Source organism: Ruegeria sp. YTSC192 (genome assembly GCF_059609705.1).
This window is the reverse complement of sequence record NZ_JBXWMG010000001.1, coordinates 57,424-113,406: the sequence shown is the minus strand read 5'-3', so window position 1 is coordinate 113,406 and position 55,983 is coordinate 57,424. Positions and strand designations below refer to the sequence as shown.

56 protein-coding genes (2 of these 56 cut by a window edge) are annotated in these 55,983 nt (G+C 59.7%); 36 read left to right on the top strand and 20 right to left on the bottom strand.

Annotation, left to right across the window (positions count from 1 at the left end; genetic code table 11):
- Positions 1 to 167: the 5' end (the start) of an N-formylglutamate amidohydrolase gene (locus tag AC2FD8_RS00540; RefSeq protein ID WP_496853878.1), read on the bottom strand. The gene continues 571 nt to the left of window position 1, outside the view; only the first 167 of its 738 coding nucleotides appear in the window; it begins with the start codon at positions 165 to 167; its stop codon lies off the left edge, out of view.
- Between the two features lie 127 nt (positions 168 to 294).
- On the opposite strand from AC2FD8_RS00540, the gene pyk reads away from it, so the two are divergent.
- The 6 genes from pyk (at position 295) to AC2FD8_RS00510 (ending at position 5,243) form a co-directional block, all read left to right on the top strand.
- On the top strand, positions 295 to 1,740 hold the full coding sequence (gene pyk, locus AC2FD8_RS00535) for a pyruvate kinase (RefSeq protein ID WP_496853879.1): 1,446 nt from the start codon (positions 295 to 297) through the stop codon (positions 1,738 to 1,740).
- A 245-nt stretch (positions 1,741 to 1,985) separates the two neighbouring features.
- A complete protein-coding gene (locus AC2FD8_RS00530; RefSeq protein WP_170380993.1) occupies positions 1,986 to 2,423 on the top strand; it encodes a universal stress protein in 438 nt (145 codons plus the stop codon).
- Positions 2,424 to 2,437: 14 nt separating this feature from the next.
- On the top strand, positions 2,438 to 3,988 hold the full coding sequence (locus AC2FD8_RS00525; protein ID WP_496853880.1) for an alanine/glycine:cation symporter family protein: 1,551 nt from the start codon (positions 2,438 to 2,440) through the stop codon (positions 3,986 to 3,988).
- Between the two features lie 181 nt (positions 3,989 to 4,169).
- On the top strand, positions 4,170 to 4,370 hold the full coding sequence (gene rpmI, locus AC2FD8_RS00520) for a 50S ribosomal protein L35 (protein WP_010443552.1): 201 nt from the start codon (positions 4,170 to 4,172) through the stop codon (positions 4,368 to 4,370).
- Between the two features lie 14 nt (positions 4,371 to 4,384).
- Entirely contained in the window at positions 4,385 to 4,750 is a 366-nt protein-coding gene (rplT, locus tag AC2FD8_RS00515) for a 50S ribosomal protein L20 (RefSeq protein WP_008756009.1), read from the top strand.
- Positions 4,751 to 4,904: 154 nt separating this feature from the next.
- Complete coding sequence (locus AC2FD8_RS00510) at positions 4,905 to 5,243, top strand: hypothetical protein (RefSeq protein WP_496853881.1); 339 nt, start codon at positions 4,905 to 4,907, stop codon at positions 5,241 to 5,243.
- A 98-nt stretch (positions 5,244 to 5,341) separates the two neighbouring features.
- Here the strand turns inward: AC2FD8_RS00510 and AC2FD8_RS00505 are convergent, their stop codons facing one another.
- A complete protein-coding gene (locus AC2FD8_RS00505) occupies positions 5,342 to 6,046 on the bottom strand; it encodes a transposase (protein WP_496853883.1) in 705 nt (234 codons plus the stop codon).
- A 450-nt stretch (positions 6,047 to 6,496) separates the two neighbouring features.
- On the opposite strand from AC2FD8_RS00505, the gene AC2FD8_RS00500 reads away from it, so the two are divergent.
- The 4 genes from AC2FD8_RS00500 (at position 6,497) to AC2FD8_RS00485 (ending at position 9,230) form a co-directional block, all read left to right on the top strand.
- On the top strand, positions 6,497 to 7,285 hold the full coding sequence (locus tag AC2FD8_RS00500; protein ID WP_496853884.1) for an exodeoxyribonuclease III: 789 nt from the start codon (positions 6,497 to 6,499) through the stop codon (positions 7,283 to 7,285).
- Positions 7,286 to 7,461: 176 nt separating this feature from the next.
- On the top strand, positions 7,462 to 8,379 hold the full coding sequence (trxA, locus tag AC2FD8_RS00495) for a thioredoxin (RefSeq protein WP_496853886.1): 918 nt from the start codon (positions 7,462 to 7,464) through the stop codon (positions 8,377 to 8,379).
- 27 nt (positions 8,380 to 8,406) lie between these two features.
- The gene (locus AC2FD8_RS00490) at positions 8,407 to 9,048 is read left to right on the top strand and encodes an LON peptidase substrate-binding domain-containing protein (protein ID WP_496853887.1); all 642 of its coding nucleotides are present in this window, start codon (positions 8,407 to 8,409) and stop codon (positions 9,046 to 9,048) included.
- Positions 9,045 to 9,230, top strand: a complete 186-nt coding sequence (locus AC2FD8_RS00485; protein ID WP_170460087.1) for a Trm112 family protein — start codon at positions 9,045 to 9,047, stop codon at positions 9,228 to 9,230. The genes AC2FD8_RS00490 and AC2FD8_RS00485 overlap by 4 nt, the downstream gene beginning before the upstream one ends.
- A gap of 25 nt (positions 9,231 to 9,255) precedes the next feature.
- Here AC2FD8_RS00485 and AC2FD8_RS00480 read toward each other — a convergent pair whose 3' ends face one another.
- Positions 9,256 to 10,518 carry an FAD-dependent monooxygenase gene (locus tag AC2FD8_RS00480; RefSeq protein ID WP_496853889.1) on the bottom strand — a complete coding sequence of 421 codons (1,263 nt, stop codon included), beginning with the start codon at positions 10,516 to 10,518 and terminating at the stop codon, positions 9,256 to 9,258.
- 51 nt (positions 10,519 to 10,569) lie between these two features.
- Between AC2FD8_RS00480 and AC2FD8_RS00475 the strand changes: the two genes are divergently transcribed.
- From AC2FD8_RS00475 to AC2FD8_RS00460, 4 genes are all read left to right on the top strand, one after another.
- Entirely contained in the window at positions 10,570 to 11,898 is a 1,329-nt protein-coding gene (locus AC2FD8_RS00475) for an amidase (RefSeq protein WP_496853890.1), read from the top strand.
- Between the two features lie 109 nt (positions 11,899 to 12,007).
- Positions 12,008 to 13,189 carry an aminotransferase class I/II-fold pyridoxal phosphate-dependent enzyme gene (locus AC2FD8_RS00470; RefSeq protein WP_496853891.1) on the top strand — a complete coding sequence of 394 codons (1,182 nt, stop codon included), beginning with the start codon at positions 12,008 to 12,010 and terminating at the stop codon, positions 13,187 to 13,189.
- 14 nt (positions 13,190 to 13,203) lie between these two features.
- Positions 13,204 to 16,137: a DNA translocase FtsK gene (locus AC2FD8_RS00465; RefSeq protein ID WP_496853892.1), complete on the top strand. Its 2,934-nt coding sequence runs from the start codon at positions 13,204 to 13,206 to the stop codon at positions 16,135 to 16,137.
- A 39-nt stretch (positions 16,138 to 16,176) separates the two neighbouring features.
- Positions 16,177 to 16,773: a LolA family protein gene (locus AC2FD8_RS00460; protein WP_496853893.1), complete on the top strand. Its 597-nt coding sequence runs from the start codon at positions 16,177 to 16,179 to the stop codon at positions 16,771 to 16,773.
- 10 nt (positions 16,774 to 16,783) lie between these two features.
- Here AC2FD8_RS00460 and AC2FD8_RS00455 read toward each other — a convergent pair whose 3' ends face one another.
- Entirely contained in the window at positions 16,784 to 17,365 is a 582-nt protein-coding gene (locus AC2FD8_RS00455; protein WP_496853894.1) for a transglycosylase SLT domain-containing protein, read from the bottom strand.
- A gap of 61 nt (positions 17,366 to 17,426) precedes the next feature.
- Positions 17,427 to 18,308, bottom strand: coding sequence for an AEC family transporter (locus tag AC2FD8_RS00450; protein WP_496853895.1), 882 nt, complete (start codon positions 18,306 to 18,308; stop codon positions 17,427 to 17,429).
- Between the two features lie 80 nt (positions 18,309 to 18,388).
- On the opposite strand from AC2FD8_RS00450, the gene hspQ reads away from it, so the two are divergent.
- A complete protein-coding gene (gene hspQ / locus AC2FD8_RS00445) occupies positions 18,389 to 18,715 on the top strand; it encodes a heat shock protein HspQ (protein ID WP_496853896.1) in 327 nt (108 codons plus the stop codon).
- 25 nt (positions 18,716 to 18,740) lie between these two features.
- Here hspQ and ggt read toward each other — a convergent pair whose 3' ends face one another.
- The 3 genes from ggt to AC2FD8_RS00430 form a co-directional block, all read right to left on the bottom strand.
- Positions 18,741 to 20,318, bottom strand: coding sequence for a gamma-glutamyltransferase (gene ggt, locus AC2FD8_RS00440; RefSeq protein WP_496854007.1), 1,578 nt, complete (start codon positions 20,316 to 20,318; stop codon positions 18,741 to 18,743).
- 228 nt (positions 20,319 to 20,546) lie between these two features.
- On the bottom strand, positions 20,547 to 21,002 hold the full coding sequence (locus AC2FD8_RS00435) for an ATP-binding protein (protein ID WP_496853898.1): 456 nt from the start codon (positions 21,000 to 21,002) through the stop codon (positions 20,547 to 20,549).
- Between the two features lie 14 nt (positions 21,003 to 21,016).
- Positions 21,017 to 21,355: an STAS domain-containing protein gene (locus AC2FD8_RS00430; RefSeq protein ID WP_496853899.1), complete on the bottom strand. Its 339-nt coding sequence runs from the start codon at positions 21,353 to 21,355 to the stop codon at positions 21,017 to 21,019.
- 100 nt (positions 21,356 to 21,455) lie between these two features.
- Between AC2FD8_RS00430 and AC2FD8_RS00425 the strand changes: the two genes are divergently transcribed.
- The 11 genes from AC2FD8_RS00425 to rarD all read left to right on the top strand — a co-directional run bounded on the left by AC2FD8_RS00425 (position 21,456) and on the right by rarD (position 34,083).
- A complete protein-coding gene (locus AC2FD8_RS00425) occupies positions 21,456 to 22,628 on the top strand; it encodes a thiolase family protein (RefSeq protein ID WP_496853900.1) in 1,173 nt (390 codons plus the stop codon).
- A 93-nt stretch (positions 22,629 to 22,721) separates the two neighbouring features.
- The gene (locus AC2FD8_RS00420; protein ID WP_496853901.1) at positions 22,722 to 23,174 is read left to right on the top strand and encodes a GAF domain-containing protein; all 453 of its coding nucleotides are present in this window, start codon (positions 22,722 to 22,724) and stop codon (positions 23,172 to 23,174) included.
- 141 nt (positions 23,175 to 23,315) lie between these two features.
- Positions 23,316 to 23,885 carry a helix-turn-helix domain-containing protein gene (locus tag AC2FD8_RS00415; RefSeq protein ID WP_496853902.1) on the top strand — a complete coding sequence of 190 codons (570 nt, stop codon included), beginning with the start codon at positions 23,316 to 23,318 and terminating at the stop codon, positions 23,883 to 23,885.
- The gene (locus AC2FD8_RS00410; protein WP_496853904.1) at positions 23,885 to 24,508 is read left to right on the top strand and encodes a LysE family translocator; all 624 of its coding nucleotides are present in this window, start codon (positions 23,885 to 23,887) and stop codon (positions 24,506 to 24,508) included. Before AC2FD8_RS00415 ends, AC2FD8_RS00410 begins: the two co-directional genes overlap by 1 nt.
- Positions 24,509 to 24,512: 4 nt before the next feature.
- Positions 24,513 to 24,893, top strand: coding sequence for a GFA family protein (locus AC2FD8_RS00405; protein ID WP_496853905.1), 381 nt, complete (start codon positions 24,513 to 24,515; stop codon positions 24,891 to 24,893).
- Positions 24,894 to 24,908: 15 nt separating this feature from the next.
- Entirely contained in the window at positions 24,909 to 27,359 is a 2,451-nt protein-coding gene (locus tag AC2FD8_RS00400) for a GcvT family protein (RefSeq protein WP_496853906.1), read from the top strand.
- Positions 27,360 to 27,456: 97 nt separating this feature from the next.
- Positions 27,457 to 28,509 carry an alcohol dehydrogenase family protein gene (locus AC2FD8_RS00395; protein WP_496853908.1) on the top strand — a complete coding sequence of 351 codons (1,053 nt, stop codon included), beginning with the start codon at positions 27,457 to 27,459 and terminating at the stop codon, positions 28,507 to 28,509.
- Positions 28,510 to 28,521: 12 nt separating this feature from the next.
- Positions 28,522 to 29,415, top strand: coding sequence for a homocysteine S-methyltransferase family protein (locus tag AC2FD8_RS00390; RefSeq protein WP_496853909.1), 894 nt, complete (start codon positions 28,522 to 28,524; stop codon positions 29,413 to 29,415).
- A 17-nt stretch (positions 29,416 to 29,432) separates the two neighbouring features.
- A complete protein-coding gene (locus AC2FD8_RS00385; RefSeq protein WP_496853910.1) occupies positions 29,433 to 30,416 on the top strand; it encodes a GlxA family transcriptional regulator in 984 nt (327 codons plus the stop codon).
- Positions 30,417 to 30,505: 89 nt separating this feature from the next.
- On the top strand, positions 30,506 to 32,959 hold the full coding sequence (locus AC2FD8_RS00380) for a GcvT family protein (RefSeq protein ID WP_496853912.1): 2,454 nt from the start codon (positions 30,506 to 30,508) through the stop codon (positions 32,957 to 32,959).
- A gap of 218 nt (positions 32,960 to 33,177) precedes the next feature.
- Positions 33,178 to 34,083 (top strand): EamA family transporter RarD, encoded by a 906-nt coding sequence (rarD, locus tag AC2FD8_RS00375; RefSeq protein ID WP_496853913.1) that lies wholly within the window; start codon positions 33,178 to 33,180, stop codon positions 34,081 to 34,083.
- Here rarD and AC2FD8_RS00370 read toward each other — a convergent pair.
- Together AC2FD8_RS00370 and AC2FD8_RS00365 are read right to left on the bottom strand one after the other, a co-directional pair.
- Positions 34,074 to 34,784 carry an SGNH/GDSL hydrolase family protein gene (locus AC2FD8_RS00370; RefSeq protein WP_496853915.1) on the bottom strand — a complete coding sequence of 237 codons (711 nt, stop codon included), beginning with the start codon at positions 34,782 to 34,784 and terminating at the stop codon, positions 34,074 to 34,076. The genes rarD and AC2FD8_RS00370 overlap by 10 nt on opposite strands.
- Before the next feature lie 2 nt (positions 34,785 to 34,786).
- Positions 34,787 to 35,197: a nuclear transport factor 2 family protein gene (locus AC2FD8_RS00365; protein ID WP_496853916.1), complete on the bottom strand. Its 411-nt coding sequence runs from the start codon at positions 35,195 to 35,197 to the stop codon at positions 34,787 to 34,789.
- 95 nt (positions 35,198 to 35,292) lie between these two features.
- Here AC2FD8_RS00365 and AC2FD8_RS00360 point away from each other — a divergent pair, with 95 nt between their 5' ends.
- Positions 35,293 to 35,940 (top strand): RluA family pseudouridine synthase, encoded by a 648-nt coding sequence (locus AC2FD8_RS00360; protein WP_496853917.1) that lies wholly within the window; start codon positions 35,293 to 35,295, stop codon positions 35,938 to 35,940.
- Positions 35,941 to 35,942: 2 nt separating this feature from the next.
- Here the strand turns inward: AC2FD8_RS00360 and AC2FD8_RS00355 are convergent, their stop codons facing one another.
- Positions 35,943 to 36,134, bottom strand: coding sequence for a hypothetical protein (locus AC2FD8_RS00355; protein WP_496853918.1), 192 nt, complete (start codon positions 36,132 to 36,134; stop codon positions 35,943 to 35,945).
- Positions 36,135 to 36,243: 109 nt separating this feature from the next.
- Here AC2FD8_RS00355 and AC2FD8_RS00350 point away from each other — a divergent pair, with 109 nt between their 5' ends.
- From AC2FD8_RS00350 to AC2FD8_RS00335, 4 genes are all read left to right on the top strand, one after another.
- Entirely contained in the window at positions 36,244 to 36,936 is a 693-nt protein-coding gene (locus AC2FD8_RS00350) for a helix-turn-helix transcriptional regulator (RefSeq protein WP_496853919.1), read from the top strand.
- 126 nt (positions 36,937 to 37,062) lie between these two features.
- Positions 37,063 to 37,734: a YiaD family glycine zipper/OmpA-like lipoprotein gene (locus AC2FD8_RS00345; RefSeq protein ID WP_496853920.1), complete on the top strand. Its 672-nt coding sequence runs from the start codon at positions 37,063 to 37,065 to the stop codon at positions 37,732 to 37,734.
- 230 nt (positions 37,735 to 37,964) lie between these two features.
- A complete protein-coding gene (locus AC2FD8_RS00340; RefSeq protein ID WP_496853921.1) occupies positions 37,965 to 38,510 on the top strand; it encodes an NADPH-dependent FMN reductase in 546 nt (181 codons plus the stop codon).
- An 11-nt stretch (positions 38,511 to 38,521) separates the two neighbouring features.
- The gene (locus AC2FD8_RS00335) at positions 38,522 to 39,316 is read left to right on the top strand and encodes an HTD2 family dehydratase (protein WP_496853922.1); all 795 of its coding nucleotides are present in this window, start codon (positions 38,522 to 38,524) and stop codon (positions 39,314 to 39,316) included.
- On the opposite strand, the gene AC2FD8_RS00330 is transcribed toward AC2FD8_RS00335, so the two are convergent.
- Entirely contained in the window at positions 39,308 to 40,342 is a 1,035-nt protein-coding gene (locus AC2FD8_RS00330; RefSeq protein WP_496853923.1) for an NAD(P)/FAD-dependent oxidoreductase, read from the bottom strand. The two genes, AC2FD8_RS00335 and AC2FD8_RS00330, sit on opposite strands and share 9 nt — an antisense overlap.
- Before the next feature lie 55 nt (positions 40,343 to 40,397).
- Here AC2FD8_RS00330 and mnmC2 point away from each other — a divergent pair, with 55 nt between their 5' ends.
- Together mnmC2 and AC2FD8_RS00320 are read left to right on the top strand one after the other, a co-directional pair.
- Entirely contained in the window at positions 40,398 to 41,063 is a 666-nt protein-coding gene (mnmC2, locus tag AC2FD8_RS00325; protein WP_496853924.1) for a tRNA (5-methylaminomethyl-2-thiouridine)(34)-methyltransferase MnmC2, read from the top strand.
- Positions 41,060 to 41,929 carry a DMT family transporter gene (locus AC2FD8_RS00320; RefSeq protein ID WP_496853925.1) on the top strand — a complete coding sequence of 290 codons (870 nt, stop codon included), beginning with the start codon at positions 41,060 to 41,062 and terminating at the stop codon, positions 41,927 to 41,929. Before mnmC2 ends, AC2FD8_RS00320 begins: the two co-directional genes overlap by 4 nt.
- On the opposite strand, the gene AC2FD8_RS00315 is transcribed toward AC2FD8_RS00320, so the two are convergent.
- Positions 41,903 to 43,876: a lytic transglycosylase domain-containing protein gene (locus AC2FD8_RS00315; RefSeq protein WP_496854008.1), complete on the bottom strand. Its 1,974-nt coding sequence runs from the start codon at positions 43,874 to 43,876 to the stop codon at positions 41,903 to 41,905. The two genes, AC2FD8_RS00320 and AC2FD8_RS00315, sit on opposite strands and share 27 nt — an antisense overlap.
- A 134-nt stretch (positions 43,877 to 44,010) precedes the next feature.
- Between AC2FD8_RS00315 and dapA the strand changes: the two genes are divergently transcribed.
- Positions 44,011 to 44,883 carry a 4-hydroxy-tetrahydrodipicolinate synthase gene (gene dapA, locus AC2FD8_RS00310; RefSeq protein ID WP_496853927.1) on the top strand — a complete coding sequence of 291 codons (873 nt, stop codon included), beginning with the start codon at positions 44,011 to 44,013 and terminating at the stop codon, positions 44,881 to 44,883.
- 79 nt (positions 44,884 to 44,962) lie between these two features.
- Here dapA and AC2FD8_RS00305 read toward each other — a convergent pair whose 3' ends face one another.
- The 7 genes from AC2FD8_RS00305 to pdxR all read right to left on the bottom strand — a co-directional run bounded on the left by AC2FD8_RS00305 (position 44,963) and on the right by pdxR (position 55,050).
- Positions 44,963 to 45,853, bottom strand: coding sequence for a dimethyl sulfoxide reductase anchor subunit family protein (locus AC2FD8_RS00305; RefSeq protein ID WP_496853928.1), 891 nt, complete (start codon positions 45,851 to 45,853; stop codon positions 44,963 to 44,965).
- Positions 45,853 to 46,602: a 4Fe-4S dicluster domain-containing protein gene (locus tag AC2FD8_RS00300; RefSeq protein WP_496853929.1), complete on the bottom strand. Its 750-nt coding sequence runs from the start codon at positions 46,600 to 46,602 to the stop codon at positions 45,853 to 45,855. Before AC2FD8_RS00300 ends, AC2FD8_RS00305 begins: the two co-directional genes overlap by 1 nt.
- A 103-nt stretch (positions 46,603 to 46,705) precedes the next feature.
- Positions 46,706 to 49,525 (bottom strand): molybdopterin oxidoreductase family protein, encoded by a 2,820-nt coding sequence (locus AC2FD8_RS00295; RefSeq protein WP_496853930.1) that lies wholly within the window; start codon positions 49,523 to 49,525, stop codon positions 46,706 to 46,708.
- A gap of 27 nt (positions 49,526 to 49,552) precedes the next feature.
- Positions 49,553 to 50,521: a YeiH family protein gene (locus AC2FD8_RS00290; RefSeq protein WP_496853931.1), complete on the bottom strand. Its 969-nt coding sequence runs from the start codon at positions 50,519 to 50,521 to the stop codon at positions 49,553 to 49,555.
- Between the two features lie 118 nt (positions 50,522 to 50,639).
- Positions 50,640 to 51,677, bottom strand: a complete 1,038-nt coding sequence (gene pta / locus AC2FD8_RS00285; protein WP_496853932.1) for a phosphate acetyltransferase — start codon at positions 51,675 to 51,677, stop codon at positions 50,640 to 50,642.
- 5 nt (positions 51,678 to 51,682) lie between these two features.
- Positions 51,683 to 53,461: a sulfoacetaldehyde acetyltransferase gene (xsc, locus tag AC2FD8_RS00280; protein WP_496853933.1), complete on the bottom strand. Its 1,779-nt coding sequence runs from the start codon at positions 53,459 to 53,461 to the stop codon at positions 51,683 to 51,685.
- Between the two features lie 128 nt (positions 53,462 to 53,589).
- Positions 53,590 to 55,050 carry a MocR-like pyridoxine biosynthesis transcription factor PdxR gene (pdxR, locus tag AC2FD8_RS00275; RefSeq protein ID WP_496853934.1) on the bottom strand — a complete coding sequence of 487 codons (1,461 nt, stop codon included), beginning with the start codon at positions 55,048 to 55,050 and terminating at the stop codon, positions 53,590 to 53,592.
- A gap of 128 nt (positions 55,051 to 55,178) precedes the next feature.
- Between pdxR and AC2FD8_RS00270 the strand changes: the two genes are divergently transcribed.
- Both AC2FD8_RS00270 and AC2FD8_RS00265 read left to right on the top strand, forming a co-directional pair.
- Positions 55,179 to 55,487: an ArsR/SmtB family transcription factor gene (locus AC2FD8_RS00270; RefSeq protein ID WP_170375462.1), complete on the top strand. Its 309-nt coding sequence runs from the start codon at positions 55,179 to 55,181 to the stop codon at positions 55,485 to 55,487.
- On the top strand, positions 55,480 to 55,983 hold the 5' end (the start) of the coding sequence (locus AC2FD8_RS00265) for a permease (RefSeq protein ID WP_496853935.1). Its footprint extends 528 nt past the window's final position; only the first 504 of its 1,032 coding nucleotides appear in the window; its start codon is at positions 55,480 to 55,482; its stop codon lies beyond the right edge, outside the window. Before AC2FD8_RS00270 ends, AC2FD8_RS00265 begins: the two co-directional genes overlap by 8 nt.

The following is a 55,983-nucleotide window of genomic DNA, read 5'->3' as shown; positions in this document are numbered from 1 at the left end:
TCGTAGGCGCCGACATCATAGGCGATGTGGCGTTCCATATCTTCGCGCGGCAACCCCAGATCCCCGCCGTTGATTTCGGGGGGGACGGTGTTGGTCGCATGATCGCAGGTGATCAGCCATCGGGACGGGCGATCCTCGCCATGGATAAAAAACGGAGTGTATGTCATGTGCCTGTCATCAAGTTTGCGGCAGGTGTATGGCAGTTGCTTCCAAAAGGGAATTGCGCAATAACCACCCACATACTGTTTGCGGTAACATTGCCGTATTCCCGAGGGATTGAGGAGAGCGAATCCAGTGCGACGCCTTAGAAATGTGAAAATCGTGGCGACGCTGGGTCCGGCGTCCAATGACTATGACACCATCCGGGCCCTGCATGAGGCCGGGGCAGACGTCTTTCGCCTGAACATGAGCCATGGCAGCCATGACGAGATCCGCGAACGGCATCGCATCATTCGTCAGGTGGAAAAGGATCTGGACAGCCCGATCGCGATTTTGGCCGATCTTCAAGGCCCGAAGCTGCGGGTTGGGGTCTTTGCCAATGACGCGGAAGAACTTGTTGAGGGCGCGGCGTTTCGGTTGGACCTCGACCCTGAGGCCGGGGATGCCAGCCGTGTCTGCCTTCCACATCCGGAAATTTTTGCGGCGCTTGAACCCGGTGCGCGGCTGCTGGTCAATGACGGCAAGATCCGTCTGACCGTGCAGGATTGCGGTCAGGATTTCGCCAATTGCACGGTTGAGGTCGGCGGGACGATCTCGAACCGCAAGGGTGTGAACGTGCCCGATGTGCTGCTGCCACTGGCAGCCTTGTCGGCCAAGGATCGCGACGATTTGGAGTTTGTATGCCAACTGGGTGTGGATTGGCTGGCGCTCAGCTTTGTGCAGCGGGCCAAAGACGTGTTCGAGGCGCGTGCGCTGGCGGATGGACGAGCGTCGATCCTGTCGAAGATCGAAAAACCCGCCGCGGTCGAAGCGTTTGCCGATATTCTCGACGCATCAGACGGGATCATGGTGGCACGAGGCGATCTGGGCGTTGAGCTACCGGTTTCGGCTGTGCCCCCGATCCAGAAACGTCTGGTTCGCAAGTGCCGTGGTGCCGCCAAGCCTGTGATCGTTGCGACCCAGATGCTGGAGAGCATGATCGAAAGCCCGATGCCAACCCGCGCCGAAGTCTCGGACGTTGCGACAGCGATTTACGAAGGCACTGATGCCATCATGCTCAGCGCGGAATCTGCGGCAGGTTCGTACCCGATCGAGGCGGTGCAGACCATGAACAAGGTCGCCATCGAGGTCGAAGCCGACCCGACCTACACGCAGATCATCGCCGCCTCGCGTACTGCCAAAGGGTCGACCATTGCGGATGGTATCGTGGCAGCAGCGCGTGAGATCGCGGAAAAGACTGACATCAAGGCGATCTGCTGTTTCACACAAAGCGGCACCACCGCCCTGCTGACGGCACGGGAACGTCCCGGAGTGCCGATCATCGCCATGACGCCCGCCACCGGAACCGCCCGCCGTCTGTGCCTGAGCTGGGGCTGCCACTGTGTTATGACGCCCGAGCTTGAGCGGTTCAAAGGGGCCGTGGTCAACGCCGCCCGCGCCGCCCGCGCAGGCGGGTTCGCCGCCGAGAGCGATCAGATCGTTGTCACCGCAGGCGTACCGTTCAATGTCCCCGGAACCACGAATATTTTGCGTATTGCCCCTTGTGACGAGCGCTTGATCTATAACACAGATCCGGGCTGAGTCCGGTCGGGTTTCAAGGAGGATCAAGCTGATACTTCACGGGTCGCCCATCTTTTGGGCGATTTTTTCCTTTTAATTTCAATGGGTAAATCCCCGCAAGGTTGTACCTTGCAAAAATGCCTCTGTTTTTTGGTGTTTTTGCCGGATACTGGGCTACGGGGCGATCATCTCAGACAGTTCCAGGTTCCGGTCGCCCTGCCGGGGGCACGGGCCCCGGTCAATCCAAAAAATAATGGAGGAACGACATGACAACAAAGATTGTCATTGGACTGGACGGGACAGAAACCGGAGAGCGCGCCATCGCCTTTGCCAAGGATTTGGCCGGGCGGATTGGCTCATGCGAAATGCTGGTTGTTTATGTCATCGAATGGTCCCCTTTCACTTTCCAAACACCGGAAGAAAACGCCCAACGGCACAAGCGGCGCGAGGAAGAGGTCGAACTGGCCACTTCGCGGATCATTGCCCCTACGGTTGAGGCGCTAAAGGCCGATGGGTTCGAAGCGCACGGCATCGTGCGCCATGGCGACGTGGCCGAGACGCTGAACGCGATCACGGTTGAAAACGGCGGCACCCAGATCATCGTCGGGCGCGCTTCGGCGGATGGGTTCAAGAAACGGCTGTTTGGAAGCTCGACCCAGAATTTGGTCATGCATGCCGACGTGCCTGTCACGGTCGTGAACTGAGCGGAGGGACTAGGATGAATATGCTTCAAAAACTCGGTCTTGGTGCGACCATGGCTATGCTTTCCAACCCCGCTTTCGCGCAAGAGGCGCCGGGTCTGGATGACAAGATCAACCAGGCCTTTGCGGATCTAACCGGCCCCTTCGTCAGTTTTATCTTCGCGCCGTTTCCGGGCACCGGCTTCCCATGGATCGTGGGTTGGCTGGTCGTCGCGGCGACAGTGTTCTCGCTCTATTTTGCCTTTGTGCAATTCCGGTTCTTCGGCCATTCGATCAGCTTGGTCAAAGGCGACTACTCCGATCCGAACGACGCGGGTGAGGTCAGCCATTTCCAGGCCCTTGCCACCGCGTTGTCGGGGACGGTCGGCCTTGGGAATATCGCCGGTGTGGCGGTCGCCATCGGGATCGGTGGCCCGGGGGCCACATTCTGGATGATCGTCGCGGGCCTGCTGGGTATGGCGTCGAAATTCACCGAATGTACGCTGGGCGTCAAATACCGCAACGAATATGAAGACGGCACCGTTTCGGGTGGCCCGATGTACTACATGTCCAAGGGCTTTGCCGAGCTGGGTCTGCCCGGTGGCAAGATCCTGGCCGTGCTGTTCTCGATCTTCTGTATCCTTGGCGCGTTGGGCGGGGGCAACATGTTCCAGGCCAATCAGGCGCACCAGCAGATTGCCGGGATCGTCGGCGACTATCCGGGCTGGATCACAGGTCTGGTCTTTGCGGCCATCGTCTTTGCGGTGATCGTGGGTGGCCTGAAATCCATCGCGCGCGTGACCGAGAAGGTCGTGCCGTTCATGGGTGTCATGTACGTATTGGCGGCGCTGGTTATCATCCTGATGCATATCGACCAGATCGGCTGGGCCTTCGGCCAGATCTTCGCAGGTGCCTTTACCGGCCTCGGCGTAGCAGGCGGTATGGTCGGTGCGCTGATCCAGGGCTTCCGTCGTGCGGCGTTCTCGAACGAAGCAGGCGTGGGTTCCGCTGCGATTGCGCACTCAGCCGTACGGACCAAAGAACCGATCACCGAGGGCTTCGTCTCGCTGCTTGAGCCGTTCATCGACACGGTTGTGATTTGTACCATGACTGCGCTGGTGATCATCATCACCCAGCAGTTGGTCGTTGATCCGGCAACCGGCAACTACATGCTGAACGAAGCGGGCAACGCGATTGCAACGGTGGACGGTAACACAGGTGTCAGCCTGACCTCGGCCGCCTTCGGCAGCGCCTTCGGCTGGTTCCCGTTCGTTCTGGCGATTGCCGTGGTTCTGTTTGCCTTCTCGACGATGATCAGCTGGTCCTACTATGGCCTCAAGGCATGGACCTACCTGTTCGGCGAAGGCAAAACGACCGAGCTGATCTTCAAGGTCATCTTCTGCATCTTCGTGGTAATCGGTGCGGCGGCCAACCTTGGCCCGGTCATCGACTTCTCGGATGCGGCAATCTTTGCCATGGCGGTTGTGAACGTCTTTGCACTCTACTTCCTGATGAAAGTCGTGCGTCAGGAGCTGGCCTCCTATTCCGAACGGCTGAAAAGCGGCGAGATCCGCAAATTCGGCCACTAAACACTTCACCGGGGCGGCCTTGTGCTGCCCCGGTGCCTGGGCCGTTGCGAAAAGCGCAGATTCTGGGCCAAACCCCCTTGCCAGTATGAATGAACTTGCGTAAATGGCGCTTCTGATCGCGTGACCGGCCAATGTGGCATGCCGAGTCGCGTTTTGTACCGAACCCCGAAAGGAGACGGAAATGCCTAAGATGAAGACAAAGTCGAGCGCCAAAAAGCGCTTTAAGGTGACTGCGACCGGTAAGGTCCTTGCTGGCCAGGCCGGCAAGCGTCACGGCATGATCAAGCGGACCAAGAAGTTCATCCGCGACGCCCGTGGCAACACCACCCTGTCCGCCCCCGACGCCAAGATCGTCAAGGGCTACATGCCCTACGACCGCTAAGAGGAGATTAAGAGATGTCCCGCGTTAAAGGTGGAACCGTAACTCACGCCCGTCACAAGAAGGTCATCAAGGCCGCCAAAGGTTACTATGGCCGCCGCAAGAGCACCTTCAAGGTTGCCCGTCAGGCCGTCGACAAGGCGAACCAGTATGCAACCCGCGACCGTAAGAACCGCAAGCGCAACTTCCGCGCGCTGTGGATCCAGCGTATCAACGCTGCTGTGCGTTCGCATGACGAGGCTCTGACATATTCCCGCTTCATCAACGGCCTGAACCTGGCCGGTATTGAAGTGGACCGCAAAGTTCTGGCCGACCTGGCCGTACACGAACCGGAAGCGTTCGGTGCGATCGTCGCCAAAGCTCAGGCCGCTCTGGCAGCCTGATCCTCTGAAAAGAGACAGTGAATGAGAGGCCGTCCCATTAGGGGCGGCTTTTTTGATTTGCGAGTAGGGAATGTCGGCTCAGAGCCCAATGTGCTCAACAGGTTTGTACTTGATTGGGCTTGCTAATTGCACAGAGCTTCAACAATATCACGGCATGAAGAACTGGCGCCGTTTTGACGATGACGACATCGTTGATGTTGAAAATCGTACTTGGAAGTTTGAGTTCCCAAATGGTAACTACACACTAAAATTGAAGCAATCGAGACAGAACACCGTTGATGTGAATCATGGTGAAAAAACAGATTCTTGGCCTGTCGAGGTGAAAGAACAGAAACGTCAAGAGTTTAAATTCTCTGGTTTCGCTTGGGCGACGCCCGAGATAGGTTTGGAGGAAACCTGCTGGTTCGAGTTGCATATCTGTCTGACCCCCACAATAACGTACTGGGGCGACCGAGTGGTTATACGAACAGACCTAGTTTGCTCTTCGCAATAAGTTCAGCGCCTCGAACAGCGGCAAAGTCCGGATAGTGTCGAAGAAGTCGACGTAGGAACAGCCAATGGGCGAAGCCCAAAGCTGCTGGGATGTTCCTCTCAGCCTGTTGGTTCAGGTTGAGGGATTAGTTTTGCAAGTTTTCTTAGGTTCTGTGCTGTGGCTGCGAGTTGGAACTGTTCGTATGCACCTTTGGGTTCTCGAAGCCACATCATCGGCACGCCGATGTATCGCTTCAGGGGAGCAAACAGCATCTCGACTTTCCGCCTTTGAATGAACGAGGTCATGCAGGCATCTGTCTTTCGGATATCGCGGGCGACGTCTCGAGCAGCTTCGTGGACGGAACGAAGCACGTTTCGGGCTGGCTGTTTTGGACAGCAATTTGCTTTCAATGGGCATGCGTCGCAGTCGTGCTTTGACGCTCGATATTTGATGAACCCCTCTTTGCCGCCGTTCGGCTTGCGCGGCGTGGAATAGCTCCGGCGAAATGTTCGCAGCTCTTTGTTGCCAGGACATGTGTAGCTGTCGGTCGCCGGGTCGTAGACGAAGTCTTCACGTGAGAATGTGCCGTCCGTCCGTTTGGATTTATCCCAGACTGGAATGTGTGGGTCGATGCCGTGCTCTTCGACCAACCAGCCCAGCATCTCTGCCGATCCGTAGCCCGTATCGCCCACCAGCTTATCTGGTGTCATGTCGAAGCGGTTGGTAATTCGGTCGATCATCCGCCGCGCGGCGAGGGCCTCCGCGGTTCGGATCGGCACGGATGGCTCCACATCTACGATGATCGCATTGTCCAATTCCACCATGTAGTTGGTGAAACAAGCAAAGAATGCGGCCCCTCATCGGCGCCTGTCCAGCGCGCCGCAGGGTCCACCGGCGAGATGTATTTGGAGACGACTTTGGTGGACGCGCCGAATGCGGCGTCATCCAGCGTTTCGAGATACTCCTTAACCACGCGGGTGGTCAGTTCGGGGGTAGACCTTCCTTGCTTTCAATCCCGCGTGTCTGGTTGGCAGGAAAAAATCGTCAATCGAGAACTCGTAAAACAGCGCACCCTGCGCCACCTGCCTCGGTCCCATCATCGCTAAGTCCTCCACTCTCAAATCAAGTGAATCAGCGCCAGACAAACCAATCAACTGACTTTTCAACACTATCTCCGCATAGAGGTCATTGACGGACCCTAGCCGTTTGTGGCCTGTTCTCGTGGCGCTAAACGCCGTGCCACGCCAAGCCCGACTTCGACAGAGGAATCCCCCATGCCCTTCACCCTTGCCACCTGGAACATCAATTCGGTCCGCCTGCGCGAGCCTATCGTGCTGAAATTGCTGCAGGAAGAGGCTCCGGATGTGCTGTGTTTGCAGGAATGCAAGTCTCCGGTTGAAAAGATCCCGACCGAAGGATTTGCGGAGCTGGGCTATACCCACATGGTGGCCCGTGGGCAGAAGGGCTATAACGGTGTCGCCATCCTGTCGCGCATCCCGATGGAGGAGGTCGGCGACAAGGATTTCGCCGGTCTCGGCCATGCCCGTCACATCGCCGCACGGCTGGAAAATGGCGTCACCATCCAAAACTTTTACGTCCCGGCGGGCGGGGATGTTCCGGATCGTGAAGTGAACGAGAAGTTTGGGCAAAAGCTCGATTATCTCAGCGATATGCGCGACTGGTTCCACACTGAGAGACCCGAGAAATCCATTCTGGTCGGCGATCTGAACATTGCCCCGCGTGAGGATGATGTGTGGTCGCACAAGCAATTGCTCAAGGTCGTCTCGCACACGCCGATCGAGGTTGAAGCACTGGCCGAAACACAAGATGCGGGCGGATGGGTCGACATTACCCGGCAGGATATCCCCGAAGGGCAGCTTTATAGCTGGTGGTCATATCGCGCGCGTGATTGGGACGCAGCTGACAAGGGGCGGCGCCTGGATCACGTTTGGGCCACCCCGGATATTTCGAACGCGGGGCATTCCAGCCGTGTGCTGCGCGACGCGCGCGGGTGGGAAAAACCAAGCGATCACGCCCCCGTTTTCGCCAGTTTCGATCTTTAAAGCGTTTTGCGTTTTAGTTGAGGCGAGGCCTTCGAAATGCGCGTTCGACCGCAGGGAGAGGCAGCGTATTTCGATTCAAATCAAACGCAAAGCGATCTAGACCTGCAACTCGGCCCTTGGTTTCTGCAGCAAGTGATTGCATATAGGGCGCACGTTTGAACCGGAGAATGTATGCCATGGACCTTCTGAGCGGCGCGGAAAGCACCTCAGCCACCGATCTGATCAAGGACAGCAGCGAAGCCACCTTTATGGAGGATGTTGTCGAGGCGTCGCAGGAAACTCCGGTGATCGTGGATTTTTGGGCACCTTGGTGCGGCCCGTGCAAGACACTTGGACCTGCGCTGGAGGAGGCGGTGACCGCTGCCAAGGGCGCGGTCAAGATGGTCAAGATCAACGTGGATGAGGCGCAGATGATCGCGTCTCAGATGCGCGTTCAGTCGATTCCGACCGTCTACGCATTCTACAAGGGTCAGCCGGTGGACGGCTTTCAGGGCGCGTTGCCAGGGTCCGAGATCAAGGCCTTTATCGACCGCGTGATCGAGGCCGCCGGGGGCGAAAGCCCCGGTGGTCAACTGGAGGACGCCGTGCAAGCCGCCGAGGAAATGCTGGCTGAAGGCGCAGCCGTGGATGCGGCGCAGACCTTTGCCGCGATTCTGGGCGAAGACCCCAACCATGCCGCTGCCTATGGTGGTCTGGTGCGCGCGCATATTGCCTTGGGCGATCTGGAACAGGCCGAGGCGATCCTGAACGGCGCCCCTGCCGAAATCTCCAACGCTCCGGAGCTTGAGGCCGCCCACGCCCAGTTGGAGCTGGCCAAACAGGCAGCGGATGCAGGCCCGTTGGCCGAGCTGACCGCTGCAGTTGAGGCCGAGCCGGACAATCATCAGGCCCGGTTCGATCTGGCACAGGCCCTACACGCCAATGGCGATGTGGAAGAGGCTGTCACGCAGCTGTTGGAGCTGTTCCGCCGCGATCGTGAGTGGAACGAGGGTGCTGCCAAAACGCAGTTGTTCACGATCTTCGATGCGCTCAAGCCCAACGATCCGATTGTTCTGAACGGGCGGCGCAAACTCAGCTCGATGATATTTGCCTAATTCCGGATCAGAGCTAGACTCGGGTCTATGATTCATCCCGCCGACTTACCGGATACGATATCCGTGTTTCCACTGCCCGGGGCGCTGCTGCTGCCCCGGTCGCGACTGCCATTGCACATCTTCGAGCCACGCTACCTGCAAATGCTGGACGATGCCCTGAAAACAAAGGAGCGGCTGATCGGCATGGTTCAGCCGAACCCGTCGCTGAGTGATGACACAAAGCTGCATCGGATCGGTTGCGCCGGTCGCGTAACGCAATTCTCCGAGACTGAGGATGGCCGCTATTTGATCACCCTGACCGGTGTGACCCGGTTCCGTATCAAATCCGAACAGGACGCCTTTACACCCTATCGCCGGTGCGAAGTGTCCTGGGATGGGTTTGACCGCGATCTCGGCAAGGCCGAGAAGGACGATGTGTTCGACCGCAGCCGTTTTCTGAACCTGCTGGAACGCTTCTTCGACTCGCGCGATCTGTCGACGGACTGGGATTCGTTGAAAGAGGCAGAAGACGAGCTTTTGGTGAATTCGCTATCGATGCTGATGGATTTCGATCCGGAGGACAAACAGGCCCTGCTAGAGGCCCCCTGTCTGCGCACACGGCGCGAGACGCTGGTAACATTGATCGAATTCGCGCTGCGGGGCGGATCAAATGAGGAAAAACTGCAATGAGCGAGCCTGAACACGCTTTTGACCGCCACATGCTTGAGGCGCTGATTTGCCCGCAGACGCATACGACGCTGCACTATGATGCTGACAAGCAGGAGCTGGTGTCAAAGGCTGCCGGTCTTGCCTTTCCGATCCGCAACGGCATCCCGGTGATGCTGGTCGATGAGGCCCGCGCGTTGGACTGAGCATTTTTGAACGCTCAAGAGCGCTCTAGATTGGCCGTCCTTGCAACAGCTTCGGCAGGTCGCCGGTCAACCCGGCGGCCTCACGAACAAAGCCTCGGCGCAGGCCGGGCAGAGATCCGACAATGCCCATCCCGATGTCCCGCCCAAGGCGCAGCAGCGGGTTGTCATTCGAAAACAGCTTGTTGAACATATCGGTCGCCATCGCCAGCGAGGCCGTGTCGAACCGTCGCCATTCCTGATAGCGCTCCAGCACCAGAACCGAGCCGATATCCTCGCCACGCCGCCCGGCCAAGGTCAGCACTTCGGCCAAGGCGCCCACGTCCCGCAGCCCGGCATTCAGGCCCTGGCCTGCAATGGGGTGCATCCCGTGTGCGGCGTCGCCAACAAGGGCCAGACGATCCGAGATGAAGGAATTGGCGATGGTCAGGTTCAGCGGATAGGTGAAGCGGTCGCCCTGCAGGCGAATGTCGCCCAGAAAATCCCCGAACCGAGGGCGCAAGACCTGCAGATACTCGGCCTCGGGCAGGGCGTTGATGCGCTGCGCTGCCTCGGTGCGTTCGCTCCAGACGATCGAGCTGCGATTGTCGGTCAGTGGCAGGATCGCAAGTGGGCCGGGGGGCATGAAGAACTGATGGGCAATGCCGTGATGCGGCAGGTCGTGTTCAATCGCGCAGACAAGGGCGGTCTGGCCGTAATCCCAGCCGGTACGCTTGATCCCGGCGCGGGTCGCAGTTCCGCTGCTGCGCCCGTCGCAGCCTACGATCAGATGACCCTCAAGGGTCGCACCGTCATCCAGCGTCAACGTCCCGCCGGTTGCATCAACCTGTTGCGAAACAACCGTTTTGCCGTTGATCTGGGTGATCCCTTGTTCTTCCGCCATCGCCTCAAGAAACGCGCGGCGCAAGTGGCGGTCTTCGACCATATAGCCCATCGGGCCTTCTTCGATCTCGGCATGGTCGAAATGCATGAAAAAGGGGGACGGCCCGATACCCGCATGGCCGTCGGTGACCTTGATCTCAAGCATGGGCTGGGCATGTTCCTCGACCCTATCCCATACGCCGATCGCGTCCAGCAACCGTTTGGACGCCAACGCCAGCGCATAAGACCGCCCGTCGAATGCCGCGTTTTTGCGGAGTTTTTCGCCCAATGTGTCGATCACGCAAACAGAATGCCCGGTTTGCGCCAGTGCCAATGCCAGGGCCGCGCCGTTCAGGCCTCCGCCCACAATCAGGATATTCGATGCCTGTGTCATGCCCTGCAATATGCGCGCCCTTTCGGGATTGTCCATGTGCGGTCCTGTCGCTACCGTCCCAGAAAGGCAGACGCAAGGAGGGGTGTAATGCAGGAATGGCTAACCATGACGGCCTGTGATTTGGGCCGTGGGATCGGCAAGGGGCAAATCGACCCTGTTGAATTGACCGAGATCTATCTGACCGCCATTGACGCACATCCCCATCGCGACCGCATCTATGCGCGCGTTACCCATGACCGCGCCCGGGCTGAGGCGAAAGCCGCGAAAGAGCGCGCCGCCTTGGGCCTGCGGCGTTCCTTGCTGGATGGTGTGCCGATCAGTTGGAAGGATCTGTTCGACACCGCTGGTATTGGAACCGAGGCGGGCTCGGCGCTGCTGGAAGGGCGCGTGCCGGATGCTGACGCCGTGGTTGTGCGCAACGCGACGGCCATGGGGACGGTGTGCCTTGGTAAAACCCATATGAGCGAGCTGGCGTTTTCTGGGCTAGGCCTGAACCCGATCACGGGCACCCCGCCCTGTGTAGATGATGAGGACGCCGTGCCGGGCGGGTCATCCTCGGGCGCCGGGGCCTCGGTCGCATGGGGGCTGGCGGCCTGCGGGATTGGCTCGGACACGGGCGGGTCGGTGCGAATACCGGCGGCCTGGAACAACTTGGTGGGGCTGAAAACCACGGCCGGGCGGCTCAGCCTTGAAGGGGTCGTGCCGCTCTGTCTGCGGTTCGACACGGTTGGCCCTCTGGCGCGTTCGGTCGAAGACGCCGCGCATATGCTGGCCTTGCTGGAGGGCGGCACGCCTGCGGATCTGCGCGAGGCCAGCCTGAAAGGTCGACGCTTTGCCGAGTTGCAGAACATCTCCAAAGATGACTTGCGCGATGCGCCGCGCCAAGCTTTCGACGATGCGCTGGATCGCCTGCGCGATGCCGGGGCCGAGATCGTGCCGCTGGAAGTGCCCGAACTGAACGATGCAATGGCGCTTTCGGGTGTTCTTTACACGACCGAGGCTTACGGGCTTTGGAAAGATGTCATCGAAGCGAACCCCGACGCGATGTATCCCGAAATTCTTGAAAGGTTCCGCGCAGGCAAGGACGTATCAGGCCCCGACTACGTGGCCGCGTGGTCCAAACTCAAGGCCTGTCGTGCGGCGTGGGACGCGGCGACCGCCGGGTTTGATGCGGTTCTGGCGCCAACGGCACCCATCCTGCCGCCAAATCTGGATCGGCTTCTCAGTGACCACGACTACTACGTGACCGAGAATCTTCTGGCCCTGCGCAACACGCGTATCGGCAATCTGATGGGGCTTGCGGCGCTGACCCTGCCGACGGGCACAGCAGGCTGCGGGTTGATGATGCTTGGCTATCCCGGCTCGGAGGAAGCGCTGCTGCGGTTGGGTTCGGCAGCGGAAACCGCATTGGCGTGAATGCCACAATCCCCTGATTCGGAACCTCTTTGTCTGGACGGGGCGGGGTCTGATCTGTAATCTGCAAATCAAACGGGGCGAAAATGATCCCGATATTGAGGCAGTAGATATGAATTTCCCCGAGCGGTTTTCGAACCTACCGGAATACGCATTCCCGCGTTTGCGCACCCTGTTGGACCACCATCAACCGGGTGGAGACGTGATTCACATGACCATCGGTGCGCCGATGCATGACTTCCCCGCTTGGGTCACAGACGTCATCACAGAAAACGCGGCCGGGTTTCAGGGTTATCCCCCGAATGAGGGTTCGCCCGAGCTGCGCGGTTCGATCACCGACTGGATCAAGCGCCGCTACGGCGTGACGATGGACCCCGATACCAACGTGATGGCCCTGAACGGCACGCGTGAGGGGCTGTACAATGCCGCGATGGCGCTGTGCCCCGAACAGAAGAGCGGCCAAGATCCCATCATTCTGTGTCCGAACCCGTTTTATCAGGTCTATATGGTCGCCTCGATCTCGGTCAGGGCGCAGCCCTATTTCGTGTCCGCCACAGCCGCGACCGGCCATTTGCCGGACTATGCCAGCTTGCCTGAGGATGTGCTGAACCGGACGGTTGCCGCCTATATCTGCTCGCCTGCGAACCCGCAGGGGGCTGTCGCCTCGCGCGACTATTGGGCCGAGTTGATCGGGTTGGCCGAGAAATATGATTTCCGCATTTTCGCTGATGAATGCTATTCCGAGATCTACCGCGATGAGGCCCCGACAGGTGCCTTGACCGTCGCACAAGAGATGGGCGCTGATCCTGAGCGGGTCCTGCTGTTCAACTCTCTGTCGAAACGGTCGAATTTGGCCGGGCTGCGCTCGGGCCTGATTGCGGGCGGTCCGGACAGTATCAAACGGGTCAAACAGCTGCGCAACTATGCGGGTGCGCCGTTGCCGCTGCCGCTACAGGCTGCTGCCGCGCGCGTCTGGGCTGATGAGGCACACGTGGCCCGGAACCGCGCGCTCTATCAGGAAAAATACGCCATCGCGGATGACGTCTTCTCAGGCCTGCAAGGCTATATGCCGCCCGAGGCTGGGTTTTTCCTGTGGCTGCCAGTCGAGAATGGCGAGGAAACCGCATTGAAGCTGTGGCAGGAGACCGGCGTTCGGGTTCTGCCGGGTGCATATCTTTCTCAAGGTGATCCGGGGCAGAACCCGGGCGAGCAGTTTATTCGGGCCGCGTTGGTGGCTCCAAAAAAAGAGTTGCAGCAGGGGCTGATCAAGCTTCGTGACTGCATCTATTCGTGAGGTACGAGGGCAAAATGGCATCATTGAACGCGCGCAACCGCGATCCATTACTGGACAGCACGACGCAAGCCGCGATTGAGCGGCGCACCAAGGAACTGATCGGGATCGCCCTGATCTTGTTGGGGCTGGCCGCTGCGGCGATGATCTGGTCCTACACGCCGGAAGATCCGAACTGGATGGTTTCAACCGACGCACCGGTGCAGAACTGGATGGGCCGGATCGGGGCCTCGATCGCCGCGCCGTTGTTCATGATCGTTGGCTGGGGCAGCTGGGGTATCGCGCTGGTTCTGATCGGCTGGGGTGTGCGTTTCGCTGGCCATTTCGGCGAAGACCGAGCCGTGGCGCGGCTGATCTTTGCGCCGATCTGGATTGCCATTGTCTCGGTTTACGCCGCCACTCTGGTTCCGGGCGAGGTCTGGCGCGCAACCCATAGCTATGGGTTGGGGGGCCTGTTCGGCGACACTGTCATGGGGGCCATGCTGACCCTGCTGCCGATCTCCTCGCATTTCCTGGTCAAGCTGATGTCGTTCGCCATGGCCGTCGGAATGCTGACGCTGGGTATTTTTGTTTTGGGCTTCACCAAAGTTGATGTCGCGCGTGGAACGCGGGCCTTCCTGCTGGGGCTGGTGATGTCCTACGACATGCTGATGAACATGCTGGGACGGGGCGCCTCGGCCACGGCACAGGTTGCGCGGGATCGTCGTGAGCAATGGAAAGAACACCGTGCCGCGCGGATTGAACCCGTTTTTGACGATGAGATCGCGTTTGACGACCCAATCTTCGAAGAGGTCGAGGAAGAACCCGAACCCGCCCCGAAAACCGGCCTGCTGGCCCGGATGCCTGCCCTGATCCGCCGTCCCGAGCCGCTGCCAGAGCCTGAATTGGTCGAAGCCATGCCAGTGCAGGGTTTCGATGAAATGCCGGGTGAAGATCGTATCCGCTCGAAGATTTCGGCCGCCGTGCGCAATCGCAAGGTGGCGACCGGCGAGATGGCCCCTGAACATGACCCGAGCCGGCCTTTGACCAAGGGTCGCGGTCGTGGGCCGGACCCGCTGATCTTCAATCCCAGTGGGGCGGATGAATTGCCGCCCGAGCCGCCCATGACTGCTGCTGGCCTGCCGCCCGAGCCTGTTCTGTCGGCTGAACCGATGTGGCAAGACACGGCGCATGACTATCAGCCCGAGCCTGACTATGAGCCCGAGGCAGACTACATGCCCGAGAATAGCTACGCCGCGCATGATTTTGACGATGACACGGTGTTCGAAGATACGGCGACACCTGAGCCTGTTGTGCCACAGCGCCCAGCCGTGAAGATACCAGTGGCCGAGCCGCGCAAGCCGGTTGTTGCCCAACCTGTCCGTCGCACTCCAACACCGTCCCGTCGGGCGCAGGCCGAGGCGCAGCCGACCCTGTCCTTCGAGGAACGTCATTCCGATTTCGAGTTGCCGCCGCTGGGCCTTTTGTCCAACCCATCCAGCATTCAGCGTCACCACCTGAGTGACGAGGCGCTGGAAGAAAACGCACGGATGCTGGAGAATGTGCTGGATGACTACGGCGTGAAAGGCGAGATCGTCAGCGTCCGCCCCGGCCCCGTGGTCACCATGTACGAGCTGGAGCCTGCTCCGGGTCTGAAAGCGAGCCGTGTAATCGGTCTGGCCGACGATATTGCACGTTCGATGTCGGCCCTGTCGGCTCGTGTTTCGACCCTGCCGGGTCGCTCTGTCATTGGTATCGAACTGCCCAACGAAAACCGCGAGATGGTGGTGCTGCGTGAAATTCTTGCCAGCCGTGATTTCGGCGACGGCAACCACGCGTTGCCGCTGGCGCTGGGCAAGGATATTGGCGGTGAATCGGTTGTCGCGAATCTCGCGAAGATGCCTCACCTTCTGATCGCGGGGACGACCGGCTCGGGTAAGTCGGTGGCGATCAACACCATGATCCTGTCGCTGCTGTATAAGCTGACCCCGGATGAGTGCCGCCTGATCATGATCGACCCCAAGATGCTGGAACTATCTGTCTATGACGGCATTCCGCACCTGCTGTCGCCCGTTGTGACGGACCCGAAAAAGGCGGTTGTGGCCCTGAAATGGGTCGTGGGCGAGATGGAGGATCGATATCGCAAGATGTCCAAAATGGGTGTCCGCAACATCGCAGGTTACAACGGTCGGGTGAAAGACGCGCAGGACAAAGGCGAGATGTTCAGCCGCACGGTCCAGACGGGCTTTGACGATGAGACCGGCGAACCAACGTTTGAAACCGAAGAATTCGCCCCCGAGGCGATGCCCTATATCGTCGTCATCGTCGACGAGATGGCCGACCTGATGATGGTCGCAGGCAAAGAGATCGAGGCCTGCATCCAGCGTCTTGCACAGATGGCGCGGGCGTCGGGTATTCACCTGATCATGGCGACGCAGCGGCCGTCGGTCGATGTGATCACCGGTACGATCAAAGCCAACTTCCCGACGCGGATTTCGTTCCAGGTGACCTCGAAAGTCGACAGCCGGACTATCTTGGGCGAAATGGGCGCCGAGCAACTGCTGGGGCAGGGTGACATGCTTTATATGGCGGGTGGCGCCAAGATTACCCGCTGCCATGGCCCGTTTGTCTCGGACGAAGAGGTCGAGGAAATCGTCAACCACCTGAAGCAATTTGGTCCGCCCGATTACATGAGCGGCGTGGTCGACGGCCCGGCTGAGGAAAAGGCCGACAACATCGATGCCGTATTGGGCCTGAACACTGGTGGCAACACCAACGGTGAGGACGCGCTTTACGATCAGGCGGTGGCGATTGTGATCAAGGATCGCAAATGCTCGACCTCATACATCCAGCGTAAACTTGCCATCGGCTACAACAAAGCCGCCCGGCTGGTTGAGCAGATGGAGGACGAAGGCGTTGTTTCGGCGGCAAATCACGTCGGTAAGCGGGAAATCCTCGTCCCCGAGCAGTAGGATATTTAATAACAAGGGCAAAAGCCTTATCTGGGTCCTATGAAACAGATTGCTTTTGCCCTTGCTTTGACACTGGCCGCGCCTGCCGCTTGGGCGGCAGACAAGCTGCCGCTGTCGGAGATTTCCAATTATCTGAACAAGATGAAAACGGTTCAGACCAGTTTTACCCAGGTCAACGATGACGGCTCTCTCAGTACCGGCAGGCTATGGATTCAACGGCCCGGTAAGATGCGGTTCGAATATGATCCGCCCGACAGCGCGGTTGTCCTTGCACGCTCGGGGAGTGTTCAGATATTTGACCCGAAATCCAACCAGCCGCCCGAACAATACCCGCTGAAGCGAACGCCACTGTCACTTGTGCTGGCTCGGAATGTGAATCTGGGGCAGGCCAATATGGTCGTCGGTCACGACTTTGACGGGACCGCGACCGTCGTGACGGCGCAGGACCCCAAAAACCCTGAATCGGGCCGGATTGAGTTGATGTTCACGGACAACCCTGTCGAGCTGCGGAAATGGGTGATCCACGACAATGCAGGAACCCAAACCACAGTTCTTCTGGGGGAGCTGACCGAAGGTGGGCGCCTCGATCAGAGCTTGTTCTCAAACGGAAAGCGGGTCGGGTCAGGCGACCGCTGACCCGCCTAACTCAGTAGCGGCAACTGGCCAGCTGAGCCTGATACAGGTTGGCCCGTGCATCGACATCGCTGGCCACATTCAACAGCCATGATTTCTGGTTGTAGCTACCGCGCGCATAGCCCGTGTGGCCTTCGTGATAGGCCAGATACTGGTTGCGCGTGTCGCCCAGGTTGATGCCGTTCCGCTCGTAGGTTTTGTTCATGTACCAGCCGATAAAGTCGGACGCGTCGCGAATGCGGTCCCGCTTGGCGCGGCGTTTGCCGGTTTCACGCTGGTATTCTTCCCACGTGCCGTCCAGGGCCTGGCTGTAGCCAAAGGCGCTGCTCTGCCGACCCATCGGGATCACGCCCAGCACGTAGCGATGCGGGGTGCGCGCATCATGGCGGTAACGGCTTTCCTGATAGATCGTCGCCATCTGAACGTGAACGGGGACGCCCCATTTCCGCTCGGTGCTTTTGAAAGCTTTGATGTAGTCAGGTTTTTCGCGCGCAATGCTGCACGCGTCATTCAATCTGCTGGGTGGCTGTTTTGACCCGCCACCACAGGATGCCAAAAGCAGCACCCCTAGGAGTACGAAAAGAATTCTGCTCATGTGCCTCGTGCCTTTTTTCTGGCATTCTAGCGCAGATTGAGCGCTGAGGAAATCACAATCGCTAGAGAATGATCGCCAAAACACCCGGTAACGCGGCGACAGACAGCACGGTCGAGACCATGACCATGCCGGCAACAGCATCTGCATCCGCTTCAAACCGTTCGGCCAGCAGGTACGAGGTGACGGCGACGGGGGTACACATCTGCAAGACCAGAACGCCAAAGGCGATCGATTCCAGCCCGAAGGCGATGGCGACGCCCCATCCAAGGGCAAAGCAGACCGCCAGTTTGAGAAACGACAGCCAAATGGCCTGGTGAAGACTGCGAGAGGTCAGGCGCGCGATTGCCACGCCAACGGTCACCAGCATCATCGGAACAGCCATTTGCCCGAGCAAATCAAGGGTGTTGGTCAGGAACAGAGGCGTTTCCCAGCCCTGCCACAGGAACAGCGCGCCCAGCAGCGTGGCCCAGACCATGGGCTGGCGGATGACCTGCCCGAAGGCGCCTTTGCCCGCGACCAGATAGATCCCATAGGTAAAGGAAAACAGTGCGGTCACGGCCAGAAAGATAACCGCATATCCCAAACCGGCCTGACCAAATGCAAAGATGCATAGGGGAAGACCCAGATTGCCGGTATTTCCGAAGATCAGTGGCGAAAGGTAGGTGCGTTGCTCAAGCTTTAGCACCTTTACAATGACCCAGAAAACGACCGCGAGAACCAGATTGGCCGCAATGGTGGCCAGCGTGAACCGTGACAGGTCACCCCCCGGAATTTCGGTCTGCATCAAGGCCACGAAAATCAGACTCGGGACTGCCAGCGTCATCGCAAAACGCGTCACAAACTGTAGGCGGTATTCAAAGCCAAGCTTCACCCAGACAAAGCCGATTGCTGACAAAAGGAACACCGGTGCCGCAATTTCGAACACTGTCAGTAAGAGGTTCACAGACTGTTTCCTTGAATTTCATATCAATGATTGGCTTTTCCGCCCGGAAAGAGGTAGTAAACTCTTTGGGGGCTGAAACAATGCTAAAGACACACGCCAAGTACGGCCTGGGACAAATCGTGAGACACAAGAAACATCCCTTCCGAGGGGTGATTTTCGACGTGGATCCAGAGTTTTCGAATACCGAGGAATGGTACGAAGCCATCCCCGAAGACAGCCGGCCGATCAAGGACCAGCCGTTCTATCACCTGTTGGCCGAGAACGACCAATCCTTCTATGTGGCTTATGTTTCAGAACAAAATCTGATCGAAGACCGATCGGGTGAGCCGGTTGAGCATCCCGACATCCCCAACATGTTCGGTCCGTTCGAGGATGGGTCATACCCGCTGCACTTCCAACTGAACTGATCAGGACGTCGCGTCTGCGCGTTGATCAATATCCCAGCGCGCAACCGTCCTTTCTGGGGTCACTTGCCCCCTCCAAAACACCATCTTCACGGATTCGTATGGCCTGTGCGCCGCCCAGTGGGGTTTCTGGTGTTTCCACAGTGTGGCCCATTTCGCTTAATTGTTGAGCTACCGCGTCGGGGAACCCGCGCTCGAGCTTCAGGATGCCTCCGTCGGCGAAGGCGCGGGGGGCGTTGATGGCCTCTTGCAGGTCAAAGCCGAAATCCATCAGGTTTGACACGAACCGGGCATGTCCCGTGGGTTGATACGCCCCACCCATAACGCCGAAGGGCATCATCACGCGGTTGTTCTCGGCCAGCATACCGGGAATGATCGTGTGCATCGGGCGTTTGCCGCCGCTCAACTCATTTGGGTGCCCAGCCTGAAGGGTGAAGCCCGCCCCTCGGTTTTGCAGCAAGATGCCGTATTTCTCGGACGCGATCCCCGAGCCGAAGCTGTGGAAGATCGAGTAGATCAGCGAGACAGCCATCTGATCGCGGTCGACGACGGTAATGTAGACGGTATCCTTGTGGATCGCCTCGGTCAGAGGCGCGGCTGCTGGCATAGCGCGTTTCGGGTCGATCAAAGCCGCGAGGGCTGCGGCGATGTCTTTGTCCAGAAAGCGCTCGGCCCGCGCCATATGGTCGGGATCGGCGATGAAGCGGTTGCGTGCGTCATAGGCCAGTTTTGTAGCTTCGGCCTCGATATGCACCCGTTCCGCGCCCAATGGGTCCATGCTGGCAAGGTCGAAATGCGTGAGGATATTCAGCAGCAAGATCGCCGTTGCACCTTGGCCATTTGGGGGGTGCTCGACCAGATCAACGCCCTGATAGGTGCCGCTCATCGGATCGGACGGGGTGCATCGGGTCGATTGAAAATCCTCGGCGGTGTGCAGACCCCCCAACGCGGAAAGCGCGGCGATCATATCTGCTGCGATTTCACCTGAATAGAAGGCCTCCCGACCATCCTTTGCAATACGTCGCAGAACCTCAGCCTGTTTTGGCGCGCGAAAGACCTGACCCGTCTTCGGGGCCTGTCCTTGGATCAGATAGTGGTCACGCGCGACCCCTTGAAGGGTCGGCTCGCCATTGTGCCAATCGAAAGAAACGCGTGGAGCGACCGGAACACCCTGTTCTGCATAGTGAATGGCCGGTTGCAGAATGGCATCCAGCCCCAACCGGCCTTCGGTTTGGCTGAGATTACAGAAGGCGTCGACCGCGCCCGGGACCGTTACCGAATCCGGACTGGTCAAAGGCACCGAGGTCAAGCCCCGATCCCGCAATGCGCCGGCTTGCGCCGCAGCAGGTGCCCGGCCCGAGCCATTCAACGCGCGGATCTGGGTTTCCCCCGCGCGGTTGTAGAGGACAAAACAATCGCCGCCCAAACCGGTCATCTGCGGCTCGCAAATTCCCAGCAAGACCGCCCCGGCAATGGCTGCATCCATGGCATTGCCGCCGCGTTCCAGAATGTCGACGGCGGCTTTCGCCGCAAGCGGGTGTGAGGTCGCACACATCCCGTTTGTGGCCAAAACTTCGGACCGGCCCGGCTTGTGCAAATCCCGCATCATCATCCCCTTCCTTTGAACACCGCGAACGTATCGCGCAGGGAACAATTGTCCAGTTCTTCAATGAGGGGAGGGAGGTTCCTCGGCGCCGTTCACTGGGTGGGGGCTGTGACACTTGGCGCCGAGGGAAGCTATCTGAGCTACGGGAATATGTTTGACAGTCGTTTGGGGCGGCGCAATGGTTCGAAAAAGGTCTTATTGTGGCCATTTCGCGTCAAATCCCTTGGGTCAATCGGGCGTTGGGACGTCGAACCGCAGTGACAACAGGTTGAAGCCATCGCGACGCTCATACCGAATCTCGCTGGTCAGTTGGTGAATCAGATACCATCCAAACCCCCCTTCTGGCAGGTCCTGCAGGCTTGTTTCAACCAGCGCCGGGGTCCCGTCCGGAGGTTTGCAGCCGGGCAGAGGGCGACCGGTGTCAGAGATCAGAATGTCCAGCTGGTTGTGCTCTAACCGGCAACAGACCTGCACTTTGGCGGGTTCAATGCCAGAATAGGCATGCTCGACAACGTTGTTGATCGCTTCTGCCAAGGCAATTTTCACGTCATCCGCCTTTTCGACAGGCAAGCCGTGGCGGGCCAGACCGGCGCTCAACGTCGCGATTCCGGCGCTGGCTTCCGCTTCAATCGCCGGAAAGCTCAGCTGCAGGCAGGTTGGATCATTGGTCGGCGTTACACACATCTGCGTTGGCCGCGTTACTCTACTTGCGCCGACAGCGCGTCGTCCAGCGAATCGAATAATCTGAAAACGGTGTCCATTCGCGTCAGGCGAAACACTTTTTCGACCACAGGCTGCAGCCCGGCCAGATCCAGCCGACGCTCACTGCCGATTTGTTTCATCGAGGCGACGATGGCCCCCAATCCACTTGAATCAATGAATTCCACGCCCGCCAGATCCAGAACGATGCGGATCGCGTCGGTTTCTGTTTCGCGGCGCATGTCCTCCTTGAACTGGATGGCGATAGCTGCATCAATCCGTTCCAAGTGAACGGTGATGATCTGCGCCTTGTCGGTTGTAGTGCTGGTCAGCCCCATGATTGAGCGCCCTTTTCAGCTGAAATTGCGTCGTAGAAATACGCTAGACGGCAAATCTTACCATTCGGTATTCAAGATGCGGCAAAAGGAGGGATTTCGGATGAAAGACGTAGTGATCGCAGGCGCGGCCCGTACACCCATGGGAGGGTTTCAGGGCATGTTCGATGGTGTTCCCGCTGCCGACCTTGGCGGAGCCGCGATTCGCGCTGCCTTGCAGCAGGCGGATACGGACACTGTCGACGAAGTCCTGATGGGCTGTGTGCTTCCGGCGGGGCAGGGACAGGCACCAGCGCGTCAGGCGGGATTTGCAGCCGGGTTGGGCGAAGAGGTGCCAGCCACGACCCTCAACAAGATGTGCGGCTCGGGTATGAAAGCCGCCATGATCGCCTTTGACCAGATCGCGTTGGGTTGCACCGATACCATGGTCGCAGGCGGGATGGAGAGTATGTCGAACGCGCCCTATTTGCTTCCCAAGATGCGCGGCGGTGCGCGGATCGGGCACGGGCAGGTCGTGGACCATATGTTTCTGGATGGGCTTGAAGATGCTTATGACAAAGGCCGTCTGATGGGAACATTTGCCGAAGACTGCGCTGAAACCTATCAGTTCACCCGCGAGGCACAGGACGAATATGCGTTACAATCCCTCTCGAACGCACTGACTGCGCAGGATAATGGCGCGTTTGATGGGGAAATCGCCCCGGTCACGGTGCAAACGCGCAAAGGGGCGCTTGTGCTTGAAGCGGATGAACAGCCCAAGTCCGCCCGGCCCGAGAAGATCCCGACACTGAAACCAGCCTTCCGTCAGAATGGTACAGTAACGGCGGCAAACTCCTCCTCCATTTCCGACGGAGCGGCGGCACTTGTTCTGGCCTCTGCCGAGGCAGCGCAGGCGAAAGGGCTGACTGTTCGCGCGCGCGTCTTGGGCCATGCAAGCCACGCGCAAGCGCCGGGCCTTTTCACAACTGCTCCGGTTCCTGCGGCGCAAAAGCTGCTGGATCGTCTTGGCTGGACCAAAGATGATGTGGACCTGTGGGAGGTGAACGAGGCCTTCGCCGTGGTTCCGATGGCCTTCATGCGTGAAATGGGCCTGCCGCGCGACACCGTCAACGTCAATGGCGGGGCCTGCGCTCTGGGTCACCCAATCGGGGCATCGGGGGCCCGGATCATGGTCACGCTTCTGAACGCCCTGGAAAAACGCGACCTGAAGCGAGGGGTCGCTGCGATCTGTATCGGCGGCGGCGAGGGCACGGCCATCGCCATCGAACGCGTTTGACGCTTCATCTTTTTACAAATACTCCGGGGGTGAATTGAGCCTTAGGCTCAAGAGGGGGCAGCGCCCCCTTCCCCCGAACGGAGCAGTGCCAACATGACGGTCGACTACGACAGCCTCGCCAAGACAATCGCCTCGCTGACCGAGGGCGAAACCGATCAAATCTCTCTGATGGCGACAATCGCGTGCGAGGTGCATCACGCCGATGATCGGTTTAACTGGACGGGGTTCTACCGCGTCACCGAACCGGACCTGCTGAAAATCGGCCCCTACCAGGGCGGCCACGGCTGTCTGGTCATCCCGTTCGCACGCGGCGTGTGCGGCGCAGCCGCGCGCACGGGCGAAGTGCAGCTGGTGCCTGATGTGGACGCATTTCCGGGTCATATTGCCTGCGCGTCTTCTACGCGGTCAGAGCTTGTTTTGCCCGTACGCGATGCCTCGGACGCGGTTATTGCCGTGTTTGACATCGACAGTGACCAGCCGGATGCCTTCACGGATGTGGACGCGTCCGAACTGACCAAAATTCTTCAGAACGTGTTCTCCGCTTAACAGCAACCCCAACTAAACTGTTATGGAGCTTGGGTTTGGGTCCTGATTTGCGACCTCTCATGAAAAAGAGCTTTGAAATTTCACGAAATTGAGACATCGTGAAAAATGAAAATGAAATTTCACGAGAATCGGAGTCTGACCTTGAACACGCAAACCCCTCAGCGCGCGACGCTCGGAGCGGACTTGCGAGCTTTGCGCAAGGCAAGGGGTTTGACGCTGACTGAAATTGCCGAACGTCTGAACCGCTCGGTCGGGTGGCTTAGTCAGGTCGAAAGGGACATGTCCGATCCTTCAATCTCGGACCTGCGTCAGATCGCAGAATGCCTGGGCGTTCCCATGTCGATGCTGTTTGCGCATTCCGCCGCCCCGGTCGAGGAGCAAGGCTACGTGGTTCGCGCCGTGTCACGACGACCAATGGGTTCAGATGAAGAAGGCCTGATCGAGGAGCTGCTTTCACCGGATCTGACCGATGATTTCGAAATGGTGCATTCCACGTTTGAGCCCCGATCCAAAATGCAAAAATCCGCAGACCGACCAACGCAGGAGGTCGGCTATATCGTCTCGGGCCAACTGGACCTGACGATCGGCGCGCGGCACTTCACCGTCGGGCCGGGCGACAGTTTCCGAATAAAGCATGAGCCCTATCAATGGGCGAACCCCTATGATGAGCCCGCCGTGGCCATCTGGGTCATTGCGCCGCCGGTATACTGATGAGCTTTGAGGCCTGGACCATATTCGCGCTGTTCTGGGTGGTGTTCGTGACCACTCCGGGGCCGAATGCGGTAAATTGTATCTCAAACGGCATGAGCTTGCCCTTCCCGAAGGCGATGCTTGGGGTGCTTGCGATCCTGACACAGGCCAGTGTGTTTCTGATCTTGTCCGCGTTGGGCATAACGGCGCTGATCGCGGCCTCACCTACCGGGTTTCTTGTCGCCAAGCTGATCGGGGCCGGGTTCCTGATCTGGATGGGTATTCGCGGTTGGCTCAACGCCAGCAAGCCAGCGCCTGCGTCCGAGCGGCCCGCGCGCCATGTCTATCTGCACGCGCTGGCGGTCGCCACGATCAACCCGAAAAGTGTGGCCGGATACCTTGCGGCGTTTTCGCAATTCGTCCAGCCCGACGCGCCGATCTGGCAACAGATGGGGGTGATCATGCCAACGGCTCTGATCATCACGACGCTCAGCTATACCGGCTTCACCCTGCTGGGCGCGCTGATGGGCAAGGCTGCGCTGGGGGCCGTGTTCAACGTTTGGGTCCGACGGATCATGGCGACCTGTTTCATCATCTATGGTGTGTTGCTGGGCACCAGCACGACGCCAACAGCAAAGGGGTAAAGACATGCACACCGGTTCCTGCCTCTGCGGCAAGGTTGCATTCACCATTGATGGTGATCTGACGCCGCCCAACGCCTGCCACTGCGGACAATGCCGCAGGCAATCGGGGCACCTGTGGGCGTCTTGCGTGACGCATCAGGACAATCTCAGCCTGACCACCAGCGAAACGCTGGGCTGGTACCGCGCCTCTGACATCGCCAAGCGTGGCTTTTGCAGCGCGTGCGGCTCGTTCCTTTTCTGGCAGCACAATGACGAGGACACGATTGCAGTTTCCATCGGTTCACTGGACGAGCCGACCGGTTTGAGGCTCGCCCGGCACATCTTTGTCGCCGACAAGGGCGATTACTACGACATCACGGACGATCTGCCCCAACGGGCACAGTAACAGGGATCAAGACCAATGAGTGATTTTCCGACAAAAGCCCGCGTGGTTATCATCGGTGGCGGTGTGGTGGGGGCGTCGTCCCTGTACCATCTGGCCAAGAAAGGCTGGACCGATTGTGTCCTGCTTGAAAAGAACGAACTGACCGCCGGTTCGACCTGGCACGCGGCGGGTAACGTTCCGACCTTCTCGACCTCGTGGGCGATCATGAACATGCAGCGGTACTCGACCGAGCTGTATGAGCGGCTGGGCGATGAGGTCGATTATCCGATGAACTACCACCAGACCGGATCAATCCGGCTGGCGCATTCGAAAGAGCGGATGCAGGAATTCGAACGTGCCTGCGCAATGGGCCGGTATCAGGGCATCGGGATGGAAATGCTGACGCCTGAACAGGCGAAAGAGCGGTATCCGTTTCTGGAAACCCACGATCTGGAAGGCGCGTTGTTTGATCCCAGCGATGGCGATATTGACCCGGCCCAGCTGACACAGGCGCTGGCCAAGGGCGCGCGGGACATGGGCGCACGCATTCTACGCTTTACCCCGGCAACCGGTGTGACCCAGCATGATGACGGGACGTGGACCGTACATACCGAAAAGGGCGATATCGCCTGTGACTATGTAGTCAATGCCGCTGGGTATTACGCACAGCGCGTGGGCGAATGGTTCAAACCCTATGGCGGTCGCACCGTGCCGATGATGGTGATGAGCCACCAGTATCTGCTGACTGAACAGATCAGCGAGCTGGAAGATTGGTCAAAGGCCAATGATGGGAAAAAGCTGCCGCTGCTGCGGGATGTAGACGTGTCCTATTATCTGCGGCAGGAAAAGAATGGCATCAATATCGGCCCGTATGAGCCCAACTGCCGCGCCCATTGGGATGTGGACAGCGATCCGATGCCCGATGATTTCAGCTTTCAGCTGTGGTCCGACGACCTTGAACGGATCGAAGATATCGTGGCCGATGCGATGGAACGTGTGCCGGTCACGCAGACAGCCGGTGTCAGCCGGATCATCAACGGCCCGATCCCCTATGCGCCGGACGGCTTGCCGTTGGTCGGCCCGATGCCCGGTGTCAGAAACGCGTTCGAGGCTTGTGTCTTTACCTTCGGCATCGCGCAGGGCGGCGGCGCAGGCAAAGTGCTGGCCGAATGGATCGTCGACGGCGCGACCGAATGGGACATGTGGGCCGTCGACCCGCGTCGTTACACCGATTACACCGACCACGATTACTGCGTGCAAAAAGGGATGGAGGTTTACGGCAACGAATACGCCATGCACTTCCCGCACCACGAATGGCCCGCCGCGCGCGACAAGAAGCTGTCGCCAGTCCACGCCAAGGTCAAAGAACTGGGTGGCGTCATGGGTGCCTACAATGGCTGGGAACGCGCCAACTGGTTTGCCAAGCCGGGCGACGACACCTCGCTGGACGCGACGCACACATGGGGTCGCTCGGGTCCATGGGAGAGCCGTATCAAGGAAGAATGCGAGGCGGTGCGCGACCATTGCGGTGTGCTGGACTTGCCGGGCTTTTCGCGCTTCATGGTCAAAGGTGAAGGTGCTGCCGAAGCTCTGCGTGGCCTGATCACCGGTGGTCTGCCCAAGATTGGTCGCATCAACCTCGTCTACATTTCGGACGACCGTGGCCGTATCCTGACCGAGATGTCCTGCATCCGTCTGGGCGAGGATGAGTTCGTGATGATCACCGCTGCCACCGCGCAGTGGCATGACCGTGACATCCTGATCTCCGCAATGCCAGTTGGTGTTTCCGTCGAGGACGTCACCACCACCCGCGATACGCTGATCGTGACTGGCCCGAAATCGCGCGAAATCCTCTCGGGCCTCAGCGATGCGGATCTGTCCACTGGCTGGCTGACGCATCAATCCGCGACGGTTGCCGGCAAACCGGCCTTCCTGATCCGCGTCTCCTTCGCCGGAGAGCTGGGTTGGGAGGTTCACGCCCTCAACGAAGATATGCCCGCGATCTACGACGCGATCCTTGACGCGGGTGCAACCCCGTTCGGTATGTACGCCCTGAACTCTCTGCGGATCGAGAAAGGCTACCGTGCGTGGAAGGGCGATCTGTCGACCGATTATTCGTTGCTGGAAGGTGGGCTTGAGCGGTTCGTTAAACTGGACAAACCACAGGACTTCCCCGGCAAGGCTGCGATCCTGAACGAAAAGCAGCAGGGCGTAAAGAAATCCTTCGTCACGCTGGTTGTCGAGGCCGGTGACTGCGACGCGCCTTACATGTCTTGTGTATCGCACAATGGTGAGATCGTGGGCGAGACCACCTCGGGCGCATGGGGCTATCGCGTTGGCAAGTCCATCGCGCTGGGCATGGTCAAGACCGAACTCGCAAACCCGGGCACAGAGCTTGAGGTCGAAATCTACGGCCAGAAGTACCGCGCCGTTGTTCAGGAAGACCGGCCGCTCTGGGATCCCGCCAACGAACGCCTGCGCGCCTGATCCCTTTGGGGATTGCCAAATTGGCACAAAACTCCAAGCTGGGGCCCAAGGTGGGCCCTTGCCTGCCTTTCACCAAAGTCCAAATCGGAAGGCTGAAATGACGATCCCTGCACATATGTCTGGCGTTTACCTCACCCATCACGGCGGGCCGGAGGCGTTGCAATGGCGCGAAGATATTCCCGTTCCACAGCCCGGTACCGGGCAGGTTCTGGTGCGTGTCGCGGCTGCCGGGGTCAACAACACCGATATCAATACGCGGGTCGGGTGGTATTCTTCGGATGTAACCGGGGCCACCGATGCCGTTGATCAGGATGTCGACGCCGGAGGGTGGGGCGGCGCGCTGCAGTTCCCTCGCATTCAAGGCGGCGACCTGTGCGGTATTGTCGAAGCAGTCGGTCCGGGCGCAGGGTTCCACCCCGGTCAGCGCGTGACCTGCCCAATCAATCTGCCGCGCCCGCGACCCGGCCATCCGCAGGGGTTCATTGCGTTGGGGTCCGAGATCGACGGAGCCTTTGCCCAATACTGTCTGGTCGAGGCGGATGATCTCTACGATGTCTCTGCCTCGCCCCTGTCAGATACCGAGATCGCGGCCATTCCCTGCGCCTTTGGCACGGCCGAGAACCTTTTGACCCGCGCCGGGGTCACCGCTGGCCACAAGGTGTTGATCACAGGGGCTTCGGGCGGTGTCGGGCTGGCGGCCGTACAATTGGCCCGCCTGCGCGGGGCATCTGTGTTTGGCACTACCGGTGCTGCCAAGGCCGAGGTTGTGAAATCCCAAGGCGCGGTTGAGACCTTTGATCGCGATGCTGTGTTGCCTGCAGATATGTTTGACGTGGTGATCGACGTGGTTGGCGGCCCAAAATGGGCGGGTCTCGTGCTGGCCCTGAAGCCCGGCGGGCACTATGCTGTATCAGGTGCGATTGCAGGCCCGATGGTGCAGGCCGATCTGCGCGACATCTACCTGCGCGACATCACCATTCACGGCTGCACTCATCAATCGCCTGAGGTGTTTGGCCGTCTGGTCGAGCTGATGAATGCCGGTCGGATCAAACCTTTGATTTCCCGCACCTATCCCCTAAAGGATATCGCCAAGGCGCAAGAGGATTTCCAATCCAAAGCGTTGCCGGGGAAATTGGTGCTGATCCCGTAAGGAGTTTATGACATGGCCGAAATCACTCTGTTGGATGGTTCGATCGGGCAAGAGCTGGTCAAACGCAGCGGTAAACGTCCGACGCCGCTTTGGTCGACGCGGGTGATGATCGATCACCCGGAACTGGTGCGCGAAGTACATGCCGAATATTTCCGACGCGGTGCCACTGTTGCGACGACGAACACCTATGCCGTCCACCGCTCGCGCCTTGTGCGCGAAGGGATTGAGGATCAGTTGGCGCAATTGATTCACACTGCTGTGTCTCAGGCCGATCTGGCACGGGCGGGCGGAGGCGGTCGGATCGCGGGATCGCTTGGGCCGCTATTGGCCTCCTACAGACCTGATCTTGAACCTGATCCGGAGGAGGCCGGGCGCAAATTCGCCGAACTGGTCGCGCTTATGGTTGAGGGCGTGGACCTGTTTCTGATTGAAACTGTCTGCTCTGTCATGGAGGCCGAAGGCACCCTGCGGGGCACAGCTGGGTGTGGTAAACCGGTGTGGCTGGCCCTGTCTCCGATGGATGAGGACGGAACGCGTCTGCGATCCGGTGAGCCGTTGGATCAGATTGCCCCCTTGGTCGAGCGTTACAAACCGCAAGCCGTGCTGATCAACTGCACCCGCCCCGAAGCGGTTCCGGCCGCGCTTAAGATATTGTCAGAGATGGGACTGCCCTACGGCGCTTATGCAAACGGATTCACGCATATCGCTGATGGTTTTTTGCAAGACGCCCCCACGGTTGATAGTCTCGCACAGCGCCACGATCTAAGCCCCGATGCCTATGCCGACCACGCCATGGCCTGGGTCGACCAAGGCGCAACAATCGTTGGCGGATGCTGCGAAATCGGTCCGGATCATATCGAGGCCCTCGCGCGCCGCCTGCATTCAGCCGGTCATCGGATCGTCTGAACCGACAAGGGAACGGTATGTCCGAGACACCATCGCCAGCCTCTGCCGAGCGTCAGACCAACCCCGTGCATTTCGACATTCTGGTCGCGCCGGGCTTTGTGCTGCTGGAACTCGCGTCGCTGGTGGATGTTCTGCGGATTTCCAATCGGGTATCCGCAACGCCGCCGTTCACCTATACTTACCGGTCCCTACGCGGTGGTCCCGTGGCCAGCAGCAGCGACGCAACGGTTCAGACCGAAACCGTGCCAACCCAACCCGATGCCACCTATCTGTTTGTGATCGGCAATTCGGACCCGGATCACCCCGACCTGTCTTTGGGCCGGGTGGTGTCGAACTATACCTATCGCGGTGCGCAGGTGTTTTTGCTGGCCGAAGCGGCAAGCCGGTATATCGACGAACAGGGCACCGCCGATCTTGCAACCCATTGGGAAAATGCCTCGTTTCTGCGTGAACGCGGCGCGCGGTTCGAGGCGAAACTGTCCATCGCGACCGAACGTGGCGCGGTCGTCACCTGTGCAGGCATGGGGGCCACCGCCGATATCGCACTGGTCGTGATCGGGCGGCATATTTCGGGGCCCACACAAATGACCGTGGCGGACGTCATGCTGCATGAAAACATCCGCGATTTTGCGTCGATGCAGCCGTTCTCGGGCGCAAAAAACACCGCGACTGGGGATAAGAAACTGGATCAGTGCATCAAGCTGATGCAGACCAATATCGAAGATCCTTTGCCGATTCAGGATCTCGTGGACAGCCTGAATACCTCGAATCGATCTCTTGAGCGGAAGTTCAAGACGTTCTTCGGCACTACACCCAACAGGTTCTATCGTGAAATGCGGTTGGCCAAAGCCAACAACCTTTTACTGAACACCACCATGAGCGTGCGCGAAATAGGCTTGGCCTGCGGTTTCCCGAACGGTTTCTCATCGGTTTACCGCAGTTTTTTCGGCGTGACGCCCATTGTGATGCGCCAACAAAAGAGACAAGCCGCGCAGAGATGATTATTGCGGGTGCGATGACGTTTTTGATGGATTCCGCGCCGATTTTTCATGCCATTCAGGGGGGAACCTGAACGAACGGAGTCTGCATTATGGTTGATCTTCCCAGCAAGGCCCGCGTGGTCATCATCGGCGGCGGCGTGATCGGATGCTCGGTTGCTTATCACCTGACCAAGAAGGGCTGGAAAGATGTTGTGCTGCTTGAGCGTAAGCAGCTGACCAGCGGTACCACCTGGCATGCAGCCGGTCTGATCGCCCAATTGCGCGCGACGGCGAACATGACCAAGCTGGCGAAGTACAGTCAGGAACTCTATGGCGCGCTTGAGGAAGAAACCGGTGTCGCGACGGGCTTCAAACGCTGTGGCTCGATCACTGTCGCGTTGACCGAAGAGCGCAAGGAAGAGATCTACCGTCAGGCCGCCATGGCCCGCGCCTTTGGGGTCGAGGTCGAAGAGATCTCGAACGAGCGCGTGGCCGAGCTGTATCCGCATCTCAACATCGAAGACGTCAAAGGGGCCGTGTATCTGCCGCTGGACGGGCAAGGCGATCCGGCGAACATCGCGCTGGCTCTGGCCAAGGGTGCGCGCCAACGCGGTGGCATCGTGAAAGAGCGTGTGAAGGTCACCGATGTCGTCAAGCAAGGGCGCAAGGTTACCGGCGTTGACTGGGTGGCCGACGATGGCAGCGCCTCAGGCCATATCGAATGCGATATGGTGGTGAACTGCGCCGGGATGTGGGGCCACGAAGTGGGGCGGATGGCGGGCGTGAACGTTCCGCTGCATGCCTGCGAGCATTTCTACATCGTGACCGAAGGCATTGACGGCCTGACCCAGCTGCCAGTTCTGCGCGTTCCGGATGAATGCGCCTACTACAAGGAAGACGCGGGCAAAATCCTGCTAGGTGCGTTTGAACCGAACGCCAAGCCTTGGGGCATGAATGGTATCCCCGACAGCTTTGAATTCGATCAACTGCCCGAGGATTTCGACCATTTTGAACCCATCCTCGAAGCGGCAGTGAACCGTATGCCGATGCTGGCCGAAGCCGGGATTCACACCTTCTTCAACGGTCCCGAAAGTTTCACCCCCGATGACGCCTATCACCTGGGTCTTGCGCCCGAGATGGACAATGTCTGGGTTGCGGCGGGTTTCAACTCCATCGGTATCCAGTCGGCCGGGGGCGCGGGCATGGCGTTGGCCGAATGGATGGACAGCGGCGAGAAGCCGTTTGATCTGGGGGATGTTGACATCAGCCGGATGCAGCCCTTTCAGGGCAACAAGCAGTACCTTTTCGAGCGCTCGAAAGAGACTCTGGGCCTGCTCTACGCCGACCACTTTCCCTACCGTCAGAAAGCCACTGCACGCGGCGTGCGGCGAACGCCGTTCCACCATCACCTGTTGGGGCAAGGCGCGGTCATGGGGGAATTGGCCGGTTGGGAACGGGCCAACTGGTTCGCCAATGACGGGCAGGAACGTGAATACCAATATAGCTGGAAGCGTCAGAACTGGTTCGAAAATTCTGCCGCAGAACACCGCGCCGTGCGCGAGAATGTCGGCATGTACGACATGTCGTCCTTCGGGAAAATCCGCGTCGAAGGCCCCGACGCCGAGGCATTTATGAACTACATCGGCGGTGGGGACTACTCGGTGCCGAATGGCAAGATAGTTTACACTCAGTTCCTGAACCGCACCGGTGGGATCGAGGCGGACGTAACCGTCACCCGCCTGACCGAGACCGCCTATCTGGTCGTCACGCCAGCCGCGACCCGTCTGGCGGATCAATCATGGATGCAGCGCCATGCAGGCAACTTCAAGGTCGTCATCACGGATGTGACCGCCGGCGAAGGCGTTCTGGCCATCATGGGGCCGAACGCGCGCGCTTTGCTCGAAAAGGTCTCGCCCAACGATTTCTCGAACGCGACCAACCCATTTGGTACTGCACAAGAGATCGAGCTTGGCATGGGCCTCGCCCGCGCGCACCGCGTCACCTATGTAGGAGAGCTGGGGTGGGAGATATATGTCTCTTCAGACATGGCAGGACATGCGTTCGAGACGCTGCACGCAGCCGGGCAGGATATGGGTCTTAAGCTGTGCGGTATGCACATGATGGACAGCTGCCGCATCGAAAAGGGCTTCCGCCATTTTGGGCACGACATCACCTGTGAAGACCACGTTGTTGATGCTGGGCTTGGTTTTGCCGTGAAAGTCGACAAGGGCTGCGACTTCATCGGCCGCGAAGCGGTGATCGCACGCAAAGAGAGCGGACCCAAAAGCCGTCTTGTGCAGTTCAAGCTGACTGATGCCGAGCCGCTGTTGTTCCACAACGAACCTATTGTGCGCGATGGTGAGTATGTCGGCTACTTGAGTTCCGGCAACTACGGCCACACCCTTGGTGGTGCTATCGGTTTGGGCTACGTGCCGTGCGAAGGTCAAAAAGCTGCGGATGTTCTGGCATCGAGCTACGAGATCGACGTTTGCGGTGTCAAAGTGAAGGCCGAGGCATCTTTGAAGCCGATGTATGATCCCAAGTCCGAGCGCGTGAAGGTCTGACCCGCAGAACATGGGGGCTCTGCCCCCGCCGCGGCAAGCCGCGACTCCCCCGGGATATTTAGGGCCAGATGAAGCAGGGGATCCGGTCTTCATCTGGCTAAAAACACGACTTCGAAGCCGACCCATCACAATTCGTTATGTGCGACTTCACTGTTTTCAGAGTTTTCATCCTCTCCTGAACTGCCGTAGATGGGTCCGATACCTGTCGGAGATTTCCCGTGGCAAATGCCTCCTCACCCTCGCAGCATGCGGACACCCCAAAGGGTTTTGCGCTGGCGGTTTCCGCCTATGTCATGTGGGGTTTCCTGCCTCTCTATATGAAAGCCCTCAGCCATATTGGCCCGGTTGAGGTTGTAGCGCATCGGGTCATCTGGTCGGTGCCGGTGGCGGGGCTTCTGCTGGTCATTCTGGGGCGGACCCGAGACCTTAGGGCGGCGTTGGGCAATCCCAAGATGTTGGGTATGGCGGCTTTGACGGCGGCGCTGATTTCGGTGAACTGGGCGATCTACATCTGGGCGATCTCAACCGGCCATGCGTTGGATGCGGCACTCGGGTATTACATCAACCCTTTGTTCAGCATCGCTTTGGGCGCTGTGTTATTGCGAGAACCTTTAACGCGCATGCAGTTGGTCGCTGTCGGGCTCGCGGCTTTGGGTGTTCTGGTTCTGGTGGTTGAGGCTGGGCGCCTTCCTTGGGCAGCGCTGGGTTTGATGGTGAGTTGGGGTTTTTATGCCTTCTTCAAAAGGTCTTTGCCGATTGGTCCCAATCAAGGGTTTCTGCTTGAGGTTCTGATCCTTTTGATCCCCGCAATCGCCTATTTAACGTGGCTGTGGGTTCAGGGGGCGGGGCATTTCGGGGTGTTGGCCTCGGATACTGTCTTGCTGTCTTGCGCCGGTATCGTGACGGCTGTTCCTTTGCTGGTCTATGCCAACGGGGCCAAACTGGTCAGGCTGTCGACGATGGGTATCCTGCAGTTTATCGCACCCACCATGATCTTCATCACCGCTGTTGCCTTGTTCGGAGAACAGATCGACCGGGGCCGCATGATCGCCTTCCCCCTGATCTGGGCGGCGCTTGTTGTGTACTCGATTCCGATGATCCGGCAGGCGCGGGCTCAGGCCTGAAGCAGAAGCCGCGCCGCCCTCTCGGCCCAAATCTTATAGGCTTTGGGACTGGGGTGGTATCCATCCGGCGCGGCCAGAGCCGGATCATCCGGTAAATCCAGCGACAGGTGTCTGAGTTGTGGATGGGCGGCGGCGACCTGTTGCAGGCCACGATCCAAGCGAGAGGATTGTCGACCCAATACCCAAGCCAGGGGATGGGGCAGGGACGGAAAGCGGTTCATCTGCGGTACAGCCGTAACGACAACGCGTCGCGCGCCGAGGCGTTGGGTCAGTATTCTTGCCAACTGGTTTTGTCGTTCGATGAAGCGCGCATAGGTCACGCCTCGGGTCACGTCGTTCACGCCGAGCGCGGTGACAACCGCATCAAATGTGCCATCAACCGCCTGTAACCTTTCAAGCGTGTCTCGGGTTGTGTGCCCGGTTGTTGCTTCAAGCCGCCATTCGACCGAATGATGCCGCGCCAAGTGTTTAACCAAATGGCCTGACAGCGCTTGATCCTGTGTTCCCGCGCCAACGCCTGCGGCAGAACTGTCGCCCACGATCAACAGGCGCAGGAGCGGTCCGCGACCCGTTCGCCCCTCGCGCGGACCAATCGGTTCTGGCAACAGTTGGGCTTTGCGGCGCACAGCCAAACCCTGAGCTGCCAGAATCGGCAGCAGGGGCACACGCAGAATCTGATCGGCGGCAAGCGGATTTGACATGATCAGCTCAGGGCGGATTTGAATTCCAGGAACCTTGGGTCGGTCATTATGCGGGCCATCATCGCCTCACGCAGGGCACCTATGGTCTTGTGAGGGCGCATGACGACCTCGAATTGCTGGATCAAACCCTCGTCGTTCAAGGTGATCAGGTCCACGCCGACCGCATCCAGATCTCCGACCTTGCATTGAAACTCCAGCGCCCAGTCATTGCCGTTGCCCATGATCCGTCGGTAGCGGAAGTCGGAAAACACCTTGCCCACATGGCCCAACACAGCCGCAACCGGCGCGCGGCCGGTCCATGTACTGTAGTAGGTGGGCGGCATGAAGCGGACGTCCTCGGCCAATAGTTCGTGAATGAGGGCTTCGTCCCCTTTGGCGACAACCTCTTGCATACGTTCGATTGTTGGATGCATGTCCTCTCCCCTTTTTGCCTCAACGGTTCACGATACGCGCCCCACACGCAAGGACGACGTTGCGGGAAGGGACGCCGTGGGATAGGCACGCGTGCATGAATGAGACCTACGATCCCCCCCAGACACCGCTGGATGTGCTGCATGAAGATGCGCAACTGATCGTGGTGAACAAACCCTCGGGCTTGTTGTCGGTGCCGGGGCGCGGTGCGCATTTGGCGGATTGCCTGCTGACCCGCGTGCAGGCGGTCTTTCCGCAGGCCCTGCTGGTGCATCGGTTGGACAGGGATACCTCGGGCGTGATGGTCTTTGCACAGACGCCCCACGCGCAACGCAATCTGAGCATGCAGTTCGAGCAGCGCCAGACCCGCAAAACCTACATTGCCCGTGTTTGGGGGCGGGTTGAGGCCAAAACGGGCACGGTTGATCTGCCACTGATCGTCGACTGGCCGAACCGGCCGCGCCAGATGGTGTGTCATGACACGGGCAAACAGGCCGTCACAGATTGGCGCGTCGTCAAATACGAAGGCGATACGACGCGCGTGCGTTTGTTTCCGAAAACCGGCCGCTCACATCAGTTGCGTGTTCATATGCTGGCCTTGGGTCACCCGATTCTGGGCGACCCGTTCTATGCAGAAGGCGCAGCGCGGGATTTCCCGCGCCTTATGCTGCACTCTGAAGAACTGCGCGTGAAAAGCCCCGAGGGCGGCGTGGCGATGAAGTTTCGCGCCAAGGTAGATTTCTAGCCTCAGGCCACGTTGGTCCATAGCAGTTTGAGGTTCCCGAGGGAAAACCGCCGGGAACGTTTACGGCGCGCTTGCTGCGCGCGGTGTCGATCTGCGACCAGTTCACGTTCGATCTCATAGGCGCGAAGGGTGTGATCTTGCGACCAGCGTTCAAGTTTCAGGTGCATCAGAACATGGTTGTCTAGACTTGGCATATTGGGCCTCCGGGTTGTTGAAATCTGACCCAACCTCGCGCACCACTCCTGACACCCTCTTGTCAGGGGGATGTGCTAGGCTGTCAGCAGTTTGACAGGAGGCCCCGACATGAGCCGCTCGACCCGGTTGTTCGAAATTATCCAGATGCTCAGGGCCGCAGATGCGCCCGTGACGGCCGATCAACTGGCCGAAAAGCTTGAGGTGTCCACGCGCACGGTTTACCGCGATATCGCCGAGCTGCAGGCGCAGCGTACACCGATCGAGGGCGAGGCAGGCGTGGGCTATCTGATGCGGCGCGGCTATGATCTGCCGCCACTGAATTTCGACGCCGAAGAGGTTGAGGCGCTGTGGGTCGGGCTGTCGATGCTCGCGCGGACCGGGGACAGCCATCTGCAACGGGCGGCGCAGCGCATCTGTGACAAGATCGACGCGCTGCATTGCCCTGCCGACTGGTTGCAGGTCTCGACCTGGGGTGCGCCGGTTGATGACCCCGCGAAAGGGTGCATCCCGGTGGCCAGCTACCGCCAAGCAATACGGGCCGAGCAGAAACTGCGCATCACCTATGTCAACGGTGCGGGCGAACGCTCGGAACGGGTCGTGCGGCCTGTGGCTCTGATCTACCATATCGAATGCACGATGCTGGCAGGATGGTGCGAGCTGCGGGGCGGGTTCCGGCATTTCCGGACAGACCGTATCTGGGCCTGCGAAGACACGGGCCAGAGTTTCCGGGGCCAAGGCCGTTCGCTTAGGGATTTGTGGCACGAGCAGGAGCGCAACGATCTGGCCGCGCAGCCTGCCTGATCCGGCATGGGAGGGGATTCGCCGACTTCACCGCTTTGTTGCTTGAGCCTGCGCAACGCTGCCGTGATATACTGATCTGCAACAAGGCAAACCCGATCAACGGGGGCCGGAGCAGAAGGTGATACCATGACGATTTCCAAGTTTTTTCTGGCAACCGGGCTATGCTCGGCCATGGCTTTGGCAGCCTGTACCGATCCGGGCACGTTGAACCTGCCCGCCGATCCGAACCAGAACGCCAAACAAGGTGCGATTCTGGGTGGTCTGGTCGGTGCCGGCGTCGGTGCGATCGCAAATGGCTCGGACCCGCTGTTGGGGGCGTTGGCTGGCGGTGCCATCGGTGCAGCTGGAGGAGGCCTGATTGGCAACCAACTTGATAAACAGGCCGCTGAGCTACGCCAGCAATTGGCCAATGACGGGATCACCATCGTCAATGCGGGCGACCGGCTGATCGTTACCGTTCCGAACGACATCACCTTTGATACCGACAGTGCCACGGTTCGCCCGGCATTGCGCTCCGATCTGGTGCGGGTTGGTCAGAACCTCGTGAACTATCCGAACTCGAACGTGCAGATTATCGGTCACACCGACAGTGATGGCGAGGCCTCTTACAACCAAGGCCTGTCCGAGCGTCGCGCCAACGCGGTCGCGGACATCCTTCAGGCGAACGGTGTGAATTACAGCCGGATCGCTACCATCGGACGAGGTGAGAACAACCCGGTTGCCTCGAATCTGACGCCGGAAGGCAAAGCGCAGAACCGCCGGGTCGAGATCGTGATCGTACCCAGCGCAAACTCGTAAATCCATGTGCATTTGGGGCAGCCGTCGGGTTGCCCCTATGTCGCTTCGGGTTAAACCTGCGACACGAATACCCTGCCACGCTTTCAGCATTCTCGGGACATTCGTGTCACTTGATGATTCAGGTAAAACCCGAAACGCCTTAAGCGCGCATTAGCTGTGCAGGAAATGGGGTTTGGATCGGGCGCGTCTCGGTCTACCTATTGGGAAACACTGAAACGGAGTTTCCCGCAATGTCCCAACCGACCCTCCTTGGCCTGTCCGGTTCCCTGCGTCAGACGGCAACAAACCGTAAGCTTCTGCGCGAGGCCGCACGCCTTTTTGATCCCGCCAGCTTTGTCGAAGCGGATCTGAACCTGCCCCTTTATGACGGGGATCTGGAAGAGGGTGAGGGCATCCCAGCCGCTGTGCAAACGCTGGCCGACCAGATCACGCAGGCCGATGCGGTGATTATCTCCACGCCGGAATACAACAAGGGGCCGTCGGGCGTTTTGAAGAATGCGCTGGACTGGGTCAGCCGCACCTCAGGCAATCCTTGGGCCGACAAGCCGGTTGCGGTGATGTCCGCCGCAGCGGGCCGGGCCGGAGGCGAGCGCGCCCAGATGATCCTGCGCGCTTATATGGTGCCATTCCAGCCGCGCATTCTGCAAGGCCCCGAGATCCATCTGGCCGACAGCTCCAACGCGTTTGACGACGTGGGGCGGCTGACGAGTGAGCGCTATGAAAAGACCATACATGCGCTGATGCAAAAACTGCGGGCTGAGGTCGGGCGTCTTTAGGCGGATACGGTATGCGCGAGGATCGGCAAAGCGATGTCATAGACCCGGCCCGGGCGGCGGCCTTGCAGGTTGCGCTGGGGTTGGAGCCTACGATCTCGGCCGGTTCCGCGTTGCCGCCGTTCTTTCACCAGCTTTACTTCTGGTCCCCGCGCGCGCCATCTGATCTGGGGCGTGACGGGCACCCTCGGGTCGGGATTGATCTGATCCCGAAGATGGGCCTGCCGCGCCGGATGTGGGCCGGGGGGCGGCTGCACTTCCGCACCCCTCTGCGGGTAGGCGCTGAGGCACAGCGGCACTCGTTTCTCGAGCAACAGAGCCGCAAAATCGGGCGCACCGGGTCGTTGGGGTTTGTTAGGCTCAGGCATGAGATCCGGCAGGATGGGGCGCTCTGCGTGACAGAATGGCAGGATCTGGTCTATCGTGAAGACCCCTCTCTGGACGAGGTGAAACCCACGCCGCCCGTGGCGCGTCGTGACGAAACGGACCGCCGCGAGGTGGGCTTCGACAGCACTCTTTTATTCAGGTACTCCGCGCTTACCTTCAACGGCCACCGGATCCACTACGATCTGGATTATGCGCGCGATGTCGAAGGGTATGGCGGGCTGGTCGTTCACGGGCCGTTATTGGCGCAACTGCTGATGCTTTTTGCGGAGGACGTGATTGGCCCGCTGACGCGCTTTTCGTTCCGGGCAACCGCGCCGCTTTTGCATTTTGAGACGGCCACGCTGTGTCGCAACGGGCCGGACCTGTGGGTTCGTGGCCCAGACGGTCGACAATGCATGAAGGCCGAGGCGCAGTCAGAGTGACGCTTCGGGCCGGAAATCCGCAGGGATTTCATCGCGCCCGTCCAGCATGAGGTCCGCCATCACCTCGGCCACTTTCGGGGCCATACCAAAGCCGATCTTGAAGCCACCATTGGCGATGAACTGACCGTCGTGCAGGGGGTGTGCGCCCAGCATCGGTGCGCGGCTTTTGCTTCGGGGGCGGACACCGGCCCATCGCTCGATCACCTCGGCTCCGTGCAGCACGGGAACGGCGCGGGTGGCGCGGTCGATCACGTCATCCAGCGCGTCGTCGGTGCTGGTCGGATCGTCATAGTCCCGCTCAGAGGTCGAGCCGATCGCCAGCGTGCCGTCCGCATGCGGCACGATATGGATTGCATCGGCGAATAGCTGGGGCACCGCGCCCGCATCAAAGCGTAGCAATGCGGCTTGGCCCTTGACGCCATTGCCGACAGTTTTCCCGAAGCTCTGGCTGAGCTCCTGCAACCCGGCGACACCTGTTGCATGCAGCACATGGCCCTTGTCCGGTGCCTCACCAACCACCTCAACCCCCATGACCGAAAGCGCGGCAACCAGCGCGGCACAGGCCCTGCGCGGGTGCATGCGCGCGGTCAGGGTGTCGTGGATGACATAGCCGGTCGGGCTGGGCGGGCACCATTGGCCTGCCTCCGACGTGGACAGCACTTGCCACTCGGCCATACCCTGCCATAGCTCTTGCGCGGTGGCATGCCGTTGGTGCGCCAGCTGCAGGCTGCGCTCATCCATGATCGGTTGCAGGCGTCCCAGACGCCCATAGCCTGCTGAAACCCCTCCGGTAGCTTCGACCTGTGCCCAAAAGGGTTCGGCCATGATCAGGCTGTCGAACTGAAAGGCCTTCTTGGCGTTCCAGTTCTCGGGTACATGCGGGGCCAGAGCGCCCACCAACCCTCCGCTGGAGCCCGCACCGGGGCCAAAGGGATCGACAACCTGCACCTTTGCGCCGCGCCGGGCGCAGGTCCAGGCGATGGACAGGCCAAAAATGCCAGCGCCGCGTACCGTCACATCGACCATTGCCAAACCCCTCTTCCTTGTTCAGTGTCGCGCCGCTTAGCTACAGGATTCCCCGATGGCAAACCAGCACGCCGAATTGACATGGAGAGAGGACCGGATTCCGGTCTCGGACCAGTTCGATGATCCCTATTTCTCGTTGCAGAACGGGTCAGAGGAGACGCGGCATGTCTTTCTGTCCGGCAACGACCTTCCCGCACGCTTCGCGCCGGGATTTCATATTGCCGAACTGGGCTTTGGCACCGGCCTGAACCTGCTGACTGTCTGGTCCGCGTGGGAGGCCGCAGGCCAGACCACTCCGTTGCGATTCACCAGTTTTGAGGCCTTCCCCATGGCCCCCGAGGATATGGCGCGCGCCTTGGCAGCCTTCCCCGAAGTGCAGCCCTGGGCCGAGCGTTTCCTGTCGCAATGGCGCGGCGGGTGCTGTCAGTTCGACACGCTGCATCTTGAAGTGATCGAAGGCGACGCGCGTCAGACGTTGCCCGGCTGGATCGGCAAGGCCGATGCGTGGTTTCTGGACGGCTTCTCGCCCGCCAAAAACCCTGAACTTTGGGGCGCGGATCTGATGCAGCATGTGGCTGATCACACGACACCAGGCGGCACCGCGGCCACCTACACCGCAGCAGGCTTTGTCCGCCGCGGGTTGGAGGAAGCAGGGTTCGCTGTCACCCGCGCGCCCGGCTACGGTCGCAAACGGCATATGACACGGGCGGTCAAAGCGTGACGCAGCAAAACAACATCTCGGCCGGGATCGCGCTGATGGTCGCCTCAACGGTGGTTTTTGCCCTGCAGGACGGGATCTCGCGCCATCTGGCGGGGACGTATAACACCTATATGGTGGTGATGATCCGATACTGGTTTTTCGCAGCCTTTGTCATCGCCCTGGCGGCCCGTGCGCCGGGTGGCTTGAAAGCAACCGCGCGGACAGATCAGATCAAACTTCAGCTTTTCCGAGGCGTTCTGCTGGTGACCGAGATTTGTGTCGCTGTGTTCGGCTTTACGGTGCTGGGTCTGATCGACAGCTTGGCGGTCTTCATTTGCTATCCACTTCTTGTCGCTGCGTTAAGTGGCCCGGTTCTGGGCGAGAAGGTAGGTTGGCGGCGTTGGAGCGCAATCGCCGTCGGCTGTGTGGGGGTCCTGATCATTCTGCAGCCGGGGGTAGGCGTGTTCAACCCATGGGCCATCATTCCATTGATCTCGGCCCTTCTCTTTGCGGTCTACGCTTTGGTGACCCGATATGCCGCCCGTCTTGACAGTTCGGCCACCAGTTTCTTTTGGACCGGAGTCAGCGGTGCCGTCGCCATGACCCTTGTAGGCATGTGGTTCTGGGAACCAATGGCGCGTGCGGATTGGGTCTGGATGGGTCTGTTGTGCGTCAGCGGCGTCTCGGGCCATTGGCTTCTGATCAAATGCTATGAGATGGCCGAGGCCAGCGCCGTGCAGCCTTTCGCCTATTTCCATCTGGTTTGGGCAGCGATCCTGGGCATTGCAATCTTCAACGAGGTCCTGCGCCCCGAGGTGGTGATCGGCGCATCGCTGGTTGTCGCGGCGGGGCTGTTCACACTATGGCGCGAACGCCGCAAGGGTTGATCCGGTCAGCTCCTGCGAAAAGGGCACAGGCAGGGCCGGTTTGCCCAGACGCGCGCGGTAAACAGGCAAGCTTTCGGTCACGCGCATCACATAGTTGCGCGTCTCGCTGAATGGGATGGTCTCGATCCAGTCGACCACATCAACGGTTCCGGCGCGGGGGTCTCCGTAGCGTTCCATCCACGAGATCGGCCTTCGCGGTCCGGCATTGTACCCGGCGGCCATCATGACCACGTTGCCGTTGAAATCCGCCGCTAGGCTCGACAGGTAGTTGGCCCCCAACTTGGCATTATACTCCCAGTCCGAGGTCAGCCGACCAGTCTGGTGCCCGCTGAGGATACCCAGCTCCTGCGCGACCAGTTTGGCGGTTGCAGGCATCACCTGCATCAGCCCGCGCGCCCCTGCGCCGCTGATCACCACCGGATCAAATTCACTTTCACGCCGGGCGATGGCCAATGTCATCTCTTTGGCCATCGGCAAGCCGATATCCGCGACCGGATGCACGGGGTAATAGGCTGCGGGCAGAACCGTTCCACTGGTCGCGGCGCGTTTGGCGATCATCACGGCGAGGTGCGGCTGTTTCAGCTCGATCACCAGATCGCCCAGCTGATTGGCTTGCGCTGTATCGAGGCTTTCGACCAGATGGGTCAGAAACCGTTCAGAGAGGTTATCTTCCCCTGCCTTCAGCAGCAGAAGACCGGCCTCCAACACGCTGGAGTTCGCAAATTCGGCCTGTCGCCAATGCGCGGCGCGGGGCGGGTTGGTGAGGGTGCTGTCGAACGGCCGCCCGATCTGCTCGGCTGCCAGTATGCCGTAGAAAGATGTCTGATAGTCTGCGCCCATTGCATAAGCGTCATAGGCTTTTTCGGCATCTCCTTGCGCCGCGTAGGCGCGACCCAGCCAATAGCCAGCACGGCCTCGTGAGATCGGAGACTTCACCGCGCCTTCAAAGTTTTGAAAATGCCGAACCGCTGTCGTGGGGTCGTTCAGTTTGCGCAAAGCCAGGAACCCCGCCAGCCATTCCAGATCGGCGTATCCATAGCCCATCTCAGGCGTCATATGGTGGTTGGCGGCTACCTGATAGGCGCGGGCCGCACTGCCCTGCCGCATCTCAAGCCGGGCCAGCCGGCGTCGACCTTCAGCCCATTTGTCCGGCTCACCCAAGGCGTCCGGACCGGTCGAGCGGGCCAGCATCAGATCAATGGCGCTGTCGTCCAGCTCTTTCCTGTCGCGCCAGACAAAGCGATCAAACGCCAGCCCCGGAGACCCCGCCAGAGCCTTGGGTACGGCAGAAATCTTGCCATCCACGCCCGGTTCGCGTTTTTGCAGGGCAATGCGGGCTTCGGCCAGTTTGCGCTGATCCGCGCTGACCAGCGGAAGCATGCGTCCGGCGCTGACCAGATGATTGTCCCACAGCATCCGATCCAGTCGCGCCGTGTGGTGCGCTTTCAGCAATGTCCCGAAGTTCTCAAGATAGTCCGTCTGCAAACCCGACCCCATGGGCATGGTGCGCCAGGCGGTGACGATATCGGCCTCGGCATCCCCAATCCGGCCCTTGGCTTTCAGAGCGACCGCATAGTTCAGCGCGCCTTCGGCCGTTTGCGGCGGCTGATCGGCGTAGAACCGCACCACCCGATCCGGATCAGCCCCGGTAAAGGACGGCTCGCTCTTGCGGCGCAACCAGGCCAGTCCGGGCCAGTCGGGGCGGCGTTCCAGAAACACCAGCACATCGCCCGAGCTACCAAAGCCTTCGCGCAGCCAATGCCACACGATAATGTCACGGGATACCGAGCCGCGCGCGCCAGACACCCTTAGCGCTTCGTTCCAATCGCCTTTGCGCATTTCCGCCAGCCCGGCGCGCAGATCACCGGCGGCATCCGCGCGCGCAGCGCTTGCCTGCATTCCAAAACACAGAATCACTGTTGCCAAAAAGGCCAGAACGCGTGTCATCTCTTGCATTTCCCAACCAACCGAGGATAGAGCCATTCAGGATAAACCCTGCGCCGCCAGTATCAACTCACAAAGCTAAAAACGTGAGCGAGGATGGCGCAAATACTGCAACCGCACTTCAAGGAGCGCGACCCATGTTCAAAGGCTCAATGCCAGCCCTCGTCACCCCGTTCAGCAACGGCGAGTTGGACCTGGATACGCTCAAACACTTGGTGGAATGGCAGATAAAGGAAGGCTCGACCGGTCTGGTACCCGTTGGTACCACCGGCGAAAGCCCGACGTTGAGCCATGAAGAGCACGAGACGGTTATTTCCGAGGTGGTCAAAGCCGCTGCGGGTCGGGTGCCGGTGATTGCGGGCGCGGGCTCGAACAACACGGTCGAGGCGGTTCGATTCGTCCAGTTCGCCAAGAAAATCGGGGCCGATGCGGCGCTGGTGGTCACACCCTATTACAACAAGCCGACCCAGAAAGGCCTGTTGGCCCATTTCCGTGCCCTGCATGACTGCGCCGATATTCCGATCATCATCTATAACATCCCGGGCCGTTCGATCATCGACATGACCCCCGCGACCATGGGTGAGCTGGCCAAGCTGCCGCGCATTGTCGGTGTCAAAGACGCGACCGGCGATCTGGCGCGCGTCAGCCAGCAGCGTGCAAGCTGTGGTGCCGACTTCTGTCAGCTGTCGGGCGAGGACGCCACTGCGCTGGGCTTCAACGCGCATGGCGGTGTGGGCTGTATCTCGGTCACGGCCAACGTGGCCCCGAAACTTTGTGCCGAGTTCCAACAGGCCACACTGGCGGGCGACTATGCCAAGGCGCTGGACTATCAGGATCGTCTGATGCCCCTGCACGAGGCGATCTTTATCGAACCCGGTCTGGTCGGCGCAAAATACGCGCTCAGCAAACTTGGCCTGTGCAGTACAGAGGTTCGCTCGCCCCTGACCGAACTGGAAGACAGCACCAAAACCGCGATCGAAGCGGCGATGGCGCATGCCGGTCTGATTTGAAACAGGATCCGCGCTTCATCTGGCTAAAAATACCTCGGGGGTGAATTGGCCCAAAGGGCCAAGAGGGGGCTGGCCCCCTCTACCCACGCTTGCCGTAGTAGAGCCCGACCACGTGCTCGGCCTGCGCGAAGAACAGCCAGCGTGACGCGGCAACCCCAGCCAGGTGCGAAACCACGGCCAGCAGCGCAAGCAGGTGTTTAAGCGCAACCCCGTCCAATGGGATCGCGATGAATACAAATGGCACAGCAAAAGCCAGCAGGAACGAGATGATCCGTAGCTTCTCGGCATGTTTACGGCCAACCACGTGCACGAACTCTCGCAGCAGATAGTTGGTGCCAGTATGCGGAGGTTCAAACGCCCGCACCGACCCGCGATGGCCCAATCCTGTTGCTGTCCCAAGGTCCGTCCCAGAACTGGCAAGCGCCTTGTCCCCCTGACGCCAGTACAGGATCTGCACCAGCGCCGCGATCAGCAGCAAAGGCAGCGCAACCGAGGTCTGACCTGCCATCAAGGCGCCTCCGGCCAGGCTGAAGCTGAGGAACATGGCCGGTGTCAGCTTCATGTGCCAACGGGGGATCGTCTTGAGCTGCGTGTAGATCATCGACGTGGTGAAAACCGTGGCCAGCGAGAACAACGCGCCGAGCCAGCCCAAAAGGCTCCATCTTTCGCCCATGAAGACCGAGCCGATTGCGAACAAACCCATCAGAGCAAGCGCGATGACTGCGCACCAGCCCTCGCGGCTGAGCCAGCTAGAGCGCCATTGCGTGAACGCTTTCCACGCCCGTTCCGGATGGCCGAGGTGAAAGGTTGACGCCAGCAATCCGCCGACGGCCAGCCCATAGGCGATCAGGAAAAAGACAAAGGCGACCCAGCCTGTGACCTCGGGCATGCCAAGGCCCAGAAAGAACAGCAATCCAAAGCCGAGGCCGGACAGAGTGGTGAAGAGAATAACGGAAGGGGCCGGATGCATCAGAGCTTCTCCAGTGTCTTGTCAAGCCAGCCGAGGAACCCTTTGGGCTCTTCAGCGACGGGGGCCAGCAGCGGGGCCAGAATATCGATCTGGTCCTCGATTTGATCCTTGGGTCGGGGTGGCAGGTATTTGTTGACGGGCTTGGTGCCCATTTCGGGCATCAGGTCCATGCCATCCCGTTCGGCCACCAGTTTGCTGACGTCACTATCGGGATCGCCGAGGTCTCCAAAATGGCGGGCGCCGGCCGGGCAGGTGCGAACGCAGGATGGGATGCGATCCACTTCAGGCAGGTTTTCATTGTAAATGCGATCAACGCAGAGGGTGCATTTCTTCATCACGCCCTCGGCCATGTCCATTTCCCGCGCGCCGTAGGGGCAGGACCAGGCGCACAAGCCACAACCGATACAGTCGCTTTCATTGACCAGAACAATTCCGTCTTCGACGCGCTTGTAGCTGGCCCCGGTGGGGCAGACGGTAACGCAGGGCGCGTCCTCGCAATGCAGGCAGGATTTTGGGAAGTGAATTAGTTGGGCAGGGCCTTCGGTCGGTGTGACCTCGTACGAGTGGACACGGTTCAGGAAAGTGCCCGATGGGTTGCCTCCATAGGCATCCTGGTCCGACAGCGGAGCGCCGTAGTTTTCGGTGTTCCAGCCTTTGCAGGAAATCACGCAGGCGTGGCACCCGACACAGGTGTCGAGATCGATGACGAGGCCCATTTTGCGATCAGTAGATTCGGGGAGTTGAGTCATAGCAAGAAACCTCGGCTTTGTTGGGCGGGGCAGGGGGCCAGCCCCCTCTTGAGCCTAAGGCTCAATTCACCCCCGAGATATTTTTGGCCAGATGAAGAGTGGATCATTTGCCTACCTTCCAAGCGATATCCTTGGGGCCGGTGCCGACGGGGGAATTGATCGGGTCAAACCCGGGTTGGCTTTCGGCGTCACTCGGGGCTTCGGCTTTTTCGATTTTAACCTTCAGGTCGAACCACGCGGCCTGACCGGTGATCGGATCCGAGTTGGCCCATCGCATACCGTCCTCCTTAGGTGGCAGAAGTTCGTGGATCAGGTGGTTGAGCAAGAAGCCCTTGGTGGCTTCGGGTGCGTCCTCTTGCAGGGCCCATGCGCCCTTGCGTTTGCCAATGGCGTTCCACGTCCAGACGGTGTTGTCGTTGAGCGCGGCCATCTCCATGACCGGTACGGTGATTTCGCCGTGTGGTGAGCTGACCTTGGCCCAGTCGCCATCTTGCAGACCGTGTTCGCGCATCAGCTTGGTTGGAACATAAAGCGGGTTGCGCCCGTGCAGTTGCCGCAGCCAGGCATTCTGCGTGCCCCAGCTATGATACATCGCCATCGGGCGTTGGGTAAGGGCGTTGACGGTGAAGCCTTCGTTGCCCTGTTGATCGGTTTCGTACCAGATCGGCAGCGGGTCCATCTTGTCCTTGATACGTTGGCGCAGATGCTCGGGCGGTTGACGTTCGCCATGACCTTCGGCGGCAAGTTGGAACTTGCGCATTGGTTCCGAGTAGAGCTGAAACAGGTAGGGCTGCGGACTGTCGTACAGGCCCATGCCGACGGCCCAGTCCTGATAGGCCGCGTTCCACGGTTTATAGTAATCCGCGCCTTCGGGGATATGCGCAACGTAGAAACCGCCATTCTCGATGTAGCGGTTCAGTTGCTCCGGGTTGACCTCGCCCCGGCCTTCCTTGGTGCCGTCTTCACCCCTGAAGCCAGCCAGTGGACCAATACCCGGCTTGCGCTGGTGGTTGACGATATAGTCGGCATAGTCCTGCCACTTGGGGGTTCCGTCCTCGTTGGTGAAGCCGGGCAGGTTCATGCGGTTGGCGAGTTCTATCAGGACGGATTGGAAACCCCGGACATCCCGGTCGGGTTCGACAACAGGCCACCGAATGGCATCGGCGGCGGCATCCGCCTCGCAGATCGGACGATCCAGCAGCGAGATACAGTCGTGCCGTTCCAGATAGGTCGTGTCAGGCAGAATCAGATCGGCATACGCGACCATCTCGGACGAGTAGGCATCGGAATAGATGATATTGGGGATGACATATTTGCCGTCTTCGGTTTTGGCGGTCAGCATCTCCATCACACCCTTGGTGTTCATGGAGGAGTTCCACGACATGTTCGCCATATACATGAACAACGTGTCGATCTTGTAGGGATCGCCTGCGGCGGCATTTGAAATCACCATATGCATCAGCCCGTGCGCAGACATCGGGTTCTCCCAGGTGAAGGCCTTGTCGATGCGCTGAGGTGTTCCGCAGTCGTCGATCAACAGATCTTCGGGGCCTCGCACAAATCCAAGGTGCGGACCGTCCAGCGGGCGTCCAGGCCGGCGATCACCGTGCGGTGTGGGGTGGGCCTCGACGGGTTTGGGATAAGGCGGTTTGAAGCGGAAACCGCCGGGAACTTCGACCGTGCCCAGCAGGATTTGCAGCACATGCAGCGCGCGGCAGGTCTGGAAACCGTTGGCATGGGCTGAAATTCCGCGCATCGCGTGGAAGCTGACGGGTCGGCCCGTCATCTTGGAGTGTTTTTCGCCTCGGAAGTCGGTCCATTCGTGGTCCAGCTCGATTGCCTCGTCAAAGGCGACGCGCGCGATTTCGGCAGCGATGGCGCGGATGCGATTGGCGGGAATGCCGCAGCGATCGGCAACGTTTTCGGGGGCGTGTTCGTCCGAGAGGTATTTCTCGGCCATCAGGTGAAAGACCGGGCGGTGGGTCACGCCGTCTTTGTCATAGGTGGCGGACAGATCCGGGCGTACGCCGGGTTTGTCGAAGGCCATTGGTTGCCCGGTGACGCGGTCGATCACCAGCGGTTTGCCGTCGGCATCGCGCAGGAACAGGCCCTTTTCCGGACCTTCAGAGGCATTCACCAGAACCGGCGCGTTGGTGAAGCGCGCAAGGTAGTCGAGGTCGATCTTGCCAGCTTTCATCAGCACATGGATCAGTGACAGAATGAACAGCCCATCCGTGCCCGGCGTGATCCCGACCCAATCGTCAGCCACCGCATTATAGCCCGAGCGGATCGGGTTCACGCCGATCACACGCGCGCCGCGCGCTTTGATCTTGCCCAGCCCCATCTTGATCGGGTTGCTGTCGTGGTCCTCGGCCACTCCGAACAGCATGAAGAGTTTGGTGTGATCCCAGTCAGGTTGGCCGAACTCCCAAAACGCACCGCCCATTGTGTAGATGCCGCCCGCCGCCATGTTGACCGAGCAAAAGCCGCCATGAGCCGCATAGTTGGGCGTGCCGAAATTCTGCGCCCAAAAGCTGGTAAAACTCTGGCTCTGGTCGCGGCCAGTGAAGAAGGCCAGTTTTTGCGGCGCGGTTTCGTGCAGCTCGTTCAGCCACCCAACAGCGGTACTGATCGCCTCGTCCCATTCGATCTCGCGGAATTCACCGGACCCACGGGGGCCAACCCGCCGCAGGGGTTTGCGCAGACGCGAAGGCGCGTTGACCTGCATGATGCCCGCGCTGCCCTTGGCGCAGAGAACACCTTTGTTCACGGGATGGTCGCGGTTGCCTTCGATATAGGCGACTTTGCCGTCCTTCATGTGGACGTTGATGCCACAGCGACAGGCGCACATATAGCAGGTGGTGCGCCGGATCTCGTCCGAGACTTTCGGGCTGGTGTCGATCTTCGGTTGCTGGATGGTCATCTGGCGTCCTTCATGTCGGGCAGCTTGTCAGGTCAGGAATGTTAATCCGGTAAGGATAATTCCTGCAATAAAAAGAGTTTCTACGACGATCAGGGCGATCGCTGCGCCTCCGACCGACAGGATTTGTTTCAGGTTCGTCTTCATCCCGACTGCTGCGATTGCGATCAGCAGCAACCAGCGGGATGTCTGGCTGAGAAGCTCGGACAGGAACAGCGGGATCAGGCCGAATGAGCTGGCCGCAGCCAGTACCAGAAACCCGATCACGAAGCCGGGCAGGATCGGAGGGCGTTTCCCTTCTCCTCCCGTGTCGGTCGCGCTCCGGATGATCAGCGATGCGACCAGAACCACCGGGGCCAGCATCGCCACACGGATCAGCTTGACCAGAGTGGCCGTATCACCCGTCTGCTCTGAGATCGAAAACCCCGCGCCGACAACCTGCGCCACATCGTGGATCGTACCGCCCAGAAACACGCCGCCGGCTACATCATCCATGCCCAGCGTGCGCACCAAGATGGGGTAGGCGATCATTGCGATGGTCGACAGGACCGTAACGCCCAGAACCGTGAAGATCAGCCGTTCTTCGGACCGTTCATCCTTGGGCAGGATGGCGCTGATTGCCATCGCTGCAGACGCGCCGCAGATCGCAACCGAACCGGCGGTCAGGAAGGCAAAGCGCCATTTGTGACCAAAGAAGCGCGCGATCAACAGGCCAAACGCGATGGTGGCCAGTACACCTCCGACGACAAGGGCGATCAGGTCCCAGCTGAGGCCCAGCATCAGCGTCATGGAAATTCGCACACCCAGAAGCGCGACGCCCAAACGCAGAAGCGACTTGGCGGAAAAACTGATGCCGGGAACGGTTTTACCTTCTTCCCCCAAAAAGCTGAGCGCGATGCCCAATAGCAGGGCCATGAGCATGGCAGGGGTCGCGTAATGCTCGGACAGGAACTTCGCTGTCACGGCAACGGTGATCGCCACCATAACCCCGGGGAACATGGTTCGGGTCGTCTGAGCCGCGTGCGCACCGAAGGAGCTTGTAAGTTCAGTTTTGCCCAGCATCGGTTCGTTGATCTTTCTTGAACACGTTTAGAGAAAAGCGGCAAAGCCGCAGAGGTTATGCAGTAGCTGGATGAACTGGCTCTTGCGGTGATCCCACCTGGTTTGCCTGCACGGCGGTCACGGCGATCATATGCAACACATCGTCCGAAGAACAGCCGCGCGACAGGTCGTTTGCGGGTTTCGCCAAACCTTGTAGAACGGGCCCAATGGCCTCGGCCCCGCCAATGCGCTGGGCGATCTTGTACCCCAGGTTGCCCGCATCAAGGTTGGGAAAGACAAACACGTTTGCTTTCCCTTCCAGAGGCGAGTTCTTGGCTTTTTTACTGGCAACCTCCGGCACGTAGGCAGCGTCGAACTGCAACTCTCCGTCGATGACAAGGTTCGGGTTGGCGGTTTTGGCAATTTGTGTGGCCTCAACCACCTTGGATACTTTCGGATGGCTGGCGCTGCCGCTTGTCGAGAAAGACAGCATCGCAACCCGAGGCTCTTTTCCTGTAAGTGTTTGATAGGACGTGGCAGACGCCTGCGCGATCTCGGCCAGCTCGCGTTCGTTCGGATCAACGACCAACCCGCAATCTGCGAAAATATGGGCGCCCTGAACCGTGTGATGTTCGCGGTCATAGATCATCAGAAAGAAGCTGGACACCATATGGGCGTCAGGTGCCTTGCCAATGATCTGCAACGCCGCGCGAACAGTGTCCGAGGTGGTTTCGACGGCTCCGCCAACCGTGCCGTCAGCCAGCCCGAGATGGACCAACATGGCGGCATAGTTCAGACGGTTTCGCACCAGCGACCTGGCAGTCTCAGGTGTTACGCCTTTGTGTTTACGCAATTCGAAATAGGCATCGGCAAAGCGATCCAAATGGGGCGAAGTTGCAGGATCGTGGATGTCGATCCCGGCCACATCACTTCCGCCTTTTTCAGCCAGCAAAGAGGTGACTTTGGTCTGATCGCCGACAAGGATAATATCGGCTGCATCCTCGGCGCGTGCTTTCAACGCGCCTTCCACAACTCGTGGATCATCGCCCTCAGCAAGGGCGATGATCTTTTTGGAACTGGTCGCAGCCCCGAGAATTTGACGCAGGGGCTTCACTGCGATCAGGCCTCGGCTTGCGGCGTCATGTCTGCTGCTTCGATACCTGCAACAGCAACCGGCTTCTTCATCGCGTCGCGGCGGAAAGGCTCACCCAGCTCTTGGTTGATCATGGCTTCGATCAGAGTGGTGATACCGTTCTTCTGGTCCTCGATGGCCTGGTTCAGCGCTGCGGTCAGCTCGTCCTGAGTACGGGCGACCACACCTTTCAGGCCACAGGCCTTTGCGATACCGGCGTAGGAAACCTGCGTGTCCAGCTCGGTGCCGACGAAGTTGTCGTCGAACCACAGGGTCGAGTTCCGCTTTTCCGCACCCCACTGGTAGTTGCGGAAGACGATCTGGGTCACGGCAGGCCATTCTTCACGGCCGATTGCTGTCAGTTCGGTGACTGCGATGCCGAAGGCACCGTCGCCCGAGAAGCCAACAACAGGTACATCCGGGCAGCCGATCTTGGCGCCGACCACGGACGGCAGACCATATCCACAGGGGCCGAACAGGCCGGGGGCCAGATATTTGCGGCCTTCCTCAAACGAGGGGTAAGCGTTGCCGATGGCACAGTTGTTGCCGATGTCGGACGAGATGATCGCCTCTTTCGGCAAGGCGGACTGAATCGCGCGCCATGCCATGCGCGGGCTCATCCAGTCTGGCTTGGCGGCACGGGCGCGTTCGTTCCAGGTGGTGCCCGGATCGTCCTGCTCGTGGTCCATCGAGGTCAGTTCCTGCGCCCAACGCGACTTGGTTTCGGCGATTTTCGCTTTACGTGCATCGCGGCCTTCATCGCCTGCGGTGCCCGAAAGCTGTTCCAGGATGTTGGTTGCAACGGTGGCCGCGTCGCCAACGATACCAACCGAGACCTTCTTGGTCAGGCCGATGCGGTCAGGGTTGATGTCGACCTGAATGATCTTTGCGTCGGCCGGCCAGTATTCCATACCGTATCCGGGCAGGGTCGAGAACGGGTTCAGACGGGTGCCCAGGCACAGAACAACGTCCGCTTCCTTGATCAGCTCCATCGCGGCTTTTGAGCCGTTGTAGCCCAGAGGGCCGGCAAACAGCGGGTGCGAGCCGGGGAAGGCGTCGTTGTGCTGGTAGCCAACGCAAACCGGGGCGTCCAGACGCTCGGCCAGTGCTTTCGACGCTTCGATGCCGCCTGCGGACAGTACTGTACCAGCACCGTTCAGAATGACCGGGTTCTTGGCATCGGACAGCAAAGCAGCGGCTTCGGTAACGGCAGACGCACCACCCGAAGGCAGTTCGAATTCGACCACGGCGGGCAGCTCGATGTCGACAACCTGAGTGAAGAAGTCACGCGGCACGTTGATCTGTGCCGGGGCCGAGGCGCGCTTGGCTTTGGTGATCACGCGGCTGAGGACTTCGGCCATGCGCGACGGGTCGCGTACTTCTTCCTGGTAGCAGACGCAGTCTGCGAACATCCGCATCTGTTCCATTTCCTGGAAGCCGCCCTGACCCATGGTCTTGTTCGCGGCCTGAGGAGTGACCAGCAGCAGCGGGGTGTGGTTCCAGTAGGCGGTTTTGACAGCGGTGACAAAGTTGGTGATGCCGGGGCCGTTTTGCGCGATCATCATCGACATTTTGCCGGTGGCGCGGGTGTAGCCGTCGGCCATCATCCCGCCCGAGCCTTCGTGCGCGCAATCCCAGAACGTGATGCCGGCTTTCCCGAAAATATCCGAGATCGGCATCATGGCCGAACCGATGATGCCAAAGGCATGCTCGATTCCGTGCATCTGCAGAACCTTAACAAAGGCTTCTTCCGTGGTCATTTTCATCGGTGGCTCTCCAAAACTGAATGCGTGAATTGGCCGGGGGGTACAGCCCGGCCTTTGATACGGTTTTGGCGTATGGGTGCGGATGGCGTTAGGGCCAGATGAGGCGGCGGAATACGTCCAGCCGACGGTCAACTGGCCCTGATCGCAGCCGCAATCAGTTTCACCCCGGCCTCGATGCGGTCGGGCGCAATCGAGGAATATCCCAGACGGTAGAAATTCCGAGGCGGCTTCGGCCCCGAAAAGAAGGGCGCGCCGGGTTCGATATGCACTCCTTGCGCCTGCAGTGTGACTGCCAGTTGCGCGGTGTCTACATACGAAGGAGCCTCCATCCAAATGGACGAACCGCCAAGCACGCCGCGCCCCGCGACCTGTAGCGCATGGGTCTGAACGGCTTTGTCCAATGCCTCACGTCGTTGGGCCAGGGCGTTAGACATGCGCCGGATCTGAGCGTCGTAGTGCCCGAGTGACAGGAAATAGGCCGCCGTGCGCTGAACATGCCCCGGAGGATGTCGCAACACGAGCGAACGCAGCGCGCGTGCCTCGCGGATGAAGGTCTCGGACCCGACCATGTAGCCCAGTCGCAAACCCGGAAACAGCGATTTTGAGAAGCTGCCCACATAGATAACCCGACCATCACGATCCATGGATTTAAGCGCGGGGGAGGGCGCGCCCAGATAAGCCATCTCGAACTCGTAGTCGTCCTCGACGATCATGGCGTTCAGCTCGCTCGCGCGTTCCAGCAGGGTGGTTCTGCGGCTGACGGGCATGGTGGCCGTTGTAGGGCTTTGGTGGCTGGGCGTGGTAAAGATCACATCAGTGTCGTCTGGCAGGTCCTCGGGGGGTAGCCCGTCGCCATCCACGCGGATCGGCGCAATGGTGCAATCCGAATGGCTCAGCAGCTCTCGCAGGGCATAGTAGCAGGGATCTTCGATCGCCGCCGTGCGCCCCTTTTTCAGAAGAATGCGCGAGGCCAGCCACAACGCGTTCTGCGCGCCCAGAGTGATCAGGATCTCTTCCGGGCGGGCGGTGATGCCCCGGCGCGGTAGCGTGTGGCGAGCAATGAACTCGACCAGCAGCGGATCGTCCTGATCCACATAGTCGGTCGTGAGGGATTCGAAATCCTTCTGACCCAGCGCGCGCACGGCACAAAGCCGCCAGTTGGCGTGATCAAACAGCGTCCGGTCGGCCTGTCCATAGATAAACGGGTATTTGTAGCTGCGCCAGTCCTGAGGTTTGGTCAGAACGTTCCCACCCGAGAACCGACGGGCCAGCACCCTGTCCCAGTCGACCGTTTCCTCGCTGCGCGGGACAGGTGTGTATTTCGGAGGGATCGGCGCGTTTTCGGACACATAGTAGCCGGATCGCCCCTTAGCGGTCAGATAGTCATTGGCCAGAAGCTCGGTATAGGCCAGTGTCACCGTAATCCGACTGACGCCCAGATGGGTCGCTAGTTTACGGGACGAAGGCAGCTTTTCCCCGATGTGGAACCGACCCGACAGGATGCCTTCGGCGATCATCTGCTGGATTTGCGCCTGCAGCGTCCCCTGTCCGTTCAGCTCAAGAAAGAAGGTGTCAACCGAGATAGCCATGAGCGCTTATAGATTGGACTTAAGGCGGTGGCAATCTGGACTTACGCACTGAAGGGAGTTTTCCGCAACTTGACGAGAAAACTCGAATCACCTAAATAACTAGAAAACTAGTTTAATGGAGAAAGCAGATGTGGGAAACCGCTGCAGCAGGGTTCTCGGCCATGGGGTCCGAGGCCCGATTGAAGGTTCTGAAAACACTTGTGCGGGCTGGGCAGGCCGGTCTGACCGTGGGTGAGATCCAAACGCGTACCGGCATCGCCCCCTCCACCCTTGCGCATCACCTTCGGTTTCTGGCCGCAGGTGGTGTGGTTGAACAGGAAAAGATCGGGCGTACGACGATCAATCGCGCCTGTTTCAACGAGTTGCGAAATCTGGCGCAGTTCATTCTCAGCGAATGCTGCGCGGACGAAGTCGGAAAGGCCGCAAACGATGGCTGAACTATCACAAAACCCCAAAGCCTCAGCCAAACTCGCGCTGGATGTGATCAAAACACCCTGGGCTTTGATCGTCGCCATACTGGCGCTTGTCGCAGTTTTCGATCCGGGCAACTGGGCCGAGGTCGTAATCTTCGCCGCCAAGGCACTGGCGCATACAGGCCAGTACATTCTGTTCGCCGTCCTTCTGCTGTCCTATCTCAAGGCCACCGGGGCCGAAGTCATGGTGGCGCGCGCTTTTGAGGGGCGGGAAACCAGGATGATCTTTCTGGCGGCCCTGTTCGGAGGGCTTGCGCCGTTTTGCTCCTGTGAGGTGATCCCGTTCATCGCCGGGCTGCTGGCACTGGGCGCGCCGCTCTCTGCGGTGATGGCCTTCTGGCTCAGCTCGCCTCTGATCGACCCGCCCACATTGTTGATCACGGCGGGCGCATTGGGGTGGCCCTTTGCCATCGGCAAGGCGGTTGCAGCGGTTGCCTTGGGCCTATTCGGCGGGTTCACC

Bases quoted from the DNA above. Each gene is read 5' to 3' on its own strand.
- AC2FD8_RS00530 (WP_170380993.1), top strand. From the start codon at position 1,986: ATGACAACAAAGATTGTCATTGGACTGGACGGGACAGAAACCGGAGAG.
- AC2FD8_RS00525 (WP_496853880.1), top strand. From the start codon at position 2,438: ATGAATATGCTTCAAAAACTCGGTCTTGGTGCGACCATGGCTATGCTT.
- rpmI (WP_010443552.1), top strand. From the start codon at position 4,170: ATGCCTAAGATGAAGACAAAGTCGAGCGCCAAAAAGCGCTTTAAGGTG.
- rplT (WP_008756009.1), top strand. From the start codon at position 4,385: ATGTCCCGCGTTAAAGGTGGAACCGTAACTCACGCCCGTCACAAGAAG.
- AC2FD8_RS00510 (WP_496853881.1), top strand. From the start codon at position 4,905: ATGAAGAACTGGCGCCGTTTTGACGATGACGACATCGTTGATGTTGAA.
- AC2FD8_RS00505 (WP_496853883.1), bottom strand. From the start codon at position 6,046: ATGGTGGAATTGGACAATGCGATCATCGTAGATGTGGAGCCATCCGTG.
- AC2FD8_RS00500 (WP_496853884.1), top strand. From the start codon at position 6,497: ATGCCCTTCACCCTTGCCACCTGGAACATCAATTCGGTCCGCCTGCGC.
- trxA (WP_496853886.1), top strand. From the start codon at position 7,462: ATGGACCTTCTGAGCGGCGCGGAAAGCACCTCAGCCACCGATCTGATC.
- AC2FD8_RS00490 (WP_496853887.1), top strand. From the start codon at position 8,407: ATGATTCATCCCGCCGACTTACCGGATACGATATCCGTGTTTCCACTG.
- AC2FD8_RS00485 (WP_170460087.1), top strand. From the start codon at position 9,045: ATGAGCGAGCCTGAACACGCTTTTGACCGCCACATGCTTGAGGCGCTG.
- AC2FD8_RS00480 (WP_496853889.1), bottom strand. From the start codon at position 10,518: ATGGACAATCCCGAAAGGGCGCGCATATTGCAGGGCATGACACAGGCA.
- AC2FD8_RS00475 (WP_496853890.1), top strand. From the start codon at position 10,570: ATGCAGGAATGGCTAACCATGACGGCCTGTGATTTGGGCCGTGGGATC.
- AC2FD8_RS00470 (WP_496853891.1), top strand. From the start codon at position 12,008: ATGAATTTCCCCGAGCGGTTTTCGAACCTACCGGAATACGCATTCCCG.
- AC2FD8_RS00465 (WP_496853892.1), top strand. From the start codon at position 13,204: ATGGCATCATTGAACGCGCGCAACCGCGATCCATTACTGGACAGCACG.
- AC2FD8_RS00460 (WP_496853893.1), top strand. From the start codon at position 16,177: ATGAAACAGATTGCTTTTGCCCTTGCTTTGACACTGGCCGCGCCTGCC.
- AC2FD8_RS00455 (WP_496853894.1), bottom strand. From the start codon at position 17,365: ATGAGCAGAATTCTTTTCGTACTCCTAGGGGTGCTGCTTTTGGCATCC.
- hspQ (WP_496853896.1), top strand. From the start codon at position 18,389: ATGCTAAAGACACACGCCAAGTACGGCCTGGGACAAATCGTGAGACAC.
- ggt (WP_496854007.1), bottom strand. From the start codon at position 20,318: ATGCGGGATTTGCACAAGCCGGGCCGGTCCGAAGTTTTGGCCACAAAC.
- AC2FD8_RS00435 (WP_496853898.1), bottom strand. From the start codon at position 21,002: ATGTGTGTAACGCCGACCAATGATCCAACCTGCCTGCAGCTGAGCTTT.
- AC2FD8_RS00430 (WP_496853899.1), bottom strand. From the start codon at position 21,355: ATGGGGCTGACCAGCACTACAACCGACAAGGCGCAGATCATCACCGTT.
- AC2FD8_RS00425 (WP_496853900.1), top strand. From the start codon at position 21,456: ATGAAAGACGTAGTGATCGCAGGCGCGGCCCGTACACCCATGGGAGGG.
- AC2FD8_RS00420 (WP_496853901.1), top strand. From the start codon at position 22,722: ATGACGGTCGACTACGACAGCCTCGCCAAGACAATCGCCTCGCTGACC.
- AC2FD8_RS00410 (WP_496853904.1), top strand. From the start codon at position 23,885: ATGAGCTTTGAGGCCTGGACCATATTCGCGCTGTTCTGGGTGGTGTTC.
- AC2FD8_RS00405 (WP_496853905.1), top strand. From the start codon at position 24,513: ATGCACACCGGTTCCTGCCTCTGCGGCAAGGTTGCATTCACCATTGAT.
- AC2FD8_RS00400 (WP_496853906.1), top strand. From the start codon at position 24,909: ATGAGTGATTTTCCGACAAAAGCCCGCGTGGTTATCATCGGTGGCGGT.
- AC2FD8_RS00395 (WP_496853908.1), top strand. From the start codon at position 27,457: ATGACGATCCCTGCACATATGTCTGGCGTTTACCTCACCCATCACGGC.
- AC2FD8_RS00390 (WP_496853909.1), top strand. From the start codon at position 28,522: ATGGCCGAAATCACTCTGTTGGATGGTTCGATCGGGCAAGAGCTGGTC.
- AC2FD8_RS00385 (WP_496853910.1), top strand. From the start codon at position 29,433: ATGTCCGAGACACCATCGCCAGCCTCTGCCGAGCGTCAGACCAACCCC.
- AC2FD8_RS00380 (WP_496853912.1), top strand. From the start codon at position 30,506: ATGGTTGATCTTCCCAGCAAGGCCCGCGTGGTCATCATCGGCGGCGGC.
- AC2FD8_RS00370 (WP_496853915.1), bottom strand. From the start codon at position 34,784: ATGTCAAATCCGCTTGCCGCCGATCAGATTCTGCGTGTGCCCCTGCTG.
- AC2FD8_RS00365 (WP_496853916.1), bottom strand. From the start codon at position 35,197: ATGCATCCAACAATCGAACGTATGCAAGAGGTTGTCGCCAAAGGGGAC.
- AC2FD8_RS00360 (WP_496853917.1), top strand. From the start codon at position 35,293: ATGAATGAGACCTACGATCCCCCCCAGACACCGCTGGATGTGCTGCAT.
- AC2FD8_RS00355 (WP_496853918.1), bottom strand. From the start codon at position 36,134: ATGCCAAGTCTAGACAACCATGTTCTGATGCACCTGAAACTTGAACGC.
- AC2FD8_RS00350 (WP_496853919.1), top strand. From the start codon at position 36,244: ATGAGCCGCTCGACCCGGTTGTTCGAAATTATCCAGATGCTCAGGGCC.
- AC2FD8_RS00345 (WP_496853920.1), top strand. From the start codon at position 37,063: ATGACGATTTCCAAGTTTTTTCTGGCAACCGGGCTATGCTCGGCCATG.
- AC2FD8_RS00340 (WP_496853921.1), top strand. From the start codon at position 37,965: ATGTCCCAACCGACCCTCCTTGGCCTGTCCGGTTCCCTGCGTCAGACG.
- AC2FD8_RS00335 (WP_496853922.1), top strand. From the start codon at position 38,522: ATGCGCGAGGATCGGCAAAGCGATGTCATAGACCCGGCCCGGGCGGCG.
- AC2FD8_RS00330 (WP_496853923.1), bottom strand. From the start codon at position 40,342: ATGGTCGATGTGACGGTACGCGGCGCTGGCATTTTTGGCCTGTCCATC.
- mnmC2 (WP_496853924.1), top strand. From the start codon at position 40,398: ATGGCAAACCAGCACGCCGAATTGACATGGAGAGAGGACCGGATTCCG.
- AC2FD8_RS00315 (WP_496854008.1), bottom strand. From the start codon at position 43,876: ATGACACGCGTTCTGGCCTTTTTGGCAACAGTGATTCTGTGTTTTGGA.
- dapA (WP_496853927.1), top strand. From the start codon at position 44,011: ATGTTCAAAGGCTCAATGCCAGCCCTCGTCACCCCGTTCAGCAACGGC.
- AC2FD8_RS00305 (WP_496853928.1), bottom strand. From the start codon at position 45,853: ATGCATCCGGCCCCTTCCGTTATTCTCTTCACCACTCTGTCCGGCCTC.
- AC2FD8_RS00300 (WP_496853929.1), bottom strand. From the start codon at position 46,602: ATGACTCAACTCCCCGAATCTACTGATCGCAAAATGGGCCTCGTCATC.
- AC2FD8_RS00295 (WP_496853930.1), bottom strand. From the start codon at position 49,525: ATGACCATCCAGCAACCGAAGATCGACACCAGCCCGAAAGTCTCGGAC.
- AC2FD8_RS00290 (WP_496853931.1), bottom strand. From the start codon at position 50,521: ATGTTCCCCGGGGTTATGGTGGCGATCACCGTTGCCGTGACAGCGAAG.
- xsc (WP_496853933.1), bottom strand. From the start codon at position 53,461: ATGAAAATGACCACGGAAGAAGCCTTTGTTAAGGTTCTGCAGATGCAC.
- pdxR (WP_496853934.1), bottom strand. From the start codon at position 55,050: ATGGCTATCTCGGTTGACACCTTCTTTCTTGAGCTGAACGGACAGGGG.
- AC2FD8_RS00270 (WP_170375462.1), top strand. From the start codon at position 55,179: ATGTGGGAAACCGCTGCAGCAGGGTTCTCGGCCATGGGGTCCGAGGCC.